This is a genomic window from Streptomyces lycii (assembly GCF_009735685.1).
GTDB classification, from domain to species: Bacteria; Actinomycetota; Actinomycetes; order Streptomycetales; family Streptomycetaceae; genus Streptomyces; species Streptomyces lycii.
On record NZ_WHPN01000428.1, the window covers coordinates 1 to 57,376 of the forward strand.

General features: G+C 73.1%; 41 protein-coding genes and 8 tRNA genes. 28 read left to right on the plus strand and 21 right to left on the minus strand.

Annotated elements, in window-relative coordinates; translation table 11 throughout:
- Window positions 1-157: 157 nt before the first annotated feature.
- Complete coding sequence (locus tag GCU69_RS31410) at window positions 158-895, minus strand: SLATT domain-containing protein (protein ID WP_098752995.1); 738 nt, start codon at window positions 893-895, stop codon at window positions 158-160.
- Window positions 896-1,255: 360 nt separating this feature from the next.
- On the opposite strand from GCU69_RS31410, the gene purD reads away from it, so the two are divergent.
- The 4 genes from purD to GCU69_RS31430 all read left to right on the plus strand — a co-directional run bounded on the left by purD (window position 1,256) and on the right by GCU69_RS31430 (window position 7,546).
- Window positions 1,256-2,524, plus strand: coding sequence for a phosphoribosylamine--glycine ligase (gene purD / locus GCU69_RS31415; protein WP_156207899.1), 1,269 nt, complete (start codon window positions 1,256-1,258; stop codon window positions 2,522-2,524).
- A 435-nt stretch (window positions 2,525-2,959) separates the two neighbouring features.
- Window positions 2,960-4,570 carry a M48 family metalloprotease gene (locus tag GCU69_RS31420; RefSeq protein WP_098752997.1) on the plus strand — a complete coding sequence of 537 codons (1,611 nt, stop codon included), beginning with the start codon at window positions 2,960-2,962 and terminating at the stop codon, window positions 4,568-4,570.
- Between the two features lie 252 nt (window positions 4,571-4,822).
- Window positions 4,823-6,316 carry a N,N-dimethylformamidase beta subunit family domain-containing protein gene (locus GCU69_RS31425; RefSeq protein ID WP_098752998.1) on the plus strand — a complete coding sequence of 498 codons (1,494 nt, stop codon included), beginning with the start codon at window positions 4,823-4,825 and terminating at the stop codon, window positions 6,314-6,316.
- 252 nt (window positions 6,317-6,568) lie between these two features.
- Complete coding sequence (locus GCU69_RS31430) at window positions 6,569-7,546, plus strand: phosphoribosylaminoimidazolesuccinocarboxamide synthase (protein ID WP_098752999.1); 978 nt, start codon at window positions 6,569-6,571, stop codon at window positions 7,544-7,546.
- A gap of 347 nt (window positions 7,547-7,893) precedes the next feature.
- Here GCU69_RS31430 and GCU69_RS31435 read toward each other — a convergent pair.
- From GCU69_RS31435 to GCU69_RS31460, 6 genes are all read right to left on the minus strand, one after another.
- Window positions 7,894-7,966: transfer RNA gene (locus GCU69_RS31435), tRNA-Gly, on the minus strand.
- A 34-nt stretch (window positions 7,967-8,000) separates the two neighbouring features.
- Window positions 8,001-8,603, minus strand: coding sequence for a response regulator transcription factor (locus GCU69_RS31440; RefSeq protein ID WP_235978832.1), 603 nt, complete (start codon window positions 8,601-8,603; stop codon window positions 8,001-8,003).
- Window positions 8,604-8,680: 77 nt separating this feature from the next.
- On the minus strand, window positions 8,681-10,420 hold the full coding sequence (locus GCU69_RS34480; protein ID WP_268969345.1) for a histidine kinase: 1,740 nt from the start codon (window positions 10,418-10,420) through the stop codon (window positions 8,681-8,683).
- 562 nt (window positions 10,421-10,982) lie between these two features.
- A tRNA-Gly gene (locus tag GCU69_RS31450) sits at window positions 10,983-11,055 on the minus strand.
- Between the two features lie 78 nt (window positions 11,056-11,133).
- A tRNA-Gly gene (locus GCU69_RS31455) sits at window positions 11,134-11,205 on the minus strand.
- An 87-nt stretch (window positions 11,206-11,292) separates the two neighbouring features.
- Window positions 11,293-11,610: a histone-like nucleoid-structuring protein Lsr2 gene (locus tag GCU69_RS31460; RefSeq protein WP_098753000.1), complete on the minus strand. Its 318-nt coding sequence runs from the start codon at window positions 11,608-11,610 to the stop codon at window positions 11,293-11,295.
- Between the two features lie 390 nt (window positions 11,611-12,000).
- Between GCU69_RS31460 and purS the strand changes: the two genes are divergently transcribed.
- The 9 genes from purS (at window position 12,001) to purM (ending at window position 22,311) form a co-directional block, all read left to right on the plus strand.
- Entirely contained in the window at window positions 12,001-12,303 is a 303-nt protein-coding gene (gene purS, locus GCU69_RS31465) for a phosphoribosylformylglycinamidine synthase subunit PurS (RefSeq protein WP_098753001.1), read from the plus strand.
- The gene (gene purQ / locus GCU69_RS31470) at window positions 12,300-12,980 is read left to right on the plus strand and encodes a phosphoribosylformylglycinamidine synthase subunit PurQ (protein WP_098753002.1); all 681 of its coding nucleotides are present in this window, start codon (window positions 12,300-12,302) and stop codon (window positions 12,978-12,980) included. The genes purS and purQ overlap by 4 nt, the downstream gene beginning before the upstream one ends.
- A complete protein-coding gene (gene purL / locus GCU69_RS31475) occupies window positions 12,980-15,229 on the plus strand; it encodes a phosphoribosylformylglycinamidine synthase subunit PurL (protein WP_156207901.1) in 2,250 nt (749 codons plus the stop codon). Before purQ ends, purL begins: the two co-directional genes overlap by 1 nt.
- Before the next feature lie 158 nt (window positions 15,230-15,387).
- Window positions 15,388-15,900, plus strand: coding sequence for an ArsR/SmtB family transcription factor (locus GCU69_RS31480; RefSeq protein WP_098753017.1), 513 nt, complete (start codon window positions 15,388-15,390; stop codon window positions 15,898-15,900).
- Window positions 15,901-16,058: 158 nt separating this feature from the next.
- Window positions 16,059-17,081, plus strand: a complete 1,023-nt coding sequence (locus GCU69_RS31485) for a M23 family metallopeptidase (protein WP_235978827.1) — start codon at window positions 16,059-16,061, stop codon at window positions 17,079-17,081.
- A gap of 10 nt (window positions 17,082-17,091) precedes the next feature.
- Window positions 17,092-17,928, plus strand: a complete 837-nt coding sequence (locus tag GCU69_RS31490) for a sterol carrier family protein (RefSeq protein ID WP_156207902.1) — start codon at window positions 17,092-17,094, stop codon at window positions 17,926-17,928.
- 243 nt (window positions 17,929-18,171) lie between these two features.
- Window positions 18,172-19,200: a BtrH N-terminal domain-containing protein gene (locus GCU69_RS31495; RefSeq protein ID WP_156207903.1), complete on the plus strand. Its 1,029-nt coding sequence runs from the start codon at window positions 18,172-18,174 to the stop codon at window positions 19,198-19,200.
- Between the two features lie 345 nt (window positions 19,201-19,545).
- Window positions 19,546-21,105, plus strand: coding sequence for an amidophosphoribosyltransferase (purF, locus tag GCU69_RS31500; protein ID WP_098753022.1), 1,560 nt, complete (start codon window positions 19,546-19,548; stop codon window positions 21,103-21,105).
- Window positions 21,106-21,219: 114 nt separating this feature from the next.
- On the plus strand, window positions 21,220-22,311 hold the full coding sequence (gene purM, locus GCU69_RS31505) for a phosphoribosylformylglycinamidine cyclo-ligase (RefSeq protein WP_098753023.1): 1,092 nt from the start codon (window positions 21,220-21,222) through the stop codon (window positions 22,309-22,311).
- A gap of 125 nt (window positions 22,312-22,436) precedes the next feature.
- Here the strand turns inward: purM and GCU69_RS31510 are convergent, their stop codons facing one another.
- Window positions 22,437-22,700 (minus strand): DUF3073 domain-containing protein, encoded by a 264-nt coding sequence (locus GCU69_RS31510; RefSeq protein ID WP_098753024.1) that lies wholly within the window; start codon window positions 22,698-22,700, stop codon window positions 22,437-22,439.
- Window positions 22,701-22,979: 279 nt separating this feature from the next.
- Window positions 22,980-24,122 carry a Leu/Phe/Val dehydrogenase gene (locus GCU69_RS31515; protein WP_098753025.1) on the minus strand — a complete coding sequence of 381 codons (1,143 nt, stop codon included), beginning with the start codon at window positions 24,120-24,122 and terminating at the stop codon, window positions 22,980-22,982.
- Window positions 24,123-24,354: 232 nt separating this feature from the next.
- On the opposite strand from GCU69_RS31515, the gene GCU69_RS31520 reads away from it, so the two are divergent.
- Together GCU69_RS31520 and bldC are read left to right on the plus strand one after the other, a co-directional pair.
- Window positions 24,355-25,377 carry a hypothetical protein gene (locus GCU69_RS31520; protein WP_098753026.1) on the plus strand — a complete coding sequence of 341 codons (1,023 nt, stop codon included), beginning with the start codon at window positions 24,355-24,357 and terminating at the stop codon, window positions 25,375-25,377.
- Window positions 25,378-25,988: 611 nt separating this feature from the next.
- The gene (gene bldC / locus GCU69_RS31530; protein ID WP_003949541.1) at window positions 25,989-26,195 is read left to right on the plus strand and encodes a developmental transcriptional regulator BldC; all 207 of its coding nucleotides are present in this window, start codon (window positions 25,989-25,991) and stop codon (window positions 26,193-26,195) included.
- 445 nt (window positions 26,196-26,640) lie between these two features.
- Here the strand turns inward: bldC and GCU69_RS32915 are convergent, their stop codons facing one another.
- The 3 genes from GCU69_RS32915 to hrpA all read right to left on the minus strand — a co-directional run bounded on the left by GCU69_RS32915 (window position 26,641) and on the right by hrpA (window position 31,804).
- On the minus strand, window positions 26,641-26,817 hold the full coding sequence (locus GCU69_RS32915; RefSeq protein WP_170315988.1) for a DUF6274 family protein: 177 nt from the start codon (window positions 26,815-26,817) through the stop codon (window positions 26,641-26,643).
- Window positions 26,818-27,405: 588 nt separating this feature from the next.
- Window positions 27,406-27,480, minus strand: a tRNA-Asp gene (locus GCU69_RS31535).
- Window positions 27,481-27,754: 274 nt separating this feature from the next.
- Complete coding sequence (hrpA, locus tag GCU69_RS31540; protein ID WP_156207905.1) at window positions 27,755-31,804, minus strand: ATP-dependent RNA helicase HrpA; 4,050 nt, start codon at window positions 31,802-31,804, stop codon at window positions 27,755-27,757.
- Window positions 31,805-32,099: 295 nt separating this feature from the next.
- Between hrpA and GCU69_RS31545 the strand changes: the two genes are divergently transcribed.
- Complete coding sequence (locus tag GCU69_RS31545) at window positions 32,100-33,182, plus strand: hypothetical protein (RefSeq protein WP_098753028.1); 1,083 nt, start codon at window positions 32,100-32,102, stop codon at window positions 33,180-33,182.
- Between the two features lie 138 nt (window positions 33,183-33,320).
- Here the strand turns inward: GCU69_RS31545 and GCU69_RS31550 are convergent, their stop codons facing one another.
- From GCU69_RS31550 to GCU69_RS31570, 5 genes are all read right to left on the minus strand, one after another.
- Window positions 33,321-34,052: a sulfite exporter TauE/SafE family protein gene (locus GCU69_RS31550; protein ID WP_257155784.1), complete on the minus strand. Its 732-nt coding sequence runs from the start codon at window positions 34,050-34,052 to the stop codon at window positions 33,321-33,323.
- A 282-nt stretch (window positions 34,053-34,334) separates the two neighbouring features.
- Window positions 34,335-34,408, minus strand: a tRNA-Phe gene (locus tag GCU69_RS31555).
- 20 nt (window positions 34,409-34,428) lie between these two features.
- Window positions 34,429-34,503 (minus strand) — tRNA-Asp (locus tag GCU69_RS31560).
- 42 nt (window positions 34,504-34,545) lie between these two features.
- A tRNA-Glu gene (locus GCU69_RS31565) sits at window positions 34,546-34,618 on the minus strand.
- Between the two features lie 82 nt (window positions 34,619-34,700).
- Window positions 34,701-36,335, minus strand: a complete 1,635-nt coding sequence (locus GCU69_RS31570) for a metallophosphoesterase family protein (RefSeq protein WP_235978829.1) — start codon at window positions 36,333-36,335, stop codon at window positions 34,701-34,703.
- Window positions 36,336-36,827: 492 nt separating this feature from the next.
- On the opposite strand from GCU69_RS31570, the gene GCU69_RS31575 reads away from it, so the two are divergent.
- From GCU69_RS31575 to GCU69_RS31600, 6 genes are all read left to right on the plus strand, one after another.
- Complete coding sequence (locus GCU69_RS31575) at window positions 36,828-37,178, plus strand: metallopeptidase family protein (protein WP_098753031.1); 351 nt, start codon at window positions 36,828-36,830, stop codon at window positions 37,176-37,178.
- A complete protein-coding gene (locus tag GCU69_RS34915) occupies window positions 37,175-38,260 on the plus strand; it encodes a FluC/FEX family fluoride channel (RefSeq protein WP_156207906.1) in 1,086 nt (361 codons plus the stop codon). Before GCU69_RS31575 ends, GCU69_RS34915 begins: the two co-directional genes overlap by 4 nt.
- On the plus strand, window positions 38,257-38,631 hold the full coding sequence (gene crcB, locus GCU69_RS31585) for a fluoride efflux transporter CrcB (RefSeq protein WP_156207907.1): 375 nt from the start codon (window positions 38,257-38,259) through the stop codon (window positions 38,629-38,631). The genes GCU69_RS34915 and crcB overlap by 4 nt, the downstream gene beginning before the upstream one ends.
- A 649-nt stretch (window positions 38,632-39,280) precedes the next feature.
- Complete coding sequence (locus tag GCU69_RS31590) at window positions 39,281-39,970, plus strand: hypothetical protein (protein WP_176604691.1); 690 nt, start codon at window positions 39,281-39,283, stop codon at window positions 39,968-39,970.
- A gap of 269 nt (window positions 39,971-40,239) precedes the next feature.
- Window positions 40,240-42,612, plus strand: coding sequence for a DEAD/DEAH box helicase (locus tag GCU69_RS31595; RefSeq protein WP_098753032.1), 2,373 nt, complete (start codon window positions 40,240-40,242; stop codon window positions 42,610-42,612).
- A gap of 320 nt (window positions 42,613-42,932) precedes the next feature.
- Window positions 42,933-43,005 (plus strand) — tRNA-Lys (locus GCU69_RS31600).
- 180 nt (window positions 43,006-43,185) lie between these two features.
- Here GCU69_RS31600 and GCU69_RS31605 read toward each other — a convergent pair.
- Window positions 43,186-43,875, minus strand: coding sequence for a potassium channel family protein (locus GCU69_RS31605; RefSeq protein WP_235978830.1), 690 nt, complete (start codon window positions 43,873-43,875; stop codon window positions 43,186-43,188).
- Window positions 43,868-45,211, minus strand: coding sequence for a TrkH family potassium uptake protein (locus GCU69_RS31610; protein WP_098751758.1), 1,344 nt, complete (start codon window positions 45,209-45,211; stop codon window positions 43,868-43,870). The genes GCU69_RS31605 and GCU69_RS31610 overlap by 8 nt, the downstream gene beginning before the upstream one ends.
- 283 nt (window positions 45,212-45,494) lie before the next feature.
- On the opposite strand from GCU69_RS31610, the gene GCU69_RS31615 reads away from it, so the two are divergent.
- The gene (locus tag GCU69_RS31615; RefSeq protein WP_156207908.1) at window positions 45,495-45,665 is read left to right on the plus strand and encodes a hypothetical protein; all 171 of its coding nucleotides are present in this window, start codon (window positions 45,495-45,497) and stop codon (window positions 45,663-45,665) included.
- A 115-nt stretch (window positions 45,666-45,780) separates the two neighbouring features.
- The gene (locus GCU69_RS31620) at window positions 45,781-47,367 is read left to right on the plus strand and encodes a substrate-binding domain-containing protein (RefSeq protein WP_156207909.1); all 1,587 of its coding nucleotides are present in this window, start codon (window positions 45,781-45,783) and stop codon (window positions 47,365-47,367) included.
- Window positions 47,368-47,507: 140 nt separating this feature from the next.
- On the opposite strand, the gene GCU69_RS31625 is transcribed toward GCU69_RS31620, so the two are convergent.
- Complete coding sequence (locus GCU69_RS31625) at window positions 47,508-49,211, minus strand: phosphodiester glycosidase family protein (protein ID WP_218038011.1); 1,704 nt, start codon at window positions 49,209-49,211, stop codon at window positions 47,508-47,510.
- Between the two features lie 476 nt (window positions 49,212-49,687).
- On the minus strand, window positions 49,688-50,659 hold the full coding sequence (bla, locus tag GCU69_RS31630; protein WP_098755321.1) for a class A beta-lactamase: 972 nt from the start codon (window positions 50,657-50,659) through the stop codon (window positions 49,688-49,690).
- Between the two features lie 170 nt (window positions 50,660-50,829).
- Here bla and GCU69_RS31635 point away from each other — a divergent pair, with 170 nt between their 5' ends.
- The 4 genes from GCU69_RS31635 to GCU69_RS31650 all read left to right on the plus strand — a co-directional run.
- Window positions 50,830-51,816: a LysR family transcriptional regulator gene (locus tag GCU69_RS31635; RefSeq protein ID WP_235978831.1), complete on the plus strand. Its 987-nt coding sequence runs from the start codon at window positions 50,830-50,832 to the stop codon at window positions 51,814-51,816.
- Window positions 51,813-52,718: a serine hydrolase gene (locus GCU69_RS31640; protein WP_098755319.1), complete on the plus strand. Its 906-nt coding sequence runs from the start codon at window positions 51,813-51,815 to the stop codon at window positions 52,716-52,718. Before GCU69_RS31635 ends, GCU69_RS31640 begins: the two co-directional genes overlap by 4 nt.
- 345 nt (window positions 52,719-53,063) lie before the next feature.
- Window positions 53,064-55,847, plus strand: a complete 2,784-nt coding sequence (locus tag GCU69_RS32920; RefSeq protein WP_170315990.1) for an FG-GAP-like repeat-containing protein — start codon at window positions 53,064-53,066, stop codon at window positions 55,845-55,847.
- Window positions 55,848-55,989: 142 nt separating this feature from the next.
- Window positions 55,990-57,376 (plus strand): peptidoglycan DD-metalloendopeptidase family protein (locus tag GCU69_RS31650; protein ID WP_170315991.1); only part of this gene is annotated, 1,387 nt, incomplete at its 3' end.

A 57,376-nucleotide genomic window follows, 5' to 3' on the forward strand; every position in this document is an offset into this window, starting at 1 on the left:
CCGGCGCAACCGGAAGCCGAGCACCGCGCACCCCCCGCACAACCGGAAGCCGAGCACCCGCGCCCCGGCCACCCCGCGCCCCGGGAACCCGGTGAACTCCGGGCACCCCGCGCTCCCGGGCACCCCGCACAACCGGTCACCCCACGCGGGAGGCGACTCAGCGCGGCGACTCCGGCGGACGCTGCCGCGGCATGTTCGGGCGGGCCCCCGGCGGCAGCGGAAACCGTGGCACGGGCGGGCCGCCGCCGTGGTCGCCGCGGGACGCCCAGGGCACCAGGGACTGGGTCAGCAGCGGCGCGGAGCCGGTCCGGAACTCCACCATCCAGTCCGCCGTCTCCGACCGCACCAGCTCCGAGATGTCCTCGGAGAAGCGCCGCAGCACCGACAGACAGCGTTCGGCGGCTTCGCTCGCGGTGCCCTCCGTCGGTCCGAGCACCTCGCGCACGCTCTCGGAGGCCCAGTCGAACTGGAGCGCCTCCAGCCGCCGCTGCACCGCCTGGGCGGTGGCGACACTGCGCATCCAGCCGGACGTCAGCCCGAAGAAGCGGTCACAGGCCACGCACGCCGCCGCCCCGACGAGCGCCAGACAGCCCCAGCCCGCGCCGGAACCGACCAGTCCGGTCAGCTCCAGCAGCGGCAGCGAGAAGCCCGCCGTGGCCGACAGCGCGGCACCCGCCCGCAGGGCTCGCGCACCCCGGCGCTTGCCGAGACGGTCCCGCAGATACCAGTCGGCGGTGGTGAGCGCGCGCTCCTCCACCCACTGGTAGAGCTCGTCGAGCCGCTCGGCGGGCTCGCCCCAGTCGCCGAGGGGGAAGGGCCGGCCGAGCAGGTCGCCCTGCTGCTTGCCGTCGTCCTCCCGAGGAGGTCCCTCGGGCTGCATCTCCGGCTGGCTCACCCGTGTGCTCCCTGTTCCGTGTCCGTGTGATCGGCGGAATATGCGGCAATCGGTCATGTGGTCGCGCCGCTCTCCGACAGTGACCGTGTGTGACGACGCGTGTGGCGTCTGTTGCGTGGACCCTTCATACCGCCGAACGGTGGGGCTCGACGGCCGTACGGCGCTTTTCACCCACGGATGAGGCGGCTGATCAGGTATAGGGAATCCGGCGACCACCCGAAAGAGTGATCCCGCCTCGGGAGTTGCCGCCCGCGGGGTGCCTCCGCCCGCTCCCGGGGACCGCCTCCCGCGCCCGCGCGCACCACCGCCCGTACGCCCCGCGGCGCGGTGCCCCGCCGTCGTACGACTACTCTGAGCCGCGTGAAGGTCCTCGTCATCGGCGGCGGCGCCCGCGAACACGCCCTGTGCCGCTCTCTCTCCCTCGACCCCGACGTCTCCGAGCTGCACTGCGCCCCCGGCAACGCCGGCATCGCCGAGGTGGCCGAGCTGCACGCGGTGGACGCCCTCGACGGCGCCGCGGTCGCCGCGCTGGCCGGCCGGCTCGGTGCCGGGCTCGTCGTCGTCGGCCCCGAAGCCCCCCTCGTGGCGGGTGTGGCGGACGCCGTGCGCGCGCGGGGCATTCCGGTGTTCGGCCCCTCCGCGGAGGCCGCCCGGCTGGAGGGCTCCAAGGCGTTCGCCAAGGACGTGATGGCCGGAGCGGGCGTGCCCACCGCCCGCTCGTACGTCTGCACCGGCCCCGAGGAGATCGACCGGGCGCTGGACGCCTTCGGCGCGCCCTACGTGGTCAAGGACGACGGCCTCGCCGCGGGCAAGGGCGTCGTGGTGACCGAGGACGTGGCGGTCGCCCGGGAACACGCGCTGAGCTGCGGCCGGGTCGTCATCGAGGAGTTCCTGGACGGACCGGAGGTGTCGCTGTTCGCCGTCACCGACGGCGAGACCGTGGTGCCGCTCCAGCCCGCGCAGGACTTCAAGCGCGCCCTGGACGCCGACGAGGGGCCGAACACCGGTGGCATGGGTGCGTACTCGCCGTTGCCGTGGGCGGACCCGAAGCTCGCCGACGAGGTGCTGCGGACCGTGCTCCAGCCGACCGTGGACGAGCTGCGCCGCCGGGGCACGCCCTTCTCGGGGCTGCTCTACGCCGGACTGGCGATCACCTCGCGCGGCGTGCGCGTCATCGAGTTCAACGCCCGCTTCGGCGACCCGGAGACCCAGGTCGTGCTGGCCCGGCTGCGGACGCCGCTGGCCGGGCTGCTGCTCGCGGCGGCGACGGGGGACCTCGCCGACTTCCCGCCGCTGCGCTGGAGCGACGGCGCGGCGGTGACCGTCGTGATCGCCTCGCACAACTACCCGGGCACTCCGCGCACCGGTGACCCGATCGGGGGACTGGACGAACTCGCCGCCGCGAGCGGAGCGGACGGCGGCCCGGGCCCGTACGTGCTGCACGCCGGGACCAGGCGCGGCCCGTCCGGAGAGGTGCTGAGCGCGGGCGGCCGGGTCCTGTCGGTGACCGCCACCGGAACGGACCTGGCCGAGGCCCGCGAACGCGCGTACGCGGGGGTGTCCCGGATCCGGCTGGACGGCTCGCACCACCGTACGGACATCGCGGCGAAGGCGGCGGCCGAGAGCTGAAACGGGCGGCACGCCCGGCTCGTTCCCCGCTGACCGCTGACCGCTGACCGCTGACCGCTGACCGCTGACCGCTGACCGCTGACCGCTGACCGCCACCGCCGCGTTCCGGTGCGGGCCCGGCGCCGTGGTCGTGTCCGTGTCCGTCTCCGTGGTCGTGTCCGTGTCCGTGTCCGTGTCGAAGCGTGCATGGCGAGGTTCTGACCAAAGCCATTCCATCGAGTGACCGGTTGCCCATCCGGCTGACGCGCTCACACCCCCGAACTATGGTGCCCGGCAAGCAGCTCCGCCCCCACGGCGGAGCCCGCTCGCCGGGCATCCGGCCCACCGGCATTGCGCTGTCGGCGCCCGGTGCCACAGTGGGGGGATGAGCAGCCGTCAGCAGGTCGGCAGGGGGTGAACTCGTTGGTCTCCGAACCGGAAGGTGCGGAACTCGGAATGCGCTTCGCGCGTTCCCGGGCCCTCGCGGTCCTGCGTGTCCGCGGCGCGGCGCTGGCCGTCGCGCTGCTCCCGGCGGCCGTCGCGGTCGTCCTCTTCGCCGCCCCCGCCACCGGCCGGCTGACCGGCTCCGGCTGGGACACGGCGCGCTGGACGACCGCCGCCGTGGCCGCCGTCGTGCTGTCCGCCGCGGTGCTCGTCGCCGCCGTGGTGGCACGGGCCGGGCCGGCGGTCAGCCCGACCGTCCCGATCGCCGAGGGGACCGCCCCCGACCTCTACCGGCTGGTCCGCGAGCTCGCCGACCGGCTAGACGTACCGGCGCCCTCCGCCGTGGCGCTCACCCCGGACTGCGACAGCTGGCTCGAGGACCGGGCGCATCTCGGGCGCCGCAGCCTCGGCGTCCGCCGTCCGGCCGGGCGGGGGCGGGCGGCGGAGCGGGCGCCCGAGCTGGTCGTCGGCTCCCCCTTCCTGTGGTGGATGCGGGTCGCCGAGCTGCGGGCCGTCCTCGCCCCGGTGGTGGCCGGGACCGGGCCCGCCGCCCACCCGGACATAGCGGCCGCCCGGCGGTTCGTACGAGGGCTGGACGCGGCGGTCGCCGTCGCGGACCGGCACCGGGCGCTGGCCCTCGTCGGCTGGGTGACCCGCCCGTTGCTGCGCGGTTGCCGGCGGCACGCCGGCGAGATGGAGCGCGGTGTCGCCGCCGCCGCCTCCGCCCGGGCCCAGTCGGTGGACTACGGCCTGCGGATCGTCGCCCAGGAGCAGGTGGGACTGGCCTACGCGGGCTGGGACCGGCTGCTGACCCGGGTCGCCCTCCCGGCCTGGCGGATGGGCCGCTGGCCCTCCCGGCTGGACGCCGGGGTGGTCTCCGCGCTCACCGAGCTGTCCCGCCGCGACCGGCTCGCGGAGGGCTTCGCCTCGCGGCTGGGCGAGCGGCCCGCGTGCGACCTGCTGGAGGAGCCCGGCGCGGTGGACGAGGCGGCGTCGCTGCTCGCGGCCCGGCTCTTCCACGGCGGCCCGGCGGAGCGGGGCCCGGACTGGGCGCCGGTCGACTGGGAGGCGTATCCGGAGGAGGTCGTGGACCGCAAGTGGCGGCTCGAGGCGGCCCGGCTGCACCGGATCCTGGACGAACTCCCCGACGCCGCCCCGGCGTCCGCCGCGAGCGGCGGGCCCACCCTCGCCAGGGTGCTGGACCGGCTCGCGGGCGGAGCGGGGGAGGAGGGGTTCACGGCGCGGCTCGCCGCCCGGCTCGACACCGAGATGGCCCGCGAGGAGCGGCACCGGCAGGAGTCCTCGGCCGCCGGGCCCGGAGCCGTCGGCGGGCCCTGGGGTGAGGATCCCGTGCCGCTGCTGCCCCTGCAGGCGCCCCGCACCGGCCGTGAACTGCTCGCCGACCACGTGCTCGCGGCGGTCTGCTGCGCCGCCGTGGACACCGCGGGAGCGGCGCCCGGACTGGACTGGCTCGACGGGCCCGTCCTCCGCTTCGGCCGGGAGCGGGCCGCGGATCCGTTCCCGGCGGTGCTGGAACTGGTCGAGGGCGGCGACGCGGACGCCCTGCGCGGCTGGATCGTTACTGCGGGGGTCCGGCCGGAAAAGCCTGTGCGGCTGGTGTGATGGTCCCGTGTCCCTGGTGTGACGGCCGGTAAGGGATGATCATAGGTGTCACGTACGTCTTTTCGGACCGGCCGGCGACCGGCCGGCCCCGGCCGGATTCACCAATTCACAACGAACGGTGACGGAGTACGTGCGTAATGTGATGTGCTGTGACGTGTCGCTGTCGCTCGTCGTAAGAGAGCAACACGGAGCGTGAACACGGCAGCGGCCGCGCGCGGGACGATCGCGCGCATGGGCGGGAGGGAGCGGTCGATGGGAACGGAGCAGATCCGGCGCTGGGAGTCGGGTGCACTCGCGCACGCCGTCACGGATCCCTTCGGCCAGGGGCCGCTGCCCTGGCTGCGTGGCAGCGAGAACTACTTCGACGACACGGGGCAGGTCGTCCCCTGGTACGTCGACCCGGCCGTGGCCCTGGACGAGCCCGGCATCCCCGCGCCCCGCCGCAGCTCGGAGCGGTCTTCGCCGCGTACGGCGGACGACGTGCGCGGGCAGATCAAGGGCTTCGCGTCCACCGGCGCCGTCGCCCCGGGCGAGGCCCTGGACTTCCACATCACGGTCGACCCGCCACAGCAGTTCAGCGTCGACGTCTACCGCATCGGGCACTACGCGGGCGACGGTGCCGCGAAGATCACCACCAGTCCGCGGCTGTCCGGCATCGCCCAGCCCGCCCCGATGGCGGCCCAGCGCACGGTCTCCTGTCATCACTGGTGGTTGTCGTGGCGCCTACAGGTCCCGACGTACTGGAACAATGGCGCATATGTTGCGGTTTTGACGACCGTCGACGGCTACCGCAGCCACGTCCCCTTCACCGTCCGTGACGACCATCCGGCGGATCTGCTGCTGTTGCTGCCGGACGTCACCTGGCAGGCGTACAACCTCTACCCGGAGGACGGCCGCACCGGCGCCAGCCTCTACCACGCCTGGGACGACGAGGGCCGGCTGCTCGGCGAGAAGGAGGCGGCGACCACCGTCTCGTTCGACCGTCCGTACGCGGGCGCCGGACTCCCGCTGCACGTCGGGCACGCGTACGACTTCATCCGCTGGGCCGAGCGCTACGGCTATGACGTCGCCTACGCCGACACCCGCGACCTGCACGCGGGACGCGTCGACCCCAGCCGGTACCGCGGCCTGGTCTTCCCCGGCCACGACGAATACTGGTCCGTCCCCATGCGCCGCGCCGCCGAGCGCGCCCGGGACAGCGGCACCTCGCTGGTCTTCCTCTCCGCCAACACCATGTACTGGCAGGTGGAGCTTGCCCCGTCCGCGTCCGGGGTGCCCGACCGGCTGCTGACCTGCCGAAAACGCCAGTGCCCCGGCAAGGCCGCGCTCTGGCGCGAGCTGGGCGCGCCGGAGCAGCAGTTGCTGGGCATCCAGTACCAGGGCAGGGTGCCCGAGCCGAACCCGCTTGTCGTCCGCAACGCGGACCACTGGCTGTGGGAGGCCACCGGCGCGAGCGAGGGCGACAAGCTGGACGGCATGGTCGCGGGCGAGGCCGACCGCTACTTCCCGCGCACCGCGCTCCCCGAGCACACCGACCGGATCCTGCTCGCACACTCCCCGTACGAGGACGCCGACGGCGTCAAGCGGCACCAGGAGACCTCGCTCTACCGGGCCCCCAGCGGCGCCCTCGTCTTCGCCTCCGGCACCTTCGCCTGGTCCCCGGCGCTCGACCGCCCGGGCCACACCGACGCCCGCGTCCAGCGCGCCACGGCCAACCTCCTCGACCGGATCTGCAAGCGGGACTGAGCGGCGCCGCCGCCTGCCCCTTGCTCCCTGCCCCCCTGACCCCTGTCCGCGGCCCCCGACCGGCACCTCCGGTCCGCCGCCGGTCCGCGGCCGGTCCAGCGGGCCGGTCCGCCGGCCGGCCCGGCGCGTCCGTTGCCGCGCGCAGGATTGATCTTCCCCATCCGGGGCTACCCGACCCTGGCCGTACCGAGCGGCCTCCCGTACGGGAGAATCGGAAATCCCTGCTCCTGGACCAACTCACGCGGAGGCAGCGTGTCCGGATTCGTCGAAAAGCCCGAGCCGGTGCAGGTTCCCGGCCTGGTGCACCTGCACACCGGCAAGGTGCGCGACCTCTACCGGAACGAGGCCGGTGAGCTGGTGATGGTCGCCAGCGACCGCACCTCCGCCTACGACTGGGTGCTGCCGACCGAGATCCCCGGAAAGGGCCGCATCCTCACGCAGCTGTCCCTGTGGTGGTTCGACGTGCTCGCCGACCTCGTGCCCAGCCATGTGCTCGGTACGGACGTGCCCGAGGGCGCGCCCGCCGACTGGGAGGGCCGCACCATGATCTGCAAGCCGCTGCGCATGGTCCCGGTCGAATGCGTGGCCCGCGGCTATCTCACCGGCTCCGGTCTCGCCGAGTACGAGAAGACCCGTACCGTCTGCGGACTCGCCCTCCCCGAAGGGCTGATCGACGGCTCCGAACTTCCCGCGGCGATCTTCACCCCCGCGACCAAGGCGGCCGTCGGCGACCACGACGAGAACGTCAGCTACGAGGAGGTCGCCCGGCAGGCCGGCGCCGAGACGGCCGCCGAGCTGCGCCAGACGACCCTCGCCGTCTACAGCCGGGCCCGGGACATCGCCCGCGAGCGGGGCATCATCCTGGCCGACACGAAGTTCGAGTTCGGTTACGAGACCATCCAGGACGGCGAGGCCGCGGCCACCGGGGGCGCCGGTGCCGGTGCGGGCGGTGCCACCGGCGGCGGGCGACAGGAGCGGCTGGTGCTCGCCGACGAGGTGCTGACGCCCGACTCCTCCCGTTTCTGGCCCGCCGACCGCTGGGAGCCGGGCCGCTCCCAGCCGTCCTTCGACAAGCAGTTCATCCGCGACTGGCTCACCTCACCGGCCTCCGGCTGGGACCGGAACGGCGAACAGCCGCCGCCCGAACTGCCGGCGGAGATCGTGGAGCAGACCCGGGCCAAGTACGCGGAGGCGTACGAGCGGCTGACCGGCACGGCCTGGACGGACTGAGGAACCGCCTGCCGGGCGGCGCGCTGCGGACCGGTTACCGGCCACCGGCTACGGCCTGCCGGGCGGCGTTTTGCGGACCAGCCGCCGACACGGCCTGCCGGACGGCGGGCCGATGAGGACCGGCTACCGGCAACCGTCTGCCGGTGACAGGCTGAGGAACGGGCTCCGGAACGGCCCCGGACGCGAGTGGGAAATCATGGACCGGGCCCGGGCCCGAGTGGCAACTCACGGACCGGGCCCGAGCAGGGACTCATGGACCGGGCCCGGACCCGAGGACGGCCCCGGGAGCCGATACACGGAGGAAAAGCCGAGAACCCCCGGTCGTCCGACCGGGGGTTCTCGCACTGAGCGGACGACGAGATTCGAACTCGCGACCCTCACCTTGGCAAGGTGATGCTCTACCAACTGAGCCACGTCCGCCTGCCCCGCCCGTTCCCGCGCGGTGCGACACCCACTATAGCCAACCTCGCTCGCGTGCGACGCGCACCGCCGTATGACGGTTCTCCGCGGAGAGCTTCGCGGCGGCCGAGGAGAGGTAGTTGCGCACCGTCCCGGCGGACAGCGCCGCCCGCTGCGCGATTTCAGTGACCGGCGCTCCGTCCGCCGCCAGCGCCAGCACCTCCGTCTCGCGCGCGGTGAGCGGGGAATCGCCCGCGCTGATCGCGTCGGCCGCCAACTCCGGGTCCACGAAACGGTTTCCGGCGTGCACGGTGCGGATGATCTCGGCGAGCCGCTGCGCGGACACGGTCTTCGGTACGAAGCCCCGGACGCCCGCGCCGAGTGCCCGCTTGAGATGGCCCGGCTTGCCGTGACTGGTGACGATCATGGTCCGGCAGTCCGGGAGTTCGGCCCGCAGCGACGTGGCGACCGCCACACCGTCGGCGCCCGGCATCTGGAGATCGAGCACCGCCACGTCCGGCCGGTGCGCCCGCGCCATGGCCAGCGCCTCGGGCCCGGAGGCGGCCTCGGCCACGATCACCAGGTCGTCCTCCAGCGAGAGCAGCGCGGTGAGCGCGCCCCGGATCAGATGCTCGTCGTCGGCGAGCAGCACGCGCAACGGGGCCGGTTCCGGCGACTCTCCCGTGCCGCCGGGCGCTGCCGGACGGGGTTCGTTCCCGGGGCCCTGGGTTTCCGTCACTGTGCCGCACCTCTCCACTGCCGTCCCGGTGCCCCGGCCGACCGCCGTTCCCGCCGGCCCCACCGCTCGGGGGCCGGTTCCGTCACCCGGTGCTTCGGTTCCGCCCGCTCCCCACGGCGCACCCGCTCCGCCCGCCCCGTACGACGCTCCCGTCCCGCCTGTTCAGCCTGTTCCACGCGATCCACCCGCTCGGTCTGCTCCTCACCAACCACCCGCTCGGTCCGCTCCTCACCATCCACCTGCTCGGCCTGCTCCCTGCGACCCACCCGCTCGGCCTGCCGCACGGCTCCTCCGGAGGGCTCGTCCGGCAGCCCTGCCGCCCCCTCTCCGGACGCCTCCTCCGCCGGCTGCGGACCCTGCGCGTCCACCGGGATCTCCGCCGTCAGCCGGAACTCGCCGCCGGGCAGCCGCCGGGCGTCCACCCGGCCGCCGAGTCCGGCCAGCCGCTGTCGCAGCCCGGCCAGACCGGAGCCCTCGCCGAGGCCGCCGCCCGTCCGGCTGTCCGTTCCCCCGCCGGCGGGCGCGTCCGGGACGCCGTCGTTCTCCATCACCAGCACCGCCGTACGACCGCCCCGGCCGCCGTCTCCGGGCCCGTTACCGCCCGTGGCGCCGATCCCCTTGCCGTTCGCGGCACCGTTCCCCTTGCCGTTCGCGGTCCTGTTTCCGTTTCCGTTCCCGGGCCTCCGCCCCGGGCGGATTCGTACCCGTACGGAACAGCGCGCGGCGTCCGCGTGCCGCAGGACGTTCGTCGTCCCCTCGCGGACCACCCAGCCCAGCGCCGACTGGACCTCCGCCGGCAACTCGCCCGCGTACCGGTCCTCGATGTGGCACTCCGTACCCGCGGCGCGCAGCACCCCGGCCGCGCCGATCAGCTCCGTGTGCAGGTCGGCCTGCCGATAGCCGCGCACGACCTCCCGCACCTCGCGCTGGGAGTCCCGGGCGATCCGCTGCACCTCGACCATCTGGTCGACCGCCGCGGCGGAACCCCGCCGGCTGAGCTGCACCGCGAGTTCGCTCTTGAGCGCGATCACGGCGAGATTCCGTCCCATGACGTCGTGCATGTCCCGGGCGAACCGCAGCCGTTCCTCGGCCACCGCCAGCCGCGGCTGCACGCCCCGCGCCTCCTCCAGCTCCCACATGACGGCCAGCACCCAGAGCGAGCAGCGCACGGTGACGGTCACCCAGAGGTAGGTGAACGGCAGGGCCACCGCCGTGACCAGCAGCAGGCGGCGGTCGGCCCCGGCGACGGCGAGCGCGGCGACGACCGCCGCCGCGGTACCCGCCTGGACCGCCGTGGTGGTGCGCAACGGTGCGAGCAGGCAGCACGGGCCGATGACGAGGATCGTGGCGGTCGAGAGCAGCCCGACCGCCTCGGGCATGTCCGACAGCCCGCCGGTGACGGTCAGTGCCACCACCCCGACGGTCGCCGCGGTGGCGAGGAACACCCCGGTCAGCAGCTCCCGCCGGGGCACCGCGGCGCGGCCGAGATACTGCTCGATCCCCATCCGCAGCAGCCGCGTGCACGAGACGCCCTGGAACAGGCTCAGCACGGCCAGGGCTCCGGCGCCGATCCGGTGTCCGGTGCCCTGTTCCAAGCCCGCGGCCAGCAGGAAGACGGCGTAGAGCACGGCGAACCAGGCCAGGCTGTACAGCGACATCCGCGTGTAGAGGTCGACCTGGCCGATCCTGCTGCGGCTCCGCCATCCGCCGCCGTGCCGTCGCCAGTACGCGCGCACCGTATCCCCGTACCTTTCGTCCATCGGCTGGCGGGAGTGCCCCCGCTCGGCACCTCGGTTCCCGGAGGGGGCACCGGCGTACAGGAAACACCGGCGGCGCCGTCCGGGCCACCGCGGGCACCGGAGCCCGCGCGGTCGGGGCGGCGGTTCCGACGCGCCGGTCGGGCTGCCCGCCCGTGGTTCCAGGCTCCCGGCCGGGTGGCGGGCGGGGCAGTGAGTGCTGTCATCCGTACTCATGACACATGTCATGGCCGGGGAGATCGCCGAGGGAGGCGCAGGGGCGCCGGGGAACGCGTGAGAGGTGTCACGCCAGACGACGCGGGTGTCATGTCACGTCACACGGCACCCATGCGCCACCCACACGACAAGGGGCGGCGACATCACACGGCACGGGGCGGCACGGCACGCGGCAAAGCGGAGGGCGCACGACGGAGCGCCCCGTCACACGGCGAAGTGCCACGGCACCCGGCGAGGCGCCGAGCCGCACGACGGGCGACCGGAACAACCGGAACAACCGGAACACGAGAAGAGCCCCTGGTCGACGACCAGGGGCTCTCATCCGAGCGGACGACGAGATTCGAACTCGCGACCCTCACCTTGGCAAGGTGATGCTCTACCAACTGAGCCACGTCCGCATGCCTCCGAGAAGCTTTCACCTCTCGGCGCGACCACCACTCTACCCGATCCACCGGGGTGGTTCGGAAGGTGATGAGAGCGGGTGACAGGGATCGCACACTGCGCCTCCCCCTTGGAAAGGGGGCGCTCTACTACTGAGCTACACCCGCGTGACTCCGTGGGGCCCGGTCTTGCGGCCTCGCCCCTCGGCGTGCTCCAGACTCTAGCCGATCACCGGGGGTGCGGCGCAAGTCGGTTCAACCGGCCGCCTCGAAGGCCTCGTAGACCTTCTTGGGGATGCGTCCGCGGGGCGGTACGTCCATGCCGTTCGAGCGGGCCCAGGCGCGGACCGTCGCAGGATCGGGGGCGACCGATGTGCGGCGGTATGTCTTGCCCGACTTCGACTTCTTGCGCCCGGCCTCCACGTAAGGTGCCAGGGCTCCCCGCAGTTTCTTCGCATTGGCGGGATTGAGGTCGATCTCGTACTGCTTGCCGTCGAGACCGAAGATGACCGTCTCCGCCGCTTCTCCGCCATCGATGTCGTCGGAGAGTGTGACCACTACGCGCTGAGCCACGGATATCGGTCCTTTCTGCCGACGCTGCCGCGATGACGTGCGGTGTTGTGGTGCGCCGGGGTGATAGGGGTCAGGTCTTTTTCATTTGTACAGCGATCAGCATTGCATTGTGAAGCCCAGTGAATTCTGTCCGCGTGTCTCTTGCAATCCGGACGGTACGTTTTCCGGGGGATTTTCCGCAACGGTTACCGCGACCGTATACCCGAATGTGACCGTCGGGGCGCCGGGCGGCGTGTCATATCTACTCGCGTAGATTCTCGGGCCGGGTACGCTGGGTGTCACCTGTTCGGGGGTTCCGGGACCGTCCCCGGGCGAAGCCGGAACCGGACACGTCCGGGGGCCTCAGGGGCCGTCCCGGATTGACACAGCCGCACCACCACACCACCGGGAGTGCCAGTGGCACGCGTCGTAGTCGACGTCATGCTCAAGCCGGAGATCCTCGACCCGCAGGGCCAGGCGGTGCAGCGCGCACTGCCCCGCCTCGGTTTCGACGGAATCTCCGACGTCCGCCAGGGAAAGCGATTCGAACTCGAGCTGGACGGGCCCGCCGACGAGGCCGCCCTGGCCCGGGTCCGTGAGCTGGCCGAGACGTTTCTCGCGAACACCGTCATCGAGGACTTCACGGTGCGCGTGGAGAACGGACCGGCTTCCGGGAACGAGCCGGCCGCCGAGACCGTGCAGGCCGCGTCGTGACCGCTCGTATCGGCGTCATCACCTTTCCCGGCAGCCTCGACGACCGGGACACCCGGCGCGCGATCCGCCTCGCCGGTGCCGAACCGGTCGCGCTGTGGCACCGTGACAAGGATCTCAAGGGCGTCGACGCGGTCGTACTGCCCGGCGGTTTCTCCTACGGCGACTATCTGCGGGCCGGCGCCATCTCCCGCTTCTCGCCCGTCATGGAAACCGTGATCGGCGAGGCCCGTGCCGGACTTCCGGTGCTGGGCATCTGCAACGGATTCCAGGTGCTCACCGAGACGCATCTGCTGCCCGGCGCGATGCTGCGCAACAACCACCTGCACTTCATCTGCCGCGAGCAGCAGCTGCGGGTGGAGAACGCGGACACCGCCTGGACCGCCGACTACACGGCCGGCCAGGAGATCCGTATCCCGCTGAAGAACGTCGACGGCCGCTACGTCGCCGACGAGCGCACCCTCGACATGCTGGAGGCGGAGGGCCGGGTCGCGTTCCGCTACCTCGGCATGAACCCGAACGGTTCGCTGCGCGACATCGCCGGCATCACCAACGAGGCCGGAAACGTCGTCGGCCTCATGCCCCACCCCGAGCACGCCGTCGAGCCGCTGGTCGGCACCGGCGGCACGGACGGCCTCGGATTCTTCACCTCGATCCTGAAGAAGCTGGTCAACGCCTGATGACTCTGGACACCACCAAGCACGCCGCCGGCACCCCGGACGCCGATCAGCCCTGGGCCGAACTGGGCCTGAAGCAGGACGAGTACGAGCGCATCCGCGACATCCTCGGCCGCCGCCCGACCGGCGCCGAACTGGCCATGTACTCCGTGATGTGGTCAGAGCACTGCTCGTACAAGTCGAGCAAGGTGCATCTCAAGCAGTTCGGCGAGAAGGCCCCGGCCAGTGACGCCATGCTCGTCGGCATCGGCGAGAACGCGGGCGTGGTCGACGTCGGCCAGGGTTACGCGGTGACCTTCAAGGTCGAGTCGCACAACCACCCGTCGTACATCGAGCCCTACCAGGGCGCGGCCACCGGCGTCGGCGGCATCGTGCGCGACATCCTCGCGATGGGCGCCCGCCCGGTCGCCGTCATGGACCCGCTGCGCTTCGGCGCCGCCGACCACCCGGACACCAAGCGGGTGCTGCCGGGCGTCGTCGCGGGCATCGGCGGCTACGGCAACTGCCTCGGCCTGCCCAACATCGGCGGCGAGGTCGTCTTCGATCCCTGCTACCAGGGCAACCCGCTGGTCAACGCGCTGTGCGTGGGCGTCATGAAGCACGAGGACATCCACCTCGCCAAGGCGTCCGGCGCGGGCAACAAGGTCATCCTGTACGGCGCCCGGACCGGCGGCGACGGTATCGGCGGGGTGTCCGTGCTGGCCTCCGAGACCTTCGACTCGACCGGGCCCGCGAAGCGGCCGGCCGTCCAGGTCGGCGACCCGTTCCAGGAGAAGCTGCTCATCGAGTGCACCCTGGAGATCTTCAACGAGGACCTGGTCGCCGGCATCCAGGACCTCGGCGGCGCGGGCCTGTCCTGCGCCACCTCCGAGCTGGCCTCGGCGGGCTCCGGCGGCATGCGCGTCGAGCTGGACACCGTGCCGCTGCGCGACTCCTCGCTCTCCCCCGAGGAGATCCTGATGAGCGAGTCGCAGGAGCGCATGTGCGCGATCGTGGAGCCGGGGAAGGTCGACCGCTTCCTGGAGATCTGCGAGAAGTGGGACGTCATCGCCACCGTCATCGGTGAGGTCACCGAGGGCGACCGGCTGGAGATCTTCTGGCACGGCGAGCAGATCGTCGACGTACCGCCGCGGACCGTCGCCCACGAGGGCCCCGTCTACCACCGGCCGTACGAGCGCCCCTCCTGGCAGGACGCGCTCCAGGCCGACGGGGCGGACAAGCTGGCCCGTCCGGGAGGCGGCGAGGAACTGCGGGAGCAGGTGCTCGCGCTCGTGGCGTCCCCGAACCAGGCGTCCAAGTCCTGGGTCACGGACCAGTACGACCGCTTCGTGCAGGGCAACACCGTCCTGGCGCAGCCCGAGGACTCCGGCATGATCCGGATCGACGAGGAGTCGAACCTGGGGGTGGCCGTCGCCACCGACGGCAACGGCCGCTACGCCAAGCTCGACCCGTACACCGGCGCCCAGCTGGCGCTGGCCGAGTCGTACCGCAACGTCGCCGCGACGGGCGCCAAGCCGCTCGCCGTCACCGACTGCCTCAACTTCGGCTCGCCGGAGGACCCGGCGGTCATGTGGCAGTTCGCGGAGGCCTGTCGCGGCCTGGCGGACGCCTGCCTGGAGCTCGGCACCCCCGTCACCGGGGGCAACGTCTCGCTCTACAACCAGACCGGTGAGACCGCGATCCACCCGACCCCCGTGGTCGGCGTGCTGGGCGTCATCGACGACGTCACGCGCCGCACCCCGATGGCGTTCGCGGAGGAGGGGCAGCTGATCTATCTGCTCGGCGACACCGCGGACGAGCTGGGCGGCTCGGCCTGGTCCCAGGTCGTCCACGGCCACCTCGGCGGTCTGCCGCCGAAGCTGGACCTGGAGCGGGAGAAGCTGCTCGCCGAGATCCTGATCGCCGGCTCCCGCGACGGCATGATCGACGCGGCGCACGACCTGTCCGACGGCGGACTGGTGCAGGCCGTCACGGAGTCCTGCCTGGGCGGCGGCAAGGGCGCCCGGCTGGTCGTCCCGGACGGCCTGTCGCCGTTCGTGTTCCTCTTCTCGGAGTCCGCGAGCCGCGCGATCGTCGCGGTCCCGCGCAGCGAGGAGGTCCGCTTCAACGACATGTGCGGCGCGCGCGGCATGCCGGCCACCCGCATCGGCGTGGTCGACGGCGACGCGGTCGAGGTGCAGGGTGAGTTCAGCATTCCGCTGGCCGAACTGCGCGCGGCCCACGACGCGACGATTCCGGCGCTGCTGGCCTGAGCCCGTCCCGTTCCCGTCCGTCCCGTTCCCGTCCCGCACGCTCGCGGCCCCGTCCACTCCGGTGGGCGGGGCTGCGCGCGTTCCGGCGGTGTCCTGCGGCCTGCGATCGCCGGGGGCCGGGTCTTGTCAGGGATTACGTAATTACGTAATCTGTGGTCGTGGAACTGGAGGAGCGTGTCACCGAGATCGAACGGCGGCTGGCGGAGCTGGAGGGCCCGGGCGGGCAGGAGGAGCGGCCCGCCGTCGCCCGGCGGCCCGACTTCTGGGCGCTGGACGGGCTCAAGGCACAGCTGGGCGAGGCCGGCACGGAGAACGGCGGGGTGCTGTTCACGGGCTCCGTCCGGCTGCCGACCGGCGAGCGGTACGAGTGGCAGCACGGCGCCGTCACGGACCAGGTGCTCGAAGGGGGTGACTGGGCCGACACCGCGGAAGCGCTGGCGGCTCTGGGCAAGCCCGTACGGCTGCGGCTGCTGCGGGAGATCCTCGGTGGCCGCCGCACCGCCGCGGAGCTGGCCGGGCTGCCGGACGTCGGCACGACCGGGCAGGTCTATCACCATCTGCGGCAGCTGACGGCCGCCGGGTGGCTGAGGTCCACGGGCCGCGGGCGGTTCGAGGTCCCGGCGGGCCGGGTGGTGCCGCTGCTGGTGGCGCTGACCGTGGCCGCGGGGTGACCTCCGGCCGGGGCCCCGACGTGGCCGGGGCCGCTGATGGCTCCGGTCGGGGGCGACCGTGAGCGAGACCCGGGCCGGAGGACCGGGGCCGGGGACCGATCAGCGGGTCGGCTCGGCACAGGACACAGGGGATCGGCACAAGACACAGGGGAGAAGCCATGGACGCGAACCGGGTGACCACCGGACCACCGACGGCAGAACAGCCCGAGGCTGAGCGGCCCGGGGCCCGCCGGGGGGCGGGGCCACCCGCTGCCGGCCGGGCCGCGGGCGCGGCCGGTGCCGATGCGGGCCGGGGCTCCCGCACGGGGGGCGGGGGCCCCGGCCGGACCGGCCCGGGCGTCGAGGCGCTGAAGCGGCTGCGCCCCGTCTGGTACGGAATGCTGGCCCTGCTGATCCTGGTCAACGAACTGACACCGCTGGACGCACCGTCCTGGCTCACCCTCGGCGTGCCCGTGTTCGTGATCGCCGTCGAACTGCTGCCGGGACGCAGCCGCAGGCTGCCGAAGGCCGAGCGCGCGGCTGGGGCGGGGGAGCCGGACGCCGTGGAGACCGAGCCGCCTGTGACGGGCCGGTGGAGCGCTCTGAACAGCCCGGCGGACAAGGTCCCCAGCCACGGGGTCCGCACGTACGGACAGGCGTACGCCATCGACATCGTCGCCGAGTCCGGCGACCCGGACCGGAAGCGGCCCGCGTTCGGCTGGTGGCCGCCGGTGCGGCCCAACCGGGACTTTCCCGCCTTCGGGGCGCCGGTGCTGGCCGTCGCCGACGCCACGGTGGTGCGGGCCGTGGGCAGCCGCCGCGACCATTACAGCCGCAATTCCTGGCCCGCGCTGCTGCCGTTCTTCCTGGAGGGGTTCGCCCGGGACGTCGCCGGCCCCGGACGGCTGTTCGGCAACCATCTGATACTCGACCTGGGCGACGGGACGTATGCCGCGTACGCCCATCTGCGGAAGGACTCGCTCGCCGTCCGCGCGGGTGAGCGGGTGCGGGCGGGGCAGCGGCTGGCCGAGGTGGGGAACACCGGCAATTCCACGGAGCCGCATCTGCACTTCCAGTTGATGGACCGACCCGAGCCGCACACGGCGCGCGGGGTGCCGTTCCGCTGGCGCGGCGTCGGCGTCCCGGCGAACGGCGAGACATTCACCGTGGCCGCGGCCGGGGAGCGGCAGGGGACCCCCTAGGCTCGGCGCCATGACGCCGCCGCGACCGCGCAAGCCTCGTGCCCGTACCTACGATCCGGCCCGGACGAGGGCCGCGCTGGACGCGGAGGTGGCAGCTGTACGGGAAGCGGTACGGGTGATGTGTGCCGCCCCGGACGCCGCGGAGCTGCTGCGGGCGCCGTCCGGCCTGGAGGGGTGGACGGTGCGGGACCTGATCGTGCACATCGCGGTGTGCCTGGACTCCCTGCCGCGGCGGCTGGCCGAGGACCGGCCGGGCGCGGCGGACCTGGACGTCCAGGGCTATGTGCGCAGCCTCCGCTCGCAGGCCGGGGACATCTCCGAGACGGCCGTACGGGAGGCCGGGGAGCTGCCGGGCGACGGCGGACCGCAGGAGGTGCTGGCGCGGCTGGACGACGCAGCCGGGCGGCTCGGTGAGGCCGTGTCGGCCACGGAGGGCGGCCGGCCGGTCCCCACCCGCTACGGAGCCATGACGGTCGACGACTTCCTCGTCACGCGGCTGTTGGAGACCGTGGTGCACGGCGAGGACCTGACGGCGGCCACCGGCACGGCCGTGGCGCACGACCGGCAGGCGCTCGCCGCCGTGGTCCGGCTCACGGCCGACGCGCTGGCGGCGCGGGCGCCCGGCGGGTCGGTGGAGGTGCGGATCCCGCCGTTCGCCGTGGTCCAGTGCGTGGAGGGCCCGCGGCACACCCGCGGTACCCCGCCGAACGTGGTGGAGTCCCGCCCGCTGACCTGGATCCGGCTCGCCACCGGCCGGATGCCGTGGGCGGAGGCGGTGGACGCGGCGGAGGTCACCGCGAGCGGGGAGCGCGCGGACCTGTCGGACCTGCTGCCGGTGCTCGGCTGAGTGGACCGCCGGCCCCTCGCCCCGGGCCCGGTGCCCGACCTCCTTCCCGGCCCTCGTCCCCTCGTTCCCCGGTCCCGGCCCCGTCCCCGGCCGGCCCTCGCCCCCTCGTTCCAGGTCCTCGACCCCAGTCCCAGTCCCCGTCCCGTCCCAGTCCCCGTTTCCGGTCCCCGCCCCCTCGTCCCCGTCCTCGTCCCCGTCCCCGCCCCTTCGTCTCGTCCTCGTCCTCGTCCGGGAGTGCATGGCATGACCACGCTGAAAGGCACCACAGTGAAAGGCATCGACGCCCGCGGTGCGCAGCACTGCGAGACGACGGCTCTGGGGGTGCTGCTGCGCCATCAGGGACTCGATCTGTCCGAGCCCATGCTCTTCGGCCTCGGTTCCGGTCTGTCCTTCGTCTACTGGGACAGCAAGAACATGGACTTTCCCTTCCTCGGGGGGCGGGTCAAGCCCTTCGAGCTGACCAGGAACCTGGCCGCCGCGCTCGGCCTGGACCTTGTGGTCCGGGAGACCACCTCCCCGCGCCGGGCGTGGGAGAACGTGGCGGCCGCCATCGACGCGGGCCGGCCCGTCGGACTGCAACTCGACAGCTACCACCTGGACTACTTCGGTTCGAAGGTGCACTTCGGCGGCCATGTGGTCGCCATGTACGGCTACGACGACCACGACGCCCACCTGGTCGACACCGGCCGGCAGGGCGGAGCGGTGTCCACCAGCCTGGCGAGCCTCGCCCGGGCCAGGGCCGAACGGGGCCCGATGACGGCCAGACACCGCTCCTTCACCCTCACCGCTCCCAGCGCCCCTCCCGCCCCGCGGGGCCACATCATTCCCGCGATCACCGCCTGCGCCGACGCCTTCCTGAACCCGCCCATCGCCAACCTGGGGCACCGCGGGATCGAGAAGGCCGGCAAGCTGGTGCCCACCTGGCTCCGGCGGACCGGCAACCCCCGGCGCGACCTGCCGCAGGTCGCGCTGCTGATGGAGGAGGCCGGCACCGGCGGGGCACTGTTCCGGAATCTCTACCGCGACTTCCTCGCCGAATGCACCCAGCTGCTCGACAGCAGCCATCTGCGCACCGGCCACGAGCTGTACGCCGAAGCCGCCACCCTGTGGACGGAAGCCGCGGCACTGATCGGCAGGGCGGGGACATCGGGCGACGAGCAGTACCTCGTACGGGCGGGCAGCGTCCTGCACGAGGTCGCGCGCACAGAGCGCGAGGCCATGCGGGCACTGAGCCGCCTGGGCGGCGATCCCCCGGGCACGACCGCGCCCTGACCGCCCTCCGCACCACGCGGAGGCCGGTTCCCGGCCGAGGGCCCGCCCCGGCCGGCCTGCCGGACCCGACAGCCCGCCCCCTCCGCCCCATCGTGACGTTCGACACCGGAGGCGCCCCGTCCCGCAGCCCGTGGCGCGCCCCCTGCCCGTACGGCCGCGGGCGTGCCTCGGATCCGCCGCCGCAGCCGTCTCACCAGGCATTCCGACGACTGCAGCGTGGCGTCGCGGGGCGGTCCGGAGGGCCCGGGGACGCGCCCGGTCGCCCTCTTCGGTCCCGGCTGTCGCGGGCGCCGAGGCGGAGTCCCCGGTTCGGCCCCTCGCGGAACCTGTCCTAGACTCGGTGTCGTGCCACGTGGTGACGGACGACTCAGCCACGATCTCCTTCCCGGCGAGAAGGGCCCTCAGGACGCTTGCGGCGTCTTCGGTGTCTGGGCTCCGGGAGAAGAGGTCGCCAAACTCACCTATTTCGGGCTGTATGCGCTGCAGCACCGGGGACAGGAGTCCGCGGGAATCGCAGTGAGCAACGGCTCACAGATCCTCGTCTTCAAGGACATGGGTCTGGTCTCCCAGGTCTTCGACGAGACCTCCCTCGGCTCGCTCCAGGGCCACATCGCCGTGGGCCATGCCCGCTACTCCACCACCGGCGCCTCGGTGTGGGAGAACGCCCAGCCGACGTTCCGCGCCACCGCGCACGGCTCGATCGCGCTCGGCCACAACGGCAATCTCGTCAACACCGCCGAACTCGCGGAGCTGGTCGCCGACCTGCCCCGGGACGGCGGCCGGGCGACCCAGGTCGCGGCGACCAACGACACCGACCTCGTGACCGCGCTGCTCGCCGGGCAGACCGACGAGGACGGCAAGCCGCTGACCGTCGAGCAGGCCGCCCCGCTGGTGCTGCCCAAGGTGCAGGGCGCCTTCTCCCTCGTCTTCATGGACGAGCACACCCTCTACGCCGCCCGCGACCCGCAGGGCGTCCGCCCGCTGGTCCTCGGCCGGCTGGAGCGCGGCTGGGTCGTGGCGAGCGAGACCGCGGCACTCGACATCTGCGGCGCGAGCTTCATACGCGAGGTCGAGCCCGGCGAGCTGGTCGCCATCGACGAGGACGGCCTGCGCAGCACCCGCTTCGCCGACGCCCGCCCCAAGGGCTGCGTCTTCGAGTACGTCTACCTGGCGCGCCCCGACACCGACATCGCGGGCCGCAACGTCTACCTCTCCCGTGTGGAGATGGGCCGGAGGCTGGCCGCGGAGGCCCCCGCCGACGCCGACCTGGTGATAGCCACCCCGGAGTCCGGTACACCGGCCGCGGTGGGCTACGCCGAGGCCAGCGGCATTCCGTACGGCTCCGGGCTGGTGAAGAACTCCTACGTCGGCCGGACCTTCATCCAGCCGAGCCAGACCATCCGGCAGCTCGGCATCCGGCTCAAGCTCAACCCGCTCAAGGAAGTCATCCGCGGCAAGCGGCTGGTGGTCGTGGACGACTCGATCGTCCGCGGCAACACCCAGCGCGCCCTGGTCCGGATGCTCCGCGAAGCCGGCGCGGCCGAGATCCACATCCGGATCTCCTCGCCGCCCATCAAGTGGCCGTGCTTCTTCGGCATCGACTTCGCAACCCGCGCCGAGCTGATCGCCAACGGGCTGACCATCGACGAGATCGGCAAGTCGATGGGCGCCGACTCGCTGGCGTACATCTCGATCGACGCGATGGTCGAGTCGACGACCATCCCCAAGAAGGACCTCTGCCGGGCGTGCTTTGACGGTGAGTACCCGATGGACCTGCCGGACCCGGAGCTGCTGGGCAAGCACCTCCTGGAGGCCGAGGCCCAGGTGCCGAGCAGCGGTGACGCGGACGGACTCGCCTCGCCGACGGCCGGTGTCGGCGGCGCCGACGCGCTGCGCCGCCCGTGACGCACGCAACGCCGCTGCCCGCACGAGCCGCGTGCACCGCCGCTGCCCGTACGGCCGCCGCACGCACCACTGCTGCCCGTACGCCCGACCACGACACGAAAGATCTGAGGCGTCATGTCTGAGACACCTCCCGGCCCGGTCAGCTACGCGTCCGCCGGAGTCGACATCGAAGCGGGTGACCGCGCCGTCGGCCTGATGAAGGAGTGGGTGAAGAAGGCCACCCGCCCCGAGGTCGTCGGCGGCCTCGGTGGCTTCGCCGGTCTCTTCGACGCCTCGGCCCTCAAGCGCTACGAGCGCCCGCTGCTCGCCTCCGCCACGGACGGCGTCGGCACCAAGGTGGACATCGCGCGCCGGCTGGGCGTCTACGACACCATCGGCCACGACCTGGTCGGCATGGTCGTCGACGATCTCGTGGTGTGCGGCGCCGAGCCGCTGTTCATGACCGACTACGTCTGTGTCGGCAAGGTGTACCCCGAGCGGGTGGCCGCCATCGTCAAGGGCATCGCCGAGGGCTGTGTCCTCGCGGGCTGCGCCCTGGTCGGCGGCGAGACGGCGGAGCACCCGGGGCTGCTGGGTCCGGACGACTTCGACGTGGCGGGCGCGGGCACGGGCGTGGTCGAGGCCGACCGGGTGCTCGGCGCGGAGCGTGTCCGCGCCGGTGACGTGGTGATCGCCATGGAGTCCTCCGGCCTTCACTCGAACGGGTACTCACTCGTCCGGCACGTGCTCTTCGACCGGGCGGGCTGGTCGCTGGACCGGGAGGTCGCGGAGTTCGGCCGGACCCTCGGCGAGGAACTGCTCGAGCCCACCCGGATCTACTCCCTGGACTGCCTCGCGCTCACCCGCACCACCGAGGTGCACGCCTTCTCGCACGTCACCGGCGGCGGGCTGGCGAACAACCTCGCCCGGGTGATCCCCGACGGGCTGCACGCCGGGATCGACCGCTCCACCTGGACCCCGGGCCCGGTCTTCGACCTGGTCGGCAGGGCGGGTGGCGTCGAGCGGACGGAGCTGGAGAAGACCCTCAACATGGGTGTCGGCATGATCGCGGTCGTGCCGCGGGACTCGGCCGAAGCGGCGCTGACCACGCTCGCGGACCGGGGTCTGGGCGCCTGGGTGTGCGGCGAGATCACCGAGCGTGACGGTCGGGACAGCCGGGACGGCGGCAACGCGGCCGTCACCCTGAGACACGACTACGCCGGCTGACAGCGTGGAGGACGGCATGCGCGACGCGGCCGGCGGTGACCGGCGGCAGGCAGCACAGAACCCGGTCCGGGGTCAGGACTCCGGACCGGGTCGGGTGGTGTGCCGCGGACGCGGGCGCCGCAGCGTCAGGCGCGTCGGCGCTGTGCGGACCGGTCGGACGATTGCGACTCCTCGTCGTCCTCGTCCTCGTCGTCGTTGTACAACTCCGCGTACTGTGCGTACGGGTCGTCGTCCGGCTCATCGTCCTCGAAGCGCTCACCGTTCGGCGGCTGTTTCGTCGTCGATGCGCCCAGCTCATCGGCCAGACGTGAGAGATCTGTCCCACCGCTGTTGTACTTCAGCTGGCGGGCGACCTTCGTCTGCTTGGCCTTGGCCCGGCCGCGCCCCATGGCTCGACCCCCTCGGTAACGGGGCTCGACGGCCCCAGAGTCTTGACACGCGTTCATGAGTCGGAGCGGGCCCTCGGTGAGAGCTCGGTCCGTAGGACTTCAACGGTACCTGCTTCCGCAGCTCTACGGTACGTCGCCCACAGGACGTGCCACTCGGCAGGTGTCGTGAGGAGCCCTGTCCTCGCTGGTCAAGGCCAGATTTTAGCCTCTGGGCGGGATCGACCCGCCGACGGGGGGTGAGTCTTCTCTCGTCGGCGGGCCGTCCTGTCTTCTCGCAGGTCAGCGCGGGGCGTCCGACGTCCCGGCGGTACGGGCCCGGGCGATCCGCTGCTCGGCGAGCCGGTCGGCCGCCACGGCGGGCGGCACTCCGTCGGCCTGGGCGCGCTCGAATATGGCCAGCGTCGTGTCGTAGATCTTCGCAGCCTTGGCCTTCGCCCGGTCGAAGTCGAAGCCGTGCAGCTCGTCGGCGACCTGGATGACACCGCCGGCGTTCACGACGTAGTCGGGGGCGTAGAGGACACCCCGGTCGGCGAGGTCCTTCTCGACACCCGGGTGGGCGAGCTGGTTGTTCGCGGCCCCGCACACCACCTTGGCGGTCAGGGCGGGCACCGTGTCGTCGTTCAGCGCGCCGCCGAGTGCGCACGGAGCGTAGACGTCGAGCCCCGCCCGGATCAGTTCCTCGACATCGACGACGGCCTTGACCTGCGGATGCCGGGCCAGCACCCGGTCGACGCCCTCGGGCCGGACATCGGTGATCACGACGTGTGCGCCGTCTTCGACCAGATGGTCGACCAGATGGTGGCCGACCTTGCCGACGCCCGCCACCCCGACCGTGCGGCCCTTCAGGGTGGGCCCGCCCCAGAGGTGCGCCGCGCTCGCCCGCATGCCCTGGAAGACGCCGAAGGCGGTCAGCACGGAGGAGTCGCCGGCGCCGCCGCCCTCGGGGGAGCGGCCGGTGGTCCAGGGGTTCTCGCGGGCGACGACGTCCATGTCCGCGACGTAGGTGCCGACGTCACAGGCGGTGACGTAACGGCCGCCGAGCGAAGCCACGAAGCGGCCGTAGGCGAGGAGGAGCTGCTCGCTCTTGAGGCCGCCGTCGGCGACCGCCGCCGGATCCCCGATGATCACGGCCTTGCCGCCGCCGTGGTCCAGCCCGGCGAGGGCGTTCTTGTACGACATGCCGCGCGCGAGGTTGAGCGCGTCGCGGACGGCGGCCTCCTCCGGATTGTCCTCGGAGGCGTAGGCGTGGAAGCGGGTGCCGCCGAGGGCCGGGCCCAGGGCGGTCGAGTGGATGGCGATGACGGCCTTGAGGCCGCTCTCGCGGTCCTGGCAGAGCACGACCTGTTCGTGGCCGCCCTGCTCGGAGCGGAACAGCGTGGACAGCACGCCGAGATCGTCGGCGGTGTGGGACACGTCGGTCACGGTGGTGACTCCCGAAGTCGCGGAGGATGCCCTCCTGCGGGTGGGGAGGGCCGTTGGGCACAGCGTAGAACCTGCCGCGTCGCGGATCACCGTGCCGCCCGCGATCCGGACCGAAGGGCACTCGGAAGGGTCCGGTACGTAGGCTCTTGTGCCGTACGGGCCGGGGCCCGGGGCATGGGACGATCCGGACGGCCCGGGGACGGCCCCCGGCCGCTGACGGAGGAGTGAACGGGTGGGACAGGGGTCGTTGTTCGTCCCGTATGCGGCGTATCTACGGGTCTATGAACCGCTGGCGGCCTTCCCGCTCCAGGAACGCGGTCACTGGTCCGCGTACGCCGAGAGCGGCCACCGCCCGACGGCTCAGGACGAGCTGCGCCGGTCGCTGGGTGATCTGCTGCCCACCCCGCCGGTCGCGGTGCCGGTGCACGAGAGCCGGGACGCCTTCGTCCTTGAGAACGACGGGGTCACCTGCGTCTGCCCGTGGCGGACCCGGCTGCGCGGCTGGCAGGCGCTGGAGAGCCTGCCGGAGCTGCTGCCGGCGCCGGTGCTGGACGCGGTGCTGCCGCCGGTGGTGCGCCGCCAGGCGGCCGCCGACTACGAGCGCTGGATCGACGACAACCCGGACGCCCGGCCGTGGATCCGCACGGCGACCTGGCACGTGCCGGTGCGCTGGTTCGCGCTCTTCTCCGACGAGGAGCGGGAATACGTGCCGGGGCCGGGTGCCGGGAGCCCGGAGGCCGGCCGGCTCCCGGAGGCCGGGGGCGGCCCGGAAACCGGAGGAGGCCCGGAGGCCGCCGCGGGGGACGGGGGCGCGGAGGCGGACGGCGGCGCAGGCACCGGCCCGGGCGCCGGTGCGGGCGCGGACGCCGACGGTGAGGCGGTCGGCACGGACGGTGACGCCGCAGGTGGGGAGCCCGTACTCCGTTACCGAACCCCCATGGTCGAGGCCAGGCGCCGGGTGGCCAGGGGCCTTAAAGTGCTCCGTGACGCTCTCGAGGAGAGCCCGCTCATCGACGGTCTGGAGAACGTGGGCCGCTGGCTGGAGGAGTTCCACCCCCGCTCCCTGGTCGAGCTGGACTACGGCGGCCTGGTGCACACACTGGGCCACGACCAGCTGTCCGAGGACCACTCGGCCGCCGATGTCGCGGAGGGCCTGGAGGCCCTGCGCGGCGGCGACCCCGCCAAGGCGGGCGAGGTCTACCAGCGGCTCGTGGAGCGCTGGCGGGCGGTCCGGGAGCGCCAGTTCGCCAACTGACGGTGCCGGGCGGGTCGGCGGTGCCGCTGGCCGGGCCGCCGGGCGTGAGCGGTGGTGCCGGAGCCGCGGTGCGGGAGCCGCAATGCTGGAGCGGCGGTGCCGGGGCGTCGTGGTGGCCGTGTGACCGCTGTGGCCCCCGGGGCAGGTGATGTGCCCGAACGGCCACCAGAGGTCGGGTCGATCCGGGCCATTGCCGCAAGCGTGACGGAAAGCACCAAGCAGGGGTCTTGCCCTGATCCGCCTTCCACGTGCCAAAATGGGACAAGGAGTCCAACGCGGGCTCCTTCCGTCCAACTATGGGCGGATTGATCGTTAATTGCACTCCTTGGTGGGACTCATGGCCACTGGTTACGGTGTGACTGATCGTCACGGCGGGGTGACTGTCCGTTCTGGACCGGTCCATCGGCTTCCGTCGAGGTTGGGCACCTCGGAGGGCAATTCCATCGGTTTGGCCGACGTCGCTGGACAGATGGTGTAGTTGTAGTGCCGAGGACAAGCCGTTCGTCCTATTACCGACTCGGCCCGCGTCCGCCATTTCGGGCAACGTGGGTCAAGGTGCAGAATTTAGAGGAAAGAACCGTGATGGTTCGGTTCTCCCGAGGAGGCCGCTCATGACCGCTCGCACCCCTGATGCCGAGCCGCTGCTGACCCCGGCTGAGGTTGCCACGATGTTCCGCGTGGACCCGAAGACGGTCACCCGTTGGGCCAAGGCTGGCAAGCTCACGTCCATCCGCACGCTCGGAGGGCATCGGCGCTACCGCGAAGCGGAGGTCCGTGCACTGCTGGCGGGCATCCCGCAGCAGCGCAGCGAGGCCTGACAACCGCATAAATGGGCATTTCCGGGCCTCGGCCCGGCTCTGGCCCACACAGCTCGACACGACGGGAACCTGCCCCTACAGGCTCCGAGTCCTCTTCGCGGAGGAAGCGTCGTCGATCGCGCCGGACTCCGCCGGGTCCGGCGCGATCTTTCTTGTGCCCGTACGGCGGCCTCCGGGCCCGGTGCGGGCGCCTCGCGGGGCGCGGCCGCGGCCGTACCGCGGTGTGCCGGTGGTGCCTCGCCGGCCGTCCCGGGGGACCTCCGGGGTGTGCGGCGAGGGTCGGGAACCGGCCGTTCGGAGAGCCCTTCCGGGCAGTGCAATTGCACATATTAAATCGAGCTGTTGTAAGCGGGGTCTAAGTTCCCCCACTTGTAAAACTCATTCGGTGACACCCGTCACATGCCGCCGTGCTTGTCCGCTTCAACTGCCGTACGGTAATGGGCCATTACGGGCGTGACGGCTCCGGTGCGGCGGTCGTCGGGGGTTCGGCCTGCGCTTCCATGGCCAGGCGCAGCAGTCTGCGGCAGGCGGGACAGCGCCGGGTGAGATGGCGGTTGCCGACCGCGGCGGCCAGATGGGCGCGCAGCAGCGCCCTCGTCTCGTGCCTCGTGGACGTCGTCATATGCGTACCTCCCGGGCTCGGTACCGCATCCCCTGAAATCTGGGTACCCGCGGTACGTGCCGCCGTCAAGCGCCCGGACCGCGCGAAAGCCTGGAATTGGACGTTCCGCCCAGAGGGGGCGACCGCGCGGCGCGGCCTCCCGCCCGGCCGGAACACCGTTGCCGAGGGCGGGTCGTCGCCGGGGTGGGAGGTGGGCCCCCGAGGCTGGGGCCCCGGGACGTGCGTCACGGGTGGCAAGGGCGGGCGCGCCCGCGGCCGGAGCCCGGGAAACGCGCCAGAGGCCCGGCCGGGGTGCTCCCGAGGGCGGGGTGGGAAGTGCGCCCGGGGGCCCGGCGGGGAGTCCGGGGCGGGAGGGGGACTGCGCCCGAGGGCTGGCGGGGAGTGAGCCCGGGGACGGCGTGGGTGGTGCCCCGCGAGGGCGGGGCGGGGATGTGCGCCCCGGACCGGGAGGCGTGCCCGGGATCGCGGCTCGGGTCGTGTTCGCGCGCCCGGGTCCCTGGCCGCGTCCGGGGACGCCGGCGGTGCCGCCGGGTGCCGTCGGTGCAGCAGAACGGCCCGCCCCTGCTGGGGACGGGCCGTTCAACGATGCGGTCCTGACGGGATTTGAACCCGCGGCCTCCACCTTGACAGGGTGGCGAGCACTCCAAACTGCTCCACAGGACCAGGAGCCGCGCCGCGTTCGTCCCGGTCCGTTCCGACCGGCGCGTGCGCTGCGAAGACAGACTGTACAGCAGCTCAGGGCCGCCAGTCGAACCGAGGTGCGGCCGCCCCGGCCGGGCCTCCGGCGGCCCTTGCGGCGGCCCTCGCGGCGGTCCCCCCGGCCGGTCGCCGGGCCGGTACGGAACGCCGCGAACCGGCCGTCCGTGCCGCCCGCCGAGCCGCCTGCGGCCCGCCGAGCCGCCACGGGCCCGCGCGAGCCTGCGGAGCTGCCGCGAGCCTACGGAGCCGCCGCGTCGACGGCCTTCACGATGCGCTTGTCCGACACCGGATACGCGGTGCCGAGCGCGTGCGCGAAGTAGCTGACCCGCAATTCCTCGATCATCCAGCGGATCTCCCGTGCCTTCTCCGGCACCGGCCGGCCGGGCGGGAACTGCTCCAGCAGCCAGGCGTACTCGTCCTGCATCTCCTTGATCTTCGCCATCCGGCTCCGGTCCCGCTCGGCGTTGGCGGGCAGCTGCTGGAGCCGCCGGTCGGCCGCGACCAGGTAACGCATCAGGTCCGGCAGCCGCCGCACCCCGTGCTCCGTGACGAAGCCGGGCTTCACCAGGGCCGCCAACTGCTCCCTGACGTCCGACAGCGAGGCGGCGAGCACCGGGGAGGTGATGGAGCGCAGCCGCTGCTCGCACGCGTGCCAGGCGGCCAGCACCTCGCGGACCTTGCGCACGGCGTCCATCGTCGCGTCCACCAGGTCGGCGCGCACGGCGTCGTACAGCTTGCGGAAGGACTCCTCGTCCCAGGCCGGGCCGCCGCGGGCGGCGACGAGGCGGTCGGCGGCCGCGGTGACGCAGTCGTCGAAGAGCGCCTGGACGCTGCCGTGCGGATTGCGGGAGAGCGCCAGCTTCTGCCGGTTGTCGAGCTGGTCCTGCGCGAACTTGGCCGGATTCACGGGGACGTTCAGCAGGATCAGCCGGCGCGTGCCGCGCCACATCGCCTCGGCCTGCTCCGCCTCCGTGTCGAAGAGCCGTACGGCCACCGAGCTGCCCTCGTCGACCAGCGCGGGATACGCCTTGACGGGCTGTCCGCCGCGCCGGGTCTCGAAGGTGCGCGGCAGCGTTCCGAGCGTCCAGGAGGTGAGCCCGGTGCGCTGCACGGGCCCGGCGGCCGCGGCGCCGTCCTCCGCCGCGGCCCCGTCGCCCTGCTTCCCCGCGCGGGCCTCGAAGGAGCGGTCGAAGGCCTTGTTGATGGCGGCCTGGGTCTTCGGCCGGAGCCTGAGCTTGAGCGCCTCCAGGCTCTTGTCCTCGGCGATCTTGCGGCGACGCTCGTCCACCACCCGGAAGGTGATCTTCAGGTGGTCGGGGACCTTCGTCCAGTCCCAGTCCTCCGGGGCGATGGGGACGCCGACCATGCGCTGGAGTTCCCGGCCGAGCGCGGCCGTCAGCGGCTCCTGGCCGGGGACGGTGGTGCCGAGGAAGCGCTGGGCGTAGTTGGGCGCCGGTACGTAGTTGCGGCGTACGGGCTTGGGCAGCGAGCGGATCAGCTCGGTGACGAGGTTCTCCCGCAGGCCCGGGATCTGCCAGTCGAAGCCGTCCGGCGTGACCTGGTTGAGCACCTGGAGCGGGATGTGGACGGTCACGCCGTCCGCGTCCGTGCCCGGCTCGAACTGGTAGGTCACCCGGAACTTCAGCTTTCCCTGCCGCCAGGAGTCCGGGTAGTCGTCCTTGGTGACGGCTTCCGCCTGCTCGTTGATGAGCATCGACTTCTCGAAGTTGAGAAGCTCCGGCTCCTCCCGGCGCCGCTGCTTCCACCAGGAGTCGAAGTGCGCCCCGGACACGACGTGTTCGGGGATCACCCGGTCGTAGAAGTCGAACAGCGTCTCGTCGTCCACGAGGATGTCGCGGCGCCGGGCGCGGTGCTCCAGCTCCTCGACCTCGCTGAGCAGCTTGCGGTTGTCGTGGAAGAACTGGTGGTGGGTGCGCCAGTCGCCCTCGACCAGGGCGTTGCGGATGAACAGCTCGCGGGAGGTCTCCGGGTCGATCCGCCCGTAGTTGACCTTCCGCTGGGCGACGATCGGCACACCGTGGAGCGTGACCCGTTCGTACGCCATGACGGCGGCCTGTTTCTGCTCCCAGTGCGGTTCGCTGTAGGTGCGCTTGACCAGGTGCTGGGCGAGCGGTTCGACCCACTCCGGCTCGATCTTCGCGTTCACCCGGGCCCACAGCCGGGACGTCTCGACCAGCTCGGCGGACATGATCCAGCGCGGCGGCTTCTTGAACAGCCCGGAGCCCGGGAAGACCGCGAACTTCGCGCCGCGGGCGCCCAGGTACTCGTTCTTCGCGTCGGTGTCCTTGAGCCCGATGTGCGACAGCAGCCCGGCCAGCAGCGAGGCGTGGACCCGGTCGGCGGGCGCGTCCGGGCTGCTGCTGTCACCGAGCTGGATGCCCATGGTCTTCGCGACCTGGCGCAGCTGGGTGTAGATGTCCTGCCATTCCCGTATCCGCAGGTAGTTCAGGAACTCGGACCGGCACATGCGGCGGAACGCGGACGAGGACAGCGCCTTCTGCTGCTCGCGGACGTAACGCCAGAGGTTGAGGAAGGCGAGGAAGTCGGAGGTCTCGTCGCGGAAGCGGGCGTGCTGCTGGTCCGCCTGCTGCTGCTTGTCGGAGGGGCGCTCGCGCGGGTCCTGGATGGACAGCGCCGCGGCGATGACCATGACCTCGCGGACGCAGCCGTTCCGGTCGGCCTCCAGCACCATCCGGGCCAGCCGCGGGTCGACGGGCAGCTGGGACAGTTTGCGGCCGGTCTGCGTGAGCCGCTTCTTCCCGTCCTGGGCGGGGCCGGTCTTCTGCTTCGGGTCGAGCGCGCCCAGCTCCTCCAGCAGCTGCACGCCGTCCTTGATGTTGCGGCGGTCCGGCGGGTCGATGAAGGGGAACTTCTCGATGTCGCCGAGCCCGGCAGCCGTCATCTGGAGGATGACGGAGGCCAGGTTCGTGCGCAGGATCTCGGCGTCGGTGAACTCCGGGCGCGAGTCGAAGTCGTCCTCGGAGTACAGCCGCACGCAGATGCCGTCGGACGTACGGCCGCAGCGTCCCTTGCGCTGGTTGGCGCTGGCCTGCGAGACGGGCTCGATGGGCAGGCGCTGCACCTTGGTGCGGTGGCTGTAGCGGGAGATCCGGGCGAAGCCGGGGTCGATGACGTAACGGATGCCCGGGACGGTGAGGGACGTCTCGGCGACGTTCGTGGCCAGCACGATGCGCCGGCCGCTGTGACGCTGGAAGACGCGGTGCTGCTCGGCGTGCGACAGACGGGCGTAGAGCGGCAGCACCTCGGTGCCGCCCGCCGCGGCGCCGCCCGCGCCGGTGAGCCGCTTGTTCAGCGCGTCCGCCGTGTCGCGGATCTCCCGCTCGCCGGACAGGAAGACGAGTACGTCGCCCGGCCCCTCGCGCCGCAGCTCGTCGACGGCGTCGCAGATGGCGGTGACCTGGTCGCGGTCGGCGTCCTCCGAGCCCTCCTCCAGCAGCGGCCGGTAGCGGACCTCGACGGGATACGTACGCCCCGACACCTCGACGATCGGGGCCGGCTCGCCGTCCGGGCCGGCGAAGTGCCGGGCGAACCGCTCCGGGTCGATCGTCGCGGACGTGATCACGACCTTGAGATCGGGGCGCTTCGGCAGCAGCTGGGCGAGATAGCCCAGGATGAAGTCGATGTTGAGGCTGCGCTCGTGCGCCTCGTCGATGATGATCGTGTCGTACTGGCGCAGCTCGCGGTCCGTCTGGATCTCGGCGAGCAGGATGCCGTCCGTCATCAGCTTGACGTGGGTGTCCGGCCCGACCTGGTCGGTGAACCGCACCTTCCAGCCGACCGTCTCGCCGAGCGGGGTGCCCAGCTCCTCCGCGACGCGCTCGGCGACCGTGCGGGCGGCGATCCGGCGCGGCTGGGTGTGGCCGATCAGCCCCCGGACCCCGCGGCCCAGCTCCATGCAGATCTTCGGGATCTGCGTCGTCTTGCCGGAGCCCGTCTCACCGGCGACGATCACCACCTGGTGATCGCGGATCGCCGCCAGGATGTCGTCCTTCTTCCGGCTGACCGGCAGGGCCTCCGGATACGTGACGCGGGGCACGCCCGCCCGCCGCCGGGCGACCCGCGCCTCGGCCTGCTCGACCTCGGCGGCGATCTCGCCCAGCACGGTCTGCCGGGCCTCGGGCTTGCGGATCCGGCGCGCGCCGTCGAGCCGCCGGCCGAGCCGGTGCGCGTCGCGCAGCGTCAGCTCGTCCAGCCGGGCGCCCAGGTCTGCGAAGGCGGGGGATCCGGGGGGAGTGGAAGTAGACATACCGGCTCCAGGATCTCACCTCGCGGAACGGGCGGGCCAACGAATTCCTTCGCGGAGTGCCGCGGGTCACCGAGGGGAGACTTCGAGGGGCCTCGGGCGGGGACGGGAGGGCGGCCGTGGCCGGCCCGCGCGGGACGGCCGCGCGCACGCGCCGTACGGGTCCGTCGGTCCGGCCCGTGCGCGACGGCCGCGCACACGCGCCGTACGGGTCCGTCGGTCCGGCCCGTGCGCGACGGCCACGCGAACGGACCGCACGGGCTCGTCGGTCCGGCCCGCCCTGCATAGCGTGGCTGTCATGAGCCGAGACCCGGAGCAGCCCCAGCGCCGTGGGTCCGGACGCCGCCCGTCCGCCCGCGAACGGTGGCGGGCCTTCCGGGGGTCGCCCTTCTTCTCCGCCGCGGTGCTGGTGCTGATCATCGGCCTGGCCGCGGGCACCTTCGCCGGCTCCTACACGTACGCCATGGGGAACCCGGCGCCGCACAGCCTCGCGACCGCCGTGGCCGCCGCCGAGCCGGGGACCCGGGCGGCGGCCCGCCAGCAGGCGTTCATCGACGGCCTCGAACAGGCCCTCGGCACCACCCTCGACCTGCACCGCTACCGGACGTACGAGGAGGCCCGGGAGGCGGTCGACGACCAGCGGGTGTTCGCGGTGCTGCGGACGGCGGACGGCGGCAGGGTCCTGGACGTGGAGGTCGCGGGCGCGTCCGGGGCGTCCGTGGCCGAGGTGCTGGCGAAGGCCGCGCCCGAGGTCGGCAGGAAGATCGGTGTGCCGGTCGAGGTGCGGGACGTCAAACCGCTCCAGCCGGGCGACCCGCGCGGCCTCGTCCTCTTCTACATCTCCCTCGCCGCGGTGATCGTCGGCTTCGTCGGCGCGATCCAGCTCAGCGTCCACGCCCGCGACCTCAACCCGGGCGAACGCATCGCCACCACGGCCGCGTACGCCCTGCTCGGCGGCCTGGCGATCACGGTGACGGTGGATTCGCTGCTGAACGCCGTGGACCTGCCCTTCGCGGAGTCGTGGCTGATCCTGGCGCTCACGATGTTCACCTCCGGCATGGTGTTCACGATGTTCAACGCCGTCATCGGGCGGTGGGCCATGCTGCCCACCTGGGGGCTGATGGTGATCATCGGCAACCCGTCCTCGGGCGGTGCCGTCTCCTGGCCGCTGCTCCCCTCCCTGCTGGGCCACATCGGGCGCTGGCTGCCGCCGGGGGCGTCGGTGGGCGCCCAGCACTCGGCGGTCTACTTCTCCGGCCACCAGAACGTGATGCCGTATCTGGTGCTGTCCGGCTGGGCGGTGCTGTCGTGCACGGTCTTCTGGATCTGGCGGCACCGCCACCCGGGCGGGCGGCCACGGGCGGGCGACGGGACCGGGTGACCCCGGCGGTGCGGTGCGCCCGGGGCACCGGTTCGGGAGCCGCCACTCGGTACGCGGCCAGGGCAGCGGCCGCACGCGCCGCCCGGCCGGGGCCGGGGCGTACATTCCCCACCGCCCGGGTCCGCGGCCGTACGCGGCTCACAGCCCGACGAGCCCCTTGGCCATGGTCGTGACCCCTCCGCCGAGCGCCAGCAGCAGGACGACCAGCCGCGCCCGCCGCTCCGAGATCCGGGCCGCGAGCGCCCTGCCGGCGACCGCGCCGCCCGCGATCCCGGCGGCGGTCAGCAGCCAGGAGGGGGCGGTGAGCTGCGGCACGCCCTTGGCGGCGACGGAGAAGACGTTCACCACGAGCCCGTAGAAGAGGGCGTTCGACGTGAACTGGCGCGCCGTCCACTCCGCGTTCACGGCGTACAGCGACAGCGCGGGGCCGCCGACCCCGGCGGAGGAGTTCATGAACCCGCTCGCGGCACCGGCGGCGACCGCACCCCCGGTGCCGCGCAGCGAGGCCACGCGGGCCCCGCGCATCACGAGCAGCACGGCCACGCTGACCAGGGCGCCCATCCCCGTGAGCAGCACCGGCTCGGGCAGCAGCCCGGCGATCAGGGCGCCGAGCGGGACGGTGCAGGCGGACGCGCAGACGAGCGGGACCATGGCGCGCAGCCGCACCTGACGCCAGTGGCTGGCCAGCCCGACGGCGCTGATCACCCCGGCGGCGCAGTTCGCCAGCGTCACGCCCTCGCCCGGCCCGAGCAGCAGCACCAGCGCGGGCACGGAGACGAGCCCGAACCCGATCCCGGACATCCGCTGCACGGAGGACCCGACCAGCACGACGCCGCCGAGCAGCAGGGCGGCGATCCAGGCGCTGGTCACGGGGCGGCTCCTCGGCGTGGTGCTGGTGGGTCCGGCAGGGGGCCCCGGGGCCGGTCCCGCCGTACTCATGGTCGCCGGACGGTTCCCCGGACACCGCCCCGGCCCCCCGGCCCCCCGCACCCGCCGGTCCGGGCTCGGAGGACGACGGCCGGCTCGACCGGTGCGCTGACTGGCGGCGTTCGGCGTTCGGCGTTCGACGTCCGACACGGCCGTCCGGAGCGGACGGCACGAAAAAGCCCCCTCCGAGGAATCCGGAGAGGGCTTGCCCTGATCGGGCGAAGGTGGCTGGGGCCGGGGTCGAACCGGCGACCTTCCGCTTTTCAGGCGGACGCTCGTACCAACTGAGCTACCCAGCCGCGCAGCACTACGGCTGCTGCGGTCCTGACGGGATTTGAACCCGCGGCCTCCACCTTGACAGGGTGGCGAGCACTCCAAACTGCTCCACAGGACCAAGCTCGTGCGAGCACCAGTCTCGCACATGCAGGGTGTTGCGTGCCCCCAACGGGATTCGAACCCGTGCTACCGCCTTGAAAGGGCGGCGTCCTGGGCCACTAGACGATGAGGGCTGATGGCCCACCTGGGCGCTTGTGGGGCGCCGTCGGGGACGTGAGAAGCATATGGGATGCGGAAGGGGATCGCCAAAACGGTTTACCCGGAGGTCGTCGGGGTGGGCGCCGGAGAGGCGTCCGGAGCGGTCTCCCGGGGCGGGCCGGAGCCGCCCGGAGCGGTGGACGAACCGGACGGGGACGGGGTTCCGCCGGGGGAGTTCTCCTTCGGGAGACGGCGGCTGACCTCGGCCGTCGACAGCCCGAGCCCGCCGAGCGTGATCTCGTCCCAGGCCTGGAGCCGCCGCGTGTCGCGGTCCAGGTAGAGCACGGACGCCTGGATGTCGTCGGGCTCGTCGCCCTCCACGGCGCGCAGCCCGCTGCCGCCCGTCGAGCCCTGGACCATCAGCCGGGTGCCGCCGTCCAGGGTGTGCGTCTTGCGGTTGTGGGTGTGGCCGGCGAGGACGAGGGGGACGGTGCCGGCGGTTTCGCGGGCCGCCTCCGGGTTGTGCGCGACGGCGATGTCGACGGGTTCGCCGGCCGCCTTCTCGGCGCGGATCGCGGCGGCCAGCTCCCGGCCCGCCGCCCGCTCCTCGTCGTCGCCGGACGGCTTGACCGAGCGGTCCGGCGTGAACTGCGGGTCCCCGATGCCGGCGATGCGCAGCCCGGCGACGTTCACCGGTTCGCCGTCGTCGAGGACGTGGACGCCCTTGCGTCGTTCGAGCGACTCCTGGGTCTCCTCGGAGTCGTGGTTGCCGCGCGCCCACACATAGGGGGCGCCGAGGTCGGAAACCGGGTCCAGGAAGCCGTTCTCGGCGGCGGTGCCGTGGTCCATGGTGTCGCCGGAGTCGATGATCACGTCGATCTCGTACTGCTCGACGAGCGACTCGATGATGTGCCAGGCCGCCGGGTTCAGATGGATGTCGGAGACGTGCAGGACACGCATGGTGGTCGGGTCCGGCTGGTACGTCGGCAGGGTCGCGGTCGCGTCGTACAGCTTGGTGACGTTGGTCACCAGACGGGCCAACTCCTGCTGGTAGACGTCGAAGTCGCTGACGATGTTGCGCGCGCTGCCGACGACGCTGGGGGCGCTGCTCAGCAGGCCGGAGAACTTCGGCTCCAGCACGGACTTCGGGTTCCAGGTCGCGTACGCGGCGACGCCGGAGGCCGCCAGGAGCGCGAGCGCCAGTCCGCCCGCTGCGGCCGCGCGCCGTGGGCGCCGGTACACGGCCAGGCCGAGCGCCGTGGCGCCGGACACGACCGCGACGACGGACCGTACGGCCAGATCGGTGGTGCCGGCGGTGACGTCGCCGGTGATCTCCTCCTGCAGGCCGGCGATCCGCTCGGGGTGGTTGACCAGGGCCTGGGAGCGCTCGGGGTTGAGTTGGTCCACGTCGACGTCGAGGCGCAGCGGCGCGGCGTGGCTCCGCAGTTCGAGTGCGCCGAGCGGAGAAACGTTGATTTTCGTGCCGCCGGAGAAGGACGGGCGCAGCGTCATCCGGGTGTCCATCGGGCCGACCGGTGTCCGGACGCTGCCGACGATCAGCAGTCCGAGCCAGGCGCCGATCAGCACCACGCAGACGAGGCCGAAGGCACGCGCGTAGGGGTGGGCGCGGGGGGCGAGCGAGTCCGGGATGTGCGGCGGGAGCAGCGAGGTGCGGCGGGCGGTGAGCGGGGTGCCGGCGCGTCCGCCCGGGGTGGGCATGCGGAAACGGCGGCGGAGCGGTTCGCGTGCCATTGCTGCCGTATGCCCGGGCCGGGCGATCACTATGCGGCCGGTCGGAGAAGCCCGCCGCGGGGGCGGAGCCACCCGGAGTAAGCGCGGAACGAGGGCGGTGCGGCCGAGGGATGGGGGCGGGTGCGGCGGAGGTACGGCGGCGGTGCGGCACGGGGCCCGGCCGGAACCCGGCGGATCCGGCGGCGGCGGCAGAGGTCCGGCGGGGGCCGGGCCGAGGACGGGTGGGGGTCCGGCCGGGGCCCGGTCGAGGCTCGGCCGAGGTCGGGTGGAGGCCCGGCTGGGATCCGGCGGTCGTGCGGCGGTTGTGCGGCGTCGGAGTGGCGGCGTCGTGGCCGGTGCCGGGGGAGTGTCGTGGCCGGCTCGTGGTCGGCCCGAGGCGAGCGGCGTGGCGAGTGGCGTGGCGGGTGCCGGGGGTGGTGCGGTGGCGGGCGCGTTGGTGGTGCGGTGGCGGAGCGAGGGGCGTGGGAGGGGCGCGTGCAGCACAATGGCCGCGTGTTGGAGATGACGCGCGAGGAGTTCGAGGAACTGGTCGCCGAGGCGCTGGACCGCATCCCGCCGGAGCTGACGCGGCTGATGGACAACGTCGCCGTGTTCGTGGAGGACGAGCCGCCCGCCGACGATCCCGAGTTGCTGGGGCTCTACGAGGGGACGCCGCTGACCGAGCGGGGGGAGTGGTACGCGGGCGTGCTGCCGGACCGGATCACCATCTACCGGGGGCCGACTCTGCGGATGTGCGAGACCCGCGAGGACGTGGTGGCCGAGTCGGAGGTGACCGTGGTCCACGAGATCGCGCACCACTTCGGCATCGACGACGAGCGGCTGCACGCGCTCGGTTACGGATGAGCGGCGGGCCGGAGGGCGGGGAGAGCGACGGGGCGGACGGCGGGGAGGTCCGTGACGGTGACGGCTGTGGCGGTGGCGGAAACGGCGGCGGCGGAAACGGCGGCAGCGGCAGCGGCGTCGGCGGAAACGGCGGTGGAAGTGGCGGGGACGGTTCCGGTCGCGACGGTTCCGGTCGCGGGGGCTCCGTCGCGCGGCACGGTGCCGGCGGCGTCGCGGCCGGGGCGCGGCGTCACGGCCGCGGCGGGGGCGCCCACGGGGCCGTCGACGCCGGTGAGGCCGTGGACCCCGATGTCGATCTCCGCGTACCGGCGCAGCGGGCGGAGGCCTCCGGCCGGGGTGCGTGGCGGGTCCTCGCAGCGGTGGCCGCGGGAGGCGCCGCCGGGGCCGCGGCGCGGTACGGGCTGACATCGGCGTGGCCGGTGCCGGGGGGCGGCTTCCCGTGGCCGGTCCTCGTCGTGAACGTCACCGGGTGCGCCCTCATCGGAGTGCTGATGGTGCTGGTGAGCGAGGGGCCCGCGATTCCTGCCCGGGCGGCGGGAGCGCCGACGGCGGACGCCCCGAGAAGCCGCGTACGGAAAAGCCGCGTACGGACGAGCCGCGTGCGGGAGCGGGGCGTACGCGAGGGGCGCGTGCCGAAGCGGGACGCGCGGGACCGGGACGCGCGGGACCGGGACGTACGAAATCGTGAGGTGCGGGACCGGGGCGTACGGGACCGGGGCCGGGAGTCGGGCGTACCGGAGGGCCGAGTCCCGGGGCACCGCGCGCGGGAGGTACCGGAGGGCCGCGTACCGGCGGACGGCTGTGCGGCGCGGGGCGGGCGGGCCGGTGCGGGGCCGCATCCGCTGTGGCGGCCGTTCCTCGGGACCGGTGTGCTCGGCGGGTACACCACCTTCTCCACCTACGCCGTGGACATCCGCACCCTGTTGGTGGACGGCGCTCCGGGCACGGCGGCGGCGTACGCGGCGGGCACCCTGTTCGCGGCGCTCGCCGCGGTGTGGGCCGCGGTGCTGCTCACCCGCGGCGCGGTGCGGCGGTACGAGGCGGGGGCCGCGCGCCGCCCCGCGGTGCCGGAGGCGCGGTGAACTGGCTGCTGGTGCTGATCGGGGGCGCCGTCGGCGCTCCGCTGCGTTATCTGGCCGACCGCGCGGTGCAGGCCCGGCACGCCTCGCTGTTCCCCTGGGGGACGTTCACCGTCAACGCCGCCGGCAGTCTGCTGCTCGGGACGCTCACCGGCGCCGCGGCGTCCGGAGCGGCCCCGCCGGAGATGCGCCTGCTGCTCGGCACCGGGTTGTGCGGCGCCCTGACGACGTATTCGACGTTCTCGTACGAGACGCTGCGGCTGGCGGAACGCGGGCATCCACTGGCCGCCGCCGCGAACGCCCTGGGGTCGCTCCCGATCGGACTGGGAGCGGTCTGGGCGGGAGCGGCCCTGGCTGAGGGCCTGTTGGGCTGACGGCGAACGGCCTCCATGGCGCACGGCGCACAGCGCACGCCGCACAGCGCACGCCGCACAGCGCACGCCGCACAGCGCACAGCGCACAGCGCACGGCGAACGGCGATGTGCGGTGGCGCGCGGCGGTCACGGCGGTGCACTGCGTCCCGACGTCCCGACGTCCCGACGTCCCGACGTCCCCGATGTCCCGGCGGCGTGTGCTGCGCGGCGTTGTCCGGTGGCGCGCGGCGGTTACGGCGTTACGGGGGCGCCCGGGGGCTGGGCGGCGGTGCACCGGGTCACAGGGTGCACGCTGACGCGCCGACACGGTACGGAACCGGACTCGTCCCCGGAACCGGTGCCCGCCCCGGTCCCAGCTCCGTGCCCTGTGCCCCGTGCCCCGTGCCCCGTGCCCCGTGCCCTGTGCCCCGTGCCCTATGCCCCGTGCCCCGTGTCCCGTGTCCCGTGTCCCGTGCCCTGTGCCCCGTGCCCCTGTGTCCCGCATGCCGACCCGCGTCGTGCGGGGCGTGTGGCGGCGGCCCCGGAACCGGTGCCCGACCGGCCCGTGCGGACTCGCGTCCCTGCGGGGCGTGTCCTGCGCCGCCCGGCGGGAGTTGTGCACGGCGGAGCTTCCGCCAGTCCCCGTCCTCGTACCCCGGAGGTGCCCTCCGTGCGCCCGCTCGCCATCCCTGTCCCACACCGCCCGCGCCCCCGCCGTGACCCCGGCGACGCCGCCGGGGGCGCCCCCGCGGCCCGTACCGCCCCCGTCGTCCGCACCGTGGCCGGGGCGGCCGTCCGGGCGCCGTTGCGGGCGGCCGCCGCGCTTCTCGTCGTCGCCGCCGCGAGCGGCTGCATGAGCGTGGGGGACGACACGGTCGCCCCGAAGCCGCAGGGTTCGGCCGGGCAGCGCGACGGCGGTACGGAGCCGGACGGCGGCCTGGGCGGGGCCGCGGGCGACGCGGCCCCCGGCGCGCGGTCGGCCGACGGCGAGCGGGCGGGCCAGCGGAACGGCCCGGACGGCCGGGCGGGCGAGCGGGACGGCGGGAAGCGGGAGAAGGACGGGAAGCCGGAGGGGCGCACACCCGCCGGGAAGACGGCGGGCGGCGGGGACGGGAGGCCGGGCCCGCGTCCCGGCGACGACCCGCGGCCGACCGAGCCCGGGCCGGGCCCGACGCGGGCGACCCCGGACCCGGAACCCACCCGGCCCGACCCGCGGCCCGAGCCGGAGCCCGAGCCCTCGACCTCGAAGCCGGAGCCCGACCCGGACCCGTCCGGAGGGCCGCCGTCCTCACCGGAGGATGTGAGTTCCGCCACCAGCCGGACGGAGTCCGCCCCGCTGTCGTACCCGCCGTTCGTCTGACCTGCGGGATGCCCGCGCCCTGTGCGCCCCACTACCCCGGCCGGCGCCGGGACGGGCGGCAAGTGATTTGCGCGGGGAGTCCCGGGGTGCGTATGGTGATAGATCGTTTGACCCCATTGCCCGGCGCTTGATTTTCCTCTCCGAATGAGAGGGCGAAACGCGCCGCGAGGCGCGTTCCTGTACCGAGCCGTGGCTGACCGCATCGAGGCGGCGTATGCACACACGGAGTTTGGGCGCGTGCCGAGACTCCGAGAGGTTTTGCATTTCGCATGTCCATTTCTGCTTCTGACCGCGCCGTCATGCCCGAGAGCGCGGAGACCGTCGACGCCCTCCTGACCGGGACGCCCGAGGGCGTCACCGCCGACGAGGCCGCCGGCACCACGGCCACCACCGACACCGCGGCTTCCGAGGCCGCCGGCACCACTGGCACCACCGGCACCACGGCTTCCGTGACCGGTGCGACCGCTGAGACCGGTGAGACCACTGAGACCGGCGACGCCGGTGCGGCCGACGCGGCCGCCGACGGCGCTCCCGAGGTGACCTTCGGCGACCTCGGCCTCGCCGAGCAGCTCGTCCGCAAGCTCTCCCAGAACGGCGTCAGCACGCCCTTCCCGATCCAGGCCGCGACCATCCCGGACGCCCTGGCCGGCAAGGACATCCTCGGCCGCGGCCGTACCGGCTCCGGCAAGACGCTGTCCTTCGGCCTGCCTCTGCTGACCCGGCTCGCCGGGGGCCGCACCGAGAAGAAGCACCCGCGCGGTCTGATCCTCACCCCGACCCGTGAGCTGGCGATGCAGGTCGCCGACGCGCTCCAGCCGTACGGCGACGTCCTCGGCCTCAAGATGAAGGTCGTCTGCGGCGGTACGTCGATGGGCAACCAGATCTACGCCCTGGAGCGCGGCGTCGACATCCTCGTCGCCACTCCCGGCCGGCTGCGCGACATCATCGACCGGAAGGCCGCCTCGCTCGACAAGGTCGAGGTCGCCGTCCTCGACGAGGCCGACCAGATGGCCGACATGGGCTTCCTGCCCGAGGTCACCGAGATCCTCAACCTGGTGCCGGCGGGCGGCCAGCGGCTGCTGTTCTCCGCGACGCTGGAGAACGAGATCGACTCCCTCGTCAAGCGCTACCTGGTCGACCCGGTCACGCACGAGGTGGACGCGGCGCAGGGCGCGGTCACGACCATGTCCCACCACGTCCTCGTCGTGAAGCCGAAGGACAAGGCGCCGGTGACGGCCGCGATCGCCGCCCGCAAGGGCCGCACGATCATCTTCGTGCGGACCCAGATGGGCGCCGACCGGGTCGCGGAGCAGCTCGTGGACGCCGGGGTGCGCGCGGACGCGCTGCACGGCGGCATGACGCAGGGCGCCCGCACCCGGGTGCTGTCCGACTTCAAGGACGGCTACGTCAACTGCCTGGTCGCCACGGACGTCGCCGCGCGCGGCATCCACGTCGACGACATCGACCTGGTGCTGAACGTCGACCCGGCCGGTGACCACAAGGACTACCTGCACCGCTCCGGCCGTACGGCCCGTGCGGGCCGCAGCGGCACGGTCGTGTCGCTGGCCCTGCCGCACCAGCGCAAGCAGATCTTCCGGCTGATGGAGGACGCGGGCGTCGACGCCTCGCGCCACGTCGTCGGCGGCGCGGGCGCGTTCGACGAGGACGTCGCCAAGATCACCGGCGCGCGTTCGCTCACCGAGGTGCAGGCCGAGTCGGCCGGCAACTCCGCCAAGCAGGCCGAGCGGGAGGTGCTGGAACTCACCAAGCAGCTGGAGCGGGCGCAGCGCCGCGCGAGCGAGCTGCGCGGCGAGGCCGACCGGCTGCTGGCCCGCGCCGCGCGTGAGCGGGGCGAGGACCCGGAGGCGGCCGTGGCCGCTGCCGCGGAGGCCGCGGTGGCCGCCGCCGAGGCGGAAGCGGCCGAGGCCGCGGCTTCGGCTCCGGCGCAGGCTTCCGGTCCGGACCGGCGGGACGAGCGGGGCAACTTCGACCGCCGCGACCACCGTCGTGACGAGCGTTCGGGTGGTTACGGCGGCGGGCGTTCGTACGAGCGCCGTGACGACCGTTCCGGTGGCGGTTCGGGTGGCTACGGCCGTGACCGGCGGGACGACCGCCGGGAGGAGCGTCCGGGCTTCCGTCGTGACGACCGTTCCGGCGGCGGCTACAACCGCGACCGCCGCGACGACCGTTCCGGCGGCGGCACGGGTGGCGGCTTCAACCGCGACCGTCGTGACGAGCGTTCGGGTGGTTACGGCGGCGGGCGTTCGTACGAGCGCCGTGACGACCGTTCCGGTGGCGGTTCGGGTGGCTACGGCCGCGACCGGCGGGACGACCGCCGGGAGGAGCGCCCCGGCTTCCGCCGCGACGACCGGTCCGGCGGCGGCACGGGTGGCGGCTTCAACCGCGACCGCCGCGACGACCGCGGTGGCTTCGGCGGCGGCCGTTCCTTCGAGCGCCGCGACCACAACCACCGTGGCGGTGACCGCCCGCACAACCGCGACCGCCGCGACGACCGCCCGTTCAACCGTGACCGCCGCGACGAGCGTCCCGCCCGCCGCGACGACCACCGCGGCGGCAGCAACACCGGCGGCCGTTCCTTCGACCGCCGCACCGAGAAGCCGCGCTGGAAGCGCAACGGCTGACGGCAGCGGCAACACTTGAGGCCGCCCGGCCGCCCGGCCGCCCGGAGCGGCTCGAGTCGCGGGGCCCGTACGACATCGTCGTGCGGGCCCCGCGTCCGTTCGCGCGGGCCGCGTGTCCGTTCGCGTAGGCCGCGCCGTCGGCGTCCGCGCCGCCCGTACGGCTTCCGCGTCCCGCCTGCCCGTACGTGTGCCGTGTCCGCGCGTCCGGCCACCGGGCGGGGCGGGCCGGGTCCGGCGGGGCCCGCCGCGGCGGGTGACCCGGGGGATACCCGATCGGTTAAGGCCACGGGTGCGACTATGCTCGGGGGAGCACGACCGGCGGGCCGTTAGCTCAATTGGCAGAGCAGTGGACTTTTAATCCATTGGTTGTGGGTTCGAGTCCCACACGGCCTACGAGGAAGGCCCAGTTCAGAGTCATTCTGGACTGGGCCTCACGCACGTTCAGGGCGGGGCGGCGTCTCCGCTCTGCCGCTCGCGCCCCGACCGGTCTCGGCCGGTCGGGGCGCTTCGTCGTCCGCCGCCGCGCTGCCGCCGGTCAGCCCGCCCGGCCCGCCCGTCCTACGGCACCCCCGCTCACTGCAGTTCGCTGAAGCGTTCGGTCTGGCGGGTGCGGCCGGCGACGATGATCGTGTCACCGGCCTCGATCACGGTGTCGGCGGTCGCGTACGTGAAGTCCTCGCCGAGCCGTTTGATCGCGACGACCGTGATGCCGTGGCGGGTGCGTACGGCGCTGTCGGCCAGGCGTCTGCCGACGAGGTCCGCGGGCGGTGTCGTCTTCGCCATGGCGAAGTCGTCCTCGAATTCGATGTAGTCCAGCATCCTGCCGCGCACGAGATGCGCGACGCGCCGGCCCATGTCGTGCTCCGGGTAGACCACGTGCCGCACGCCGAGTTGGGAGAGGATCCGGCCGTGGGCCTCGCTGATCGCCTTGGCCCACACGTCCTGGATGCCGAAGGACACCAGCAGGGAGGCTGTGAGGATGCTGGCCTCCAGGTCGCTGCCGATGGCGACGACGGCGCGGTCGAACTCGTGGACGGCCAGCTGGCGCAGGGCGGACTCGTTGGTGGAGTCGGCGCGCACCACATGGGTCAGTGAGCCGGACAGCAGCTGGACGACCTCGGGGTTCTCGTCGATGCCGAGGACCTCGGTGTCCTCGTCGACCAGTTCCAGGGCGAGGGAGCGCCCGAAGCGGCCCAGGCCGATGACCGCGACGGAGTCCTTGTGGGCGATGCGGCGGGGTTTGGGGCTGCGGTTCCTAGCCAATGACGGGTCGCTCCTCCGGCAGGTCGTACATGCGAACGCGTTGGCGCAGGGCCAGCGCCGACGCCACGGTGATCGGGCCCAGCCGGCCGATGAACATCAGCGCGGTCAGCAGGACCTGTTCCGAGGCGGGCAGGTCGCCGGTGATGCCGGTGGACAGCCCGACGGTGGCGAAGGCGGAGATGACTTCGAACAGGGACCGGTCGAGGTTGATGTCGGTGAACACCATGAAGACCACGGTGGAGGTCACCACGGCGGCCACCGACAGCAGCACCACGGTCAGGGCCTGGCGCTGGGTGTCGCCGTGCAGGCGCCGGTTGAAGATGTTCACCGCGCCCTCGCCGCGGACCTCGGCGTATATGACGAAGAACAGCACCGCGAAGGTGGTGACCTTGATACCGCCCGCGGTGCCCGCGCTGGCTCCGCCGACGAACATCAGCACGTCCGTGCCCAGCCAGCTCGCGGGGTTCATCTGGCCGATGTCGATGCTGTTGAACCCGGCCGTACGGGGCATGACGCCCTGGAAGAACCCGGCGAGCAGCTTCCCCGGGACGTTCAGCGGACCCAGGGTCGCCGGGTTGGTCCACTCGACGGCGGTGATGAACACGGTGCCGCCGGCCAGGAAGGCCCCGCTCGCCCAGACCACGATCTTGGTGTGCAGCGACCAGGCCCGCGGCCTGCGCCAGCGGCGGCGCAGTTCGAACAGTACGGGGAAGCCCAGACCGCCGGCGATCACCGCGAGCGCGACGGGCAGACAGATCCAGGGGTCGGTGACGAACCCCATGAGGCTGTCGGAGTAGAGGGCGAATCCGGCGTTGTTGAACGCCGAGACCGCGTGGAAGACGCCCAGCCAGAGCGCCCTCGGCCACGGCTCGTCGTAACCCGCGCCGAAGCGGAGCGTCAGCGCCAGCGCGGTGACCGCCTCCAGCAGCAGGCTGACCCTGACCACGCCTGCGACGACCGACCGTACGTCTCCCAGCCCGAGTGTCTTGGTCTCCGCGGCCGCCGTCAGCCGGGCCCGCAGCCCCATCCGGTGGGAGATCAGCAGACCGAGCAGGGAGGCGAAGGTCATGATGCCGAAGCCGCCGAGCTGGATCAGCGCGAGGATCACGACTTGGCCGAACCCGCTCCAGTAGACGGGGGTGTCGACCACGACCAGCCCCGTCACGCACACCGCCGAGGTCGAGGTGAACAGGGCCTCCAGCAGGTCCGCGCCGCCCGGGCCGGACCTGGCGACCGGAAGCATCAGCAGTCCCGTGCCGGCCGCGATCGCCGTGGCGAACCCGGCGACCACGGCCTGCGCCGGGTGCCGCACCCGGGGCAGGGGCCGGGTCACCACAACGGCCTCACCCTGGCGGCCGGGGCATCGGACAGTTCTTCGACCTTTCGCACCGGACGACGATAGCCACCGAAACGGGCGACTACCGTCATTCCATACGCGCGTCTAACGCGCGTCCGGCGCACGGACCGCGGCCCCGGAGCGCCCGGCGCCCTACAGTCGGTGACATGCCTCACGGGAGCCCCTCAGCCGGCGGCGACCGGTGCCGCACCGTGCCGTGCCCGCCGTGCCCGCAGCGTTCGCTGCGCCCGCCGTGCCCGCCGCGTCGCCGGGGACCGGACGCGTGAGGACACCCAGGGGAGACCTGGGCGTCCGGCGCTCGGTCCATCTGCTGACGGTGACCGCCGCGACCCTGATCGCGGCCGGGGCCCTCCTCCGCGCCATGTGGCTCATCGGGATCGGCGCGTGGGTTCTGATCAGCGCCTTTCTGATCGAGATGATCTACCGGCCCTGACGGGCAACAGCCGGTGAACAGTGGTCGAAAGGTGAACGACCGGCCGCGCCGGCCGCGCTCCGCGCTCGTATGTTTGCCGCCCTGATTCTTGTTCTCCTGCGGGGGCGGAGGCGGCGTGGACTTCTTGCGGTGGGAAATCGTTCTTGCGGTGCTCGGTGTGGTGGTGCCGATCGCGGCCGCCCTGTACGAGTTCATCGTCGTCGGCCGGAAACGGCTCGGCTACCGGGTGCAGATGGACACCACGGCCACCGAAGCCGTCCACTCGCGCTACGCGGGCGCGTTGCAGCAGTTGCAGGACGGCGACGGTACGCGGCTGGTCGACCCCTCGTTCGTGCTGCTGCGGATCGAGAACAACGGCGCCACGCACATCGACACCGACGACTACGCCGTCCTCCCCGACGACAAGGTCGGCATCCGGGTGCGGTTCCCGGGCCGCCGGGTCGCCGGTCTGGTGGTGACGGAGCTGAGCGACAGCTTCCTGCGGCCCTGCTTCAACGAGGACTCCGGCCTGAGCGTGCGGGACGGCGTGATCGAGCTGCCCAAGGTGCCGCTCAACCGGGCCGCGCACTACAAGGTGCTGGCCGCCCTCGAACGCACCGAGGAGGACGGGGTGCCCGGCGACAACGGGGAGGCGTTCCCCGAGCCCGAGATCGTCGGCGGCATCAAGGGCGGGGTCGGGAACGGCGGCGTACAGGAGACCGAGAGCCGCACCGGAGCCTCGCGGCAGGTCATCGCGCTGATCGTGTTCCTGGTGCTGGTGGTCCTGGGGCAGCTCGCGGTGTCCCTCGCCGACGACGAGACCCCGGCCCCGCTGGACTGCGCCACCGGCCGGCTCACCCTCACCGGGTCCACGGCCTTCCGGGACGTACTGGTGGACGCGGCGGCCTCGTACCGGAAGACCTGCCCCGGGTCCGACTTCCGGTTCGCCACCGAGGGCAGCGGGCAGGGGCTGCGGACGCTGGACGCGGCGGGGCGGGACAAGAAGGCCGCCGGGATGCTGGCGTTCACGGACGGTGCCAAGGGCGACGGCTATCCGCAACTGCTGCCGCGGCCGCTCGCGTTCTCGCTGTTCACCATGGTCGTCAACAAGGAGGCGGGCGTCCAGGACCTGTCGCTGCGGCAGATACGTGACGTCTACGCGGGCCGGGTCACCAACTGGGAGGAACTGGGCGGCAACGACATGCCCGTACGGCTCGTCGGCCGCTTCTCCACCTCGGGCAGCCGGAAGACCTTCCAGCGGCACGTCCTCGACGGCAGACAGGAACCCCCGTACTCCTCCGACAACTGCCGGGAGCGGGCCGCGGGCGCGGCGGAACAGGGCCCGCTGCGGTGCGAGCGCAACTCCACCGGTGAGGTGCTGGACGCCGTCGCCGGAACTCCGGGTGCGCTCGGCTACAGCGGGCTCGGGGAGGCGTCCGGCCGCCGTGACCTGCTGCTGCTGAGCATCGACGGCCGCCGGGCGGGGCTGGAGGGCGCGGACTACGGCGCCTATCCGTTCTGGGAGACCGAGTACGCCCATACGTACGGCGAGCCCGAGGCCGGCTCCCTCGCCGCCAGCTTCCTGCGCTATCTGACGAACGAGGTGGGCAAGGACGTCATCCGCTCGCACGGCCACCGGCCCTGCGCCGAGTTGCAGAACCCGGTGCTGTGCCGGCCGGTGGCCCGCGAGACGCAGACGGAGGCGTCGGCGCCGGCGGGCTGATCCGGCCGGCGCGGGCCGGGCGCCGGAGCGCGCGGACCGGGGACGCGGCCGCCCGGGCGGGCCCGGGATCGCGTCCTTCCCGTGAGCCCCGGGGCTCCGCCGCCGGCCGCGCTCGGGCTGCTGGCGGGCCTCCGGGGGCGTCAGCCGGTGTTCTTCAGGAACAGCCCGTCGCCCACCGGCCGTTCGCCCGCCGCGTCCGACGGCATGGTGACCAGCCGGCCGTGCACGGCCATGGCCGTCGAGCCGCCGCCGTCCAGGTTCATCGCGTTCACCGCGCCGAGGCGCCTCATCAGCTCGGCGCCCTCGTTCAGCCCGAGCCCGTCGCTGTACCCGGGCTGGCGGCCGGCCGAGGTGACGAGGAGGATCCGGCCGCGGGCGTCGGTGCCGAGGAAGGTGCGCGGGTTCCGCTTGATGCCCCAGGTGTACGCGGCGGTCGGATTGCCGGGGTGGGCGGTGCCGTCGGTCCCGTAGTCGACGGCGACCCTGCCGTCGCGGACGAGCTGCGGGCCGCCGTTCACGATGTCGTCCCGCGGGCCCAGCTCCACCCGGCGGCCCCGCGCGTCCGTGATCCGGTCCTCCACGCGGAGCACGCTCCCCGGTACGGCGTGACTGCGCAGCCAGTCCCCGCCGGTGCCGATGCCCGCCAGCACACTGCCGTCCTCCGGCACCGGGCCGCCGCGCGGCCGGACGGCCGTCACCCGGCCCTCCGCGTCCAGCACGGCCTCGGTGCCCGGGCCGGGCGGGGTGCCGGTGCCGAGTTCGCCGGTGAAGCGGACGATCTCGTTCGGGTCGGTGCACGTCACGTCGTGGCGCGGGGCCTCGGTCGGCCGGTCGGCGCCGACCCCGCCGCAGTTGCGGATCAGCCCGGGGACCCGGTTGATCCCGTCGACGGTCTCGGAGGCGGCCGCCGGGCCGGAGCCCGCGTGCACCGTCGACCGGGTGCTCAGATGCCGCAGCTCCGGGCGCAGGCCGTCACCGCGCAGCACCGCGGCGATCCGGCCGTTCGTCGCCGCGCTCTGCAGTTCGCCGTCGTACGCGGCGATGCCCGCGGCGGCACCCGGGACGCCGTCCTCCGGCTCCATCACGAAGAACCCGGCGTTCAGCCCGAGCAACGCCCTCTCGCTCCGCGCCATGTCGGTGACCTTCTCGCGCCCGGCGACCGCTTCGCCGTACGAGGCGTCGAGTTCGCCGTCGTAGTGCTCCGGGTCGACGACCGCGACCGTGAGCCGGGCGAGGCCGGTGTCCGGGGTGCCGTCCCCGCCCGTCCACTCGGTGAGCGCGTCGAAGCCCGCGGCGGTGAGCTTCTTGCGCCGCACCTCGGCCTGGTTCTGCCCGCCGTGGACACCGACCCGGACCCGGAGCCCGAGGAGGCCGTCGCGGTCGGAGCCGGCCGGCCACTCGACGCGCTCGGTGCGCGGTTCGAAGCCCGCCTCCCGCAGCCGGCCGGCCAACTGCCGTGCCGTGTCCTCCGGCAGCAGCTGTGCGCCACCGGAGCGGACCGTGAGCGTCCAGTGATCGGCACCGGCGCGACCGCGGACCGTGCCCCGGTACAGGTCCACGCCCGGTGCGACCCGCTCGTGCGCCCAGCCGGCGAGCTGCTCCCGTACGGCGTCGCGACCCGGTTCCGGGGCGGCGTTCGCCGGAGCGGCACCGGGCGCGAGCAGCGTGGCGGCGGTGGCCAGGGACGTGAGGACGGCGGTGCGCGGCATCCGGCGGGGGCGGCTCGGGCGGCTCGGTCGGCTCGGGCGATGCGGGGTGTGCGGGTGGTGCGAGTGGTGCGGGTGGTGCCGGTGGTGCGGGTGGGCGGCGCCGGGGTGAGCGGGCTCGGGGGCGGGGGCGGCCATGGGCACTCCTGGGGTCGGCGGTCGGCGGTCGGAAGGCCGGACGGGCGGACGGGCGGTCGGGCGGCGGGACTCCGGACCCCGCGGACCGGCGGAACTCCGGCGGCGGCCCGGATACCCGGCCGGCGGGCGGTGGCGGGGCGGTCATCACAGCACGGGATGCGGGCCGGCAGCGGTCGTCGCCGTACCGCCGAAGCTACGGCGAAGTGACCGGTCCGCCACGCAACCAGGCGAGCGAGTCGCCCACCGGTCCCCCGGCTGCCCCGCCCCCGCTCCTCCCCGCCCCCGCTCCCGTCCCCTCCTCCGCTCCCGTCCCCCTCCCCGGGCCCGTCCCCGTACGCCCGTACGCCCGTACGCCCCCTTCCGTGCCTGCCGCCGTCCCCCGTCCCGTCCCCGTTTCCATCCCCCCGTCCCCCGTCCCCCGTCCCCCGTTTCCATCCCCCCGTCCCCGTCCCCGTTTCCGTCCCTGTCCACCGCTCCTACGACAGCGAGTCGGCGACCACCGATGCCGCTTCCGCGATCAGCTTGTTGTCGTACGCGTCGTCCTTCTCGGCGCGGTTCGACATGACCGCCATCACGATCGGGTCGGAGTCCGGCGGCCACACCACGGCGATGTCGTTGCGGGCGCCGTAGCCGCTGCCGCTCCCGGTCTTGTCCCCGACGACCCAGCCCTCCGGCATCCCGGCGCGGATGAGTTCGTCCCCGGTGGTGTTGGTGCGCAGCCATGTGGTGAGCTGGTCGCGGTCGTCCTTGCCGAGGACGTCGCCGAGGACGAACGCGCGCAGGTTACGGGCCATCGCCCGGGGCGTGCTCGTGTCCAGGGTGGAGCCCGGCGACCAGCGGCTCAGCTCCGGCTCGTACCGGTCCATCCGCGTGACGTCGTCGCCCGCTTCCCTCTCCAGCACGGCTTCCAGCTTGTCGGGGCCGCCCAGTTCCTTCAGCAGCAGGTTGGCGGCGGTGTTGTCGCTGAAGCGGACGGCGGCGTCGCACAGTTCGCGCAGGGTCATCCCGCTCCCGACGTGCTTCTCGGTCACGGGCGCGTGGTGGACGAGTTCGTCCTCGGAGTATTCGATCACCTTCTCCATGCCGTCCGGGGTGTGCTTGTGCAGGACGGCGCCCGCGGCCAGCGCCTTGAAGGTGGAGGCGTACGGGAACCGCTCGCCGTCGTTGTGGACGACCTCGCGGCCGGTGCCGGTGTCGATCGCGTAGACACCGAGCCGCGCGTCGAACTTCCGCTCCAGGTCCTTCAGTTCCCGGGCGTACGGCTTCGCCGCCGCGCCGCCCGCGCCGCCCGAGCCGTCGCCCGGGTCGCCCCGACCGGTCTGCTGCTGCCCGGTGCTCGTGGGTTCCGCCGGGTCCGGGGCGTCCTCCTGGCCGCAGGCCGCGAGGGGGACGAGGACGACGGTGGCGAGCGCGCCGAGAACGGCGCGCCGGGCAAAGCTGTGCTGCATGGTCCGTACCTCCGAAGGGCGCCCGGGCACGGGCGCGGCAGGGGACGGAGCGCTGCGGCGCCGTCCCCGACGTGTGGTCATGGGTGCGGGACCACCCTCGCCGCCGCCCGGCTATGCGGTCCAATACGCTCACGCGCCGTTCCATGCGGAACTGTCATAGAGTCCGTGCCGTGGATCTCGTGGAAGCGTGCCGTGCGTTCGTGGGCGTCGGCGAGTACGGCAGTTTCACCGTCGGAGCGGCCTCGGCCCGGGTGTCCCAGCCGGTGGCCAGCCGGCGCGTCGCAGCCCTGGAACAGCGTTTCGGGGAGCAACTGTTCGAGCGCACGTCCCGGAGGGCCGTCCTCACCCCCTTCGGCCGGGACATGCTGCCCGCGGCCCGGCAGCTCGTGCAGGCCGCGGACGTGCTGCTGGACGAGGCCGAGGCCGTCAAACAGAAGCCGTGGCGGCTCGCGGTGCCCGGGATCTGCACGACGGCCGGGCTCGCCCGGCTGGTTGCCGACGCGCGGAGCCAGGGCGTCCGGCTGGACCTCCGGGTCGCGGCGCCGGCGCGGCGGCTGGAGCTGGTCCACGCCCAGCAGGTGCGCGCGGCGGTGCTCGCGGTGCCCGCCGCGGAGGCGACGTGGTCGGTACGGCTCGGGCTGGCCGGCGCCCGCGACCCGGGTGTGCGGCGGGTCTACGCCGAGACACTGCGGGTCGGGCGCGCCTGCTCCGGACCGGCCCGCCGCATCTGGCTCCAGCCGGAGGACGACGTACCGCACATTCGTGACCCGCTGACGCGGCTGCGCGACGCGGTCGGCCTGCGGCCCGCGCAACTGGCCGTCGCCCCCGACCTGACGACCGCCGCGGCCGAGGTTCTCGCCGATGCCCCCGACCTGACGACCGCCCCGGCCGAGGTCCGTGCCGGTGCCCCCGGTCCGGCGGCCCCTCCCGCGGAGGCCCGCGTCACCGGCGATCTGCTGCTGTGCTCGCCCGCCCAGGCCGCCGAACTCGGACTGCACTGGCGGCCCCTCGGCGAAATCGCCCTCAGTCGCGGCTTCGCCCTCGCCGCCGCCGGGGACGGCAACCCGCAGCACGTCGAAGCACGGCTGGGCGACGCCGTGGCGCGCTGCCTCGGCGCGGACACCCCGGCGGGCGGCGACGGAGGACCGGCGGCGTGACCACCACCGAGGCACTGCTCCGCGAGACGCGCCGGCAACTGCACGACGGCGGCCTGCGCGGCTGTCTGCTGGTGCGGGACCTGCACACCGGCGAGGAACTGGGCATCGACCCGGACACCCAGCTGCCCGCCGCGTCCCTGGTCAAGGTTCCGCTCGCGCTGGCCACCGCGGAACGCATCCGGCGGGGCGAACTCGACGGCGCGACCCGGCTCGACGTACCGCCGGGGCGGATCACCACACCCGGGCCCACCGGCCTCAGCCGGTTCCGCCACCCGGCCCGGGTCGCCGTCGACGACCTGCTCTATCTGAGCACCAGCGTGAGCGACGGGACCGCGGCCGACGCGCTGTTCGACCTGACCCCGCCCGCCCGGGTCGCCGCGGTCCTGCACGAACTGGGCCTGCGCGGCATCACCGTCCGGCACGGCATGCTGGAGCTGACCGACACCCCCGTGGAACGCCTCGACGCCGCCGAGGTCCATCTCGCCCATGCCCTCGCCATCGACGCGGGCACCAGCGGGCGCGGTCACCGGGTGCCGCAACTGGACACCACCCGTGCCAACACCGGGAGCGCCCGCGCCTACGTCGAGCTGCTCCAGGCCCTGTGGACGCCCTCCGAGATCCATCCCGACGTGGCCCGGCGGGTACGCGGTCTGATGGCCGACAACGTGCTGCGGCACCGGCTCGCCCCGGACTTCAGCTCCGACGCCACGACCTGGTCCTCCAAGACCGGCACCCTGCTCAACCTCCGCCACGAGATCGGGGTCGTCGAGCACGCCGACGGCCAGGCGTTCGCCGTCGCCGTGCTCACCGAGTCGCTCGTCCCGGCCGGCAGCCAGCCCGGGGCCGATGCCCTCATGGCCCAGGTCGCCCGCCGGCTGCGCGACCACCTGCGGCAGCTCTGACGGCCCGGACCCGCGGCCCGGGGGCCGCGGGTCCGGGCCCGGTCGCGCCGCCGCCGGGCCGCCCCGCCGCCGTCCCCCGGTTCGTGCTCGTGCTCGTGGCCACTCGTCCGGGATACGCCCGCCGACGCGCGGCGCGCGGGCCGTGCAGGGAAACGATTTCTTCCCGCATCGCCTTGGAATCTCTGGGCCGATACTGACCTCTGGCCAGGATCGATGCCACTGAAGCAGTGATTCCGCCCAGCCGCCGACGATGCCAAGGCTGTTGACGCCCCATCGGCCTGCTTATACGGTCCGCCTGAAATCGATTTCGAGCGCCCCGGACTGACCTGGTCTCAGGAGCAAGCCATGCACAGATCCGCCCGATCCACGCACCACCGACGAACCATCGGCCGTGCCCTCGCCGGCGCCGTGCTGGCCGCCTGCACAGCGATGACGGCCGCGCCGCAGAGCGCCGCCGCACCGCAGGGCACGGGCACGGACACGACCGCGAGCACCGACGCGCAGCAGAGCACCCACGCGCAGCAGAGCACCCACGCGCAGCAGAGCACCGGCGCGGCGCGGAGCGCGGTCCGGGCGGACGGAGCGGCCTCCGCCAGTGCTCCGAAGGCCTCCGCCTCCGCCGCCGGTTCCCCGCCCGTCGGCAGCTTCTTCTCCACCGTCGAGGTGCCCTCGGCGGCCTCGGTCGGCGCCCCCGCGGTCGGTGACAACAAGGACCACGGCGATCTCTGGCCGAACTGCTGGTCGGACGACGACAACGTCTACGCCGCGTACGGCGACGGAATCGGCTTCGGCGACACGTTCAGCGACATCGGCGTGGCCCGGATCTCCGGCATGCCCGGCAACCTCTCCGGCACCAACACCGCCACGGACGTCAGCCAGGTCTGGACGGCCGACCACAGCCGCAAGCCCACCGGGATGGCCTGTGTGGACGGCGATCTCTATCTCGCCGTGCAGGACCTGGCGTTCGACTTCAACGACGCGCCCGCCGCGACCATCGCCAAGTCCACCGACAAGGGCCGCACCTGGACCTGGGACCGGGGCGGTCCGATGTTCGGCGGCGGGGTCTTCACCACGGTGATGTTCCTCGACTACGGCAAGGACTACGCCAACGCGCCCGACGACTACGTCTACGCGTACGGCCTCGACCACAACTGGCGGGACTCCTTCAACGACCGGGTGCCCGACCCCGTCGACCTGTTCCTCGCCCGGGTCCACAAGGACTCGGTGATGGACAAGAACGCCTGGCAGTACGCGAGCGGCCTCGACGCCTCCGGCGACCCGACCTGGTCCTCCGACATCAGCCGCAGAAAGGCCGTCCTCCACGACGACCGCCACATCTACCAGGACGTCTTCACCGCGGGCCGGGTCGAGAACACCACCGTCCTGGGCCAGGGCGGCGTCGTCTACAACAAGCCGCTGGACCGCTACATCTACACGTCGTGGACCGAGTACACCTACGAGTTCTACGAGGCGCCCGACCCGTGGGGCCCGTGGAAGCGGTTCGAGTCCAAGGACTTCGGCGGCTATCCCTGGACGCACAGCAAGCACGGCGGCTACGCGACCACCATCCCGTCGAAGTACATCAGCGCCGACGGCAAGTCGATGTGGCTCCAGTCCAACGTCTGCCCCTGCGGCGGGGGCTACCCGCACGGCGACCACTGGGCGTACACGTTCTCGCTGCGCGAGCTGAACGTGGAGCCGCACCGGGACACCACCCCGGAGAACGGCGCGGACCCGGCCCGCAACCTGGCCCGCGAACCCGGGACGGTGCCGGTCGAGCGGACCACGCACTTCGGCAACTCCGGTCACTACAACGACGGGAACAAGGCGCAGAGCGAGGACGACTGGAACGACGAGCGGAAGCCGGCGAGCTGGTGGGGCTACACCTGGCCGCGCGAGTACATGGTCAACAAGGTGGTCTACACGACCGGCAAGATCTTCGAGGACGGTGGCTGGTTCTCCGGTGATCTGCGGGTGCAGGTGCGGCGCGACCACCAGTGGGCCGACGTCTCCGGGCAGCGCACCGCGCCCGAGTACCCGTACGACAACACCGCGGGCGAGAACCGGACGTACACCTTCACCTTCGATCCGGTCGGCGCTGACGGCGTGCGCGTCATCGGCGCCCCCGGTGGCACCAAGACGTTCACCTCCCTCGCCGAACTGGAGGTCTACTACGGCGACGCGGGCGGCGTCATGCTCGGCGGTTCGCCCACCGACGTGACCGGCGACGGCATGGACGACATCGTCACCTTCACCCGGAACGCCGCCGCCGACGTCTACGCGGCCACCTCCACCGGCACGGCCTTCACCGCCGGGGGCAAGTGGAACGACCACTTCACACCGGCCGGGGAAACCCCGCTGACCGGCGACTTCACCGGCGACGGCAAGGACGACGCCGTCACGTTCACCCACGGCGCCGCGGCGGACGTGTACGTAGCGGAGTCCGACGGCGAGGTGTTCGGCACCGGAGAGAAGTGGCACGACGACTTCGCCCGGCACGGCGAGGTACCGGCCGTCGGGGACTTCGACGGCGACGGCACGGACGACGTCGTCACCTTCACGCACAACGACGAGGCGGACGTCTACGTCGCGCTGTCCACGGGAGGCACCTTCGGACCCGGCGCGAAGTGGCACGAGCACTTCGCGCCCGGCGGCGAGTTCCCGGCCGTCGCCGACGTGAACGGTGACGAACTGGACGACATCGTCACCTTCAGCAAGGACAGCGAGAACGCCGTGTACGTCGCCCTGTCCGACGGCGACTCCTTCGGCCCCGCCCGCAAGGTGCTGACCGGCTTCTCCCCGGGCGCCGAGCTGCCGCGGACCGGCGACTTCGACGGCGACGGCAAGGACGACCTCGCCAGCTTCACCGCGGACCCGGCAGCGGAGGTGCGGGTCGCGCTGTCCCTCGGCGACACGTTCGCCGCCCCCGTCGTCTGGCACGACGGGATTTCGGGCGCGGGTGCCTATCCGTACGTCGGCGACTTCGACGGCGACACGAAGGACGACGTGGTCGTCTTCGGCCACACCGCCGAGGCGGACGTCCACGTCGCGCTCTCGACCGGGTCCGCCTTCGGCCGGCCCGAGCGGTGGAACGACTTCTTCGGTCTCCCGGGCGAGACCTCCGTCTGACCGGCCGAGGCCCGGCCGCCCCGGACCACGGAACGCAGCCGGCGAGCGGGAACAGGCAGCGGAAGAGACGGGAACAGGCAGCGGAAGAGAAAGGGCAGCGAAAGAAATGCGCAAGAGAAGCGAGCGAAGGGAACAGCCCGCCGTGCGAAGACCGGGACCCGCGGCCCTCACCGCCTTACTCGGCGCCGTCCTCACCGCGGGCAGCGTCCTGCTGCCCGCCGGGGAGGCCTCCGCAGCCGGGGCCCGCCCCGATTTCCGCGCACCCTGGCCGTGCGGCGAGAGCCGGGATTACTACCACCATGCCGGCGAGGTCCACAACGCGCTGGACTTCAACATCGCCGGTTCGGCCGACCTCGGCACCCCGGCCCTGGCCACGGCCGCCGGCACCGTCGTGGACGCCGTGCCCGTCCCCAACACCTCCGGTTACGGCAACTACGTCCGGGTCGACCACGGCGGCGGCTGGACCTCCCTGGTCGCGCACCTCGACCGCATCACCGTCACCAAGGGCCAGTACGTCCGCGCCGGGCAGGAACTCGGCAAGGTCGGCAACACCGGCAATTCCCAGGGCGCCCATCTGCACTACGAGCAGGAGGCCGACGGTGCCAACCAGCCGATCGTCCTCGACGGCGTGGCCCTCCGCTACAGCGGCACCGCGGCCCGCCACGCCAGCGGGAACTGCGGCCCGCCCGATCCGCTGATCGCCGGTTCGCCGACGGATTTCACGGGTGACGGCAGGGACGACATCGTGACGTTCACTCAGAACGCGGAGGCCGATGTGTATGTGGCGTCCGCGGGCGAGGGCGGGTTCGGGGATTCGCGGGTGTGGCAGGAGCGTTTCGCGCCGGGTGGTGAGACGCCGTTGAGCGGTGATTTCAACGGTGACGGTGTGGACGACATCGTGACGTTCACCCGTGAGGCGTCGCCGAAGGTGTGGGTGGCGTTGTCGGACGGTGAGCGGTTCGGGGCGGCGGAGGTCTGGCACGAGTTCTTCTCGTTGCGCGGTGAGGTGCCGGCCGTGGGTGATGTGAACGGTGACGGTTTCGACGACATCGTGTCGTTCACGCATGACGACGAGGCGGATGTGTGGGTGGCGCTGAACACCGGTGACGGCCGTTTCGGTGCCGCGGAGGTCTGGCACGACTTCTTCGGCCCTGCGGGGGAGTTTCCGGCGCTGGGTGATGTGGACGGTGACGGGATGGATGATCTGATCACGTTCACGCAGGGTGCCGAGGCGGATGTGTATGTGGCCCTGTCGAACGGCGACGGGTTCGGGGCGTCGCGGGTGTGGCACGGGCATTTCGCGGTCGGCGGTGAGCAGCCGCGGGTCGGGGACGTGGACGGTGACGGGCGGGACGACATCGTGACGTTCACCCAGGGCGACCGGGGTGATGTGTATGTGGCCCGGTCCGCCGGCGGGGAGTTCGGTGCGGGGGAGCTGTGGCACGAGTGGTTCTCCCCGGCCGGTGAATTCCCGTATCTGGGTGATTACGACGGTGACGGCATGGACGACATCGTGAGTTTCACCCGCG

Bases quoted from the DNA above. Each gene is read 5' to 3' on its own strand.
- purL (WP_156207901.1), top strand. From the start codon at position 12,980: ATGACTCTGGACACCACCAAGCACGCCGCCGGCACCCCGGACGCCGAT.
- GCU69_RS31495 (WP_156207903.1), top strand. From the start codon at position 18,172: ATGACCACGCTGAAAGGCACCACAGTGAAAGGCATCGACGCCCGCGGT.
- hrpA (WP_156207905.1), bottom strand. From the start codon at position 31,804: ATGTCTACTTCCACTCCCCCCGGATCCCCCGCCTTCGCAGACCTGGGC.
- GCU69_RS31625 (WP_218038011.1), bottom strand. From the start codon at position 49,211: ATGGCCGCCCCCGCCCCCGAGCCCGCTCACCCCGGCGCCGCCCACCCG.
- GCU69_RS32920 (WP_170315990.1), top strand. From the start codon at position 53,064: ATGCACAGATCCGCCCGATCCACGCACCACCGACGAACCATCGGCCGT.
- GCU69_RS31490 (WP_156207902.1), top strand. From the start codon at position 17,092: ATGACGCCGCCGCGACCGCGCAAGCCTCGTGCCCGTACCTACGATCCG.
- bldC (WP_003949541.1), top strand. From the start codon at position 25,989: ATGACCGCTCGCACCCCTGATGCCGAGCCGCTGCTGACCCCGGCTGAG.
- GCU69_RS31595 (WP_098753032.1), top strand. From the start codon at position 40,240: ATGTCCATTTCTGCTTCTGACCGCGCCGTCATGCCCGAGAGCGCGGAG.
- GCU69_RS34915 (WP_156207906.1), top strand. From the start codon at position 37,175: ATGAGCGGCGGGCCGGAGGGCGGGGAGAGCGACGGGGCGGACGGCGGG.
- GCU69_RS31485 (WP_235978827.1), top strand. From the start codon at position 16,059: ATGGACGCGAACCGGGTGACCACCGGACCACCGACGGCAGAACAGCCC.
- GCU69_RS31510 (WP_098753024.1), bottom strand. From the start codon at position 22,700: ATGGGGCGCGGCCGGGCCAAGGCCAAGCAGACGAAGGTCGCCCGCCAG.
- purM (WP_098753023.1), top strand. From the start codon at position 21,220: ATGTCTGAGACACCTCCCGGCCCGGTCAGCTACGCGTCCGCCGGAGTC.
- GCU69_RS31570 (WP_235978829.1), bottom strand. From the start codon at position 36,335: ATGGCACGCGAACCGCTCCGCCGCCGTTTCCGCATGCCCACCCCGGGC.
- bla (WP_098755321.1), bottom strand. From the start codon at position 50,659: ATGCAGCACAGCTTTGCCCGGCGCGCCGTTCTCGGCGCGCTCGCCACC.
- GCU69_RS31420 (WP_098752997.1), top strand. From the start codon at position 2,960: ATGCGCTTCGCGCGTTCCCGGGCCCTCGCGGTCCTGCGTGTCCGCGGC.
- GCU69_RS31545 (WP_098753028.1), top strand. From the start codon at position 32,100: ATGAGCCGAGACCCGGAGCAGCCCCAGCGCCGTGGGTCCGGACGCCGC.
- GCU69_RS31425 (WP_098752998.1), top strand. From the start codon at position 4,823: ATGGGAACGGAGCAGATCCGGCGCTGGGAGTCGGGTGCACTCGCGCAC.
- GCU69_RS32915 (WP_170315988.1), bottom strand. From the start codon at position 26,817: ATGACGACGTCCACGAGGCACGAGACGAGGGCGCTGCTGCGCGCCCAT.